Raw genomic sequence first — 57,671 nt, forward strand, 5'->3', positions numbered from 1 at the left:
GTTGTTGGGCCACGGGCTCCAGTTGGTCAAGGGTGTCCTTGATCGATTGCAGTTCCTTGCCATCGTGGGCGCGGAAATACCGGCCACCGGTGGCTACGGCGATGGCTTTCAGGGACGGCTCGTCGAGGTCCAGGCTCGGATTGACACCGAGGAACCCCACGGAGCCACTTTGTTCCGGATCGGCACCGATGCCGATCGGGTAGATTTTCACACCTTCTTGGGCCGCCAGTCGGGCGGCGGTGAGCGGATCGATTTCACCGCCATTGTTGGCACCGTCGGTGACCAGTATCAGCACGCGGCTTGTTGCCGGGCGCAAACGCAGGCGTTTGAGGGCCAGACCGATAGCATCGCCGATGGCGGTGTTTTTGCCGGCAATGCCGATGCGCGCTTCGTCGAGCCAGACGCGTACGGTGTGGCGGTCGAAGGTCAGCGGTGCCTGCAGGTAGGCCCGGCTGCCAAACAGGATCAGGCCGACGCGGTCACCTTCGCGACTTTCGAGGAAGTCGCCGAGCAGGTGCTGGACCAACGACAGTCGACTCATATCTTCGTCCTGCCACTGCATGTCAGGGAAATCCATGGAGCCGGAAACGTCCACCGCGACCAGCAGATCGCGACCGCTGGCGGCGATCGGCAAGGGTTCGCCGAGCCACTGCGGGCGCGCCGCCGCGACCAGCAGTAACAGCCACAGCAGAATGAACGGCGTCTGTTGGCGCCATGCCGGCAGGTTGGCCCGGGCGCGACGTCCGGCGAGGCCTTCGAGATCGCTCAGGAAGCTGACCTTGAGTGCCGGTTCGCCACTGTCGGCCACCGGCAATACGATGCGCATCAGCCACGGCAGCGGCAGCAGGGCAAAAATCCACGGCCAGGCAAATTCAAACATGCTTGCGAATCCATGTGTCGACGGCTTGGGTCAGGCCGGCGATCGCCTTGTCGTCGAGCTTGCATTCGGGTTTGTAGGCGCCTTCCACAAGCACCATCCAGCGAGTCAGCCCGGCCGCCGGGCAGCGGTTGTCGAGGAACGCCAGCCATTTGCGGCCGTTGAGGGTATGGCTCTGGCTGTAGGGGTAATGGTTGCGGCACAGGCGTTTGAGCAAGCCGTTGAGTTGCTGCAGCCAGGCACCGGCTGGCGCACCGTCGTAGGGTTTGGGCATCAAGGCCAGCTCCGCCAGGGCGGCAAGGCGCACCGGGTCAAGCGGCTGTTCAGCACGTACCACCGGGCGCTTGTCCGGAATGAAGCGACGCAGCTTCCACAGGCCAAAACCGATCAGTGGCACCAATAAAAGCAGCAACCACCAACCCGGTGCCGGAGGCCAGAATTCCACCGGTGGCGGGGATATCAGGGGTTGCAGTTGATCAAGGCTGCTCATCGACCTTTCCCTGGTTTCTGTGGGTTCAGGTACTCGCGCAGTTGCTCGACCATTTCGCTCTGGGTACTCAGTGGCATCAGCAAGACGCGCAGTTTCTGCGCGAGCAGCTCCCAGCGCGCGATGCGTGCTTCGGCCTGGGCCCGGTAAGTCTGGCGCAGGTCGAAATTCAGCGTATCGAGTTCCAGTTGCGCTCCGCGCTCGGCGAAACGTAAAAGTCCCGCGGCGGGCAGGGCATGATCCAGCGGGTCGGACACCGGCAGCAGCAACAGGTCGCAATGACGCGATAACAGGCTCAGCTGTTGCTCGGCGCTTTCCGATAGCGCGCGTTCATCGCAAATCACAATCACCAGGCTGCCCGGGCGGGACACTTCCCGGGCGCGGCGCAGGGCGATACCAAAGGCATCACGGTCCGGCTCGCTTTCGCTGTTCAGCGACTGATTGACCCGCACCAGCCGGTTGAGCAGCTGCAGCAGGCTTTGCTTGCTGCGCCGAGGCTTGATTTCGTAGTGCTGATTGTCGCCATACACCAGCCCGCCGACCCGGTCGTTATGCCCCAGGGCTGCCCAACCGATCAGGCTCGCGGCCTGTGCGGCGAGCACTGACTTGAACATCAGGCCCGAGCCAAAAAACAGGCGATGGCTTTGTTCGACCATGATGAAAATCGGCCGCTCACGTTCTTCGTGGAACAGCTTGGTGTGAGGCTCCTGGGTGCGTGCGGTCACGCGCCAGTCAATGGTGCGCACATCGTCGCCGGCCTGATAGACCCGCACCTGATCGAAGTCCACACCACGGCCGCGCAATTTGGAATGGTGCAGGCCGATCAGCGGGCTGCGTTGGCTCGGCGTGGAAAACAGCTGCACTTCGCGCACGCGATGGCGCATCTCGATCAGGTCGGCGAGGCTGACACGGATGCCCGGCTCGGGCGGCAGGCTGGCTTTCATCGGGGTCAAGCGACGGCTACGACGTCGAGAATCCGCTGGACCACCCGGTCCTGGTCGATGCCAGCGGCTTCGGCTTCAAAGGAAAGAATGATGCGATGGCGCAGCACGTCGAACAGCACGGCCTGTATGTCTTCCGGGCTGACGAAGTCGCGCCCGGCCAGCCAGGCGTGGGCGCGGGCGCAGCGGTCCAGGGCAATCGAACCGCGCGGGCTGGCGCCGTAGGCGATCCACTCGGCCATTTCCGGATCGAACTTGGCCGGGGTGCGGGTGGCCATGACCAGTTGCACCAGGTATTCCTCCACGGCGTCGGCCATGTACAAGCCGAGGATTTCCTTGCGTGCGGCGAAGATCGTCTGTTGGGTAACCCGACGCTCAGGCTTCGCTTCGCCGTTCAGGGCTTCGCCACGGGCCTGTTGCAGGATCTTGCGTTCAACCGTCGCGTCCGGGAAACCGATTTTCACGTGCATCAGGAAGCGGTCGAGCTGGGCTTCGGGCAGCGGGTAGGTGCCTTCCTGCTCGATAGGGTTCTGCGTGGCCATCACCAAAAACAAGGGCGACAGTTCATAGGTGCTGCGTCCGACACTGACTTGCCGCTCGCCCATGGCTTCGAGCAAGGCCGACTGAACCTTGGCCGGGGCGCGGTTGATTTCGTCCGCCAACACCAGGTTGTGGAAAATCGGGCCTTGCTGGAACACGAAACTGCCGGTTTCCGGGCGGTAGATTTCCGTACCGGTAATGTCGGCCGGCAACAGGTCAGGGGTGAACTGGATACGGTGGAACTGGGCTTCGATGCCTTCGGCGAGTTCTTTGATGGCCTTGGTCTTGGCCAGGCCAGGGGCGCCCTCGACCAGCATGTGGCCGTCGGCGAGCAGGGCGATGAGCAAGCGCTCGATGAGTTTTTCCTGGCCGAGAATCTGCGTTGAAAGAAAGGTTCGCAGCGCGAGTAGCGCTTCACGATGTTCCATCGATGACTGTTCCTGCAAAAGGGTGGCCGAGGACGTTCGAAGTACGCCAGGGCCGGGGGCGTTACTTTAATCCATCGCAGGGGGCGCCGACTAACGGCATTTTGCGCAAAGTGCGGGAAATGATTGGGGCAATTGCTGGATTTTTGTAGCAGGGGAGTGATTGGGTGGCTGTACCGGCCTCATCGCGAGCAGGCTCACTCCTACATTGACGGTGTACGACGATCAACTGTAGGAGTGAGCCTGCTCGCGATGAGGGCAGATCAAACACCTCAAATCTGGCTGATAAAGGTACCAGTACCCTTAAGAATGTTCTGCAAGGTCACTTCCACTTCAGCCAGATCCACCATGTCCGGATTGAAGGTGATCTCCAGCACATCATCCCCATTCAGCACATCAGCATCCGCCGCCGCAATTTCAATCTTCAGCAGAGTAGGGCTGAGCGTGACTTTCACGCCATCGAGCGTCGAAGGCTCGCCGTCGAGGGTGATTTCCAGCTCGTCTTCATCGGGGTAGCGGCTCATCAGGAACATTTCGCCCTGGTCGCTGTGGCAGCAGAGCATGGCCATGTTGTCTTCTTCGTCGTCGCAAGGGTTGACGATCAAGAGGGCGGTTTTCATTTTCATGGGAAATTCCTGGCCCGGCGGGCGTGGTAAACGCAACAAAGGGCGATTTTGCCAGCCCGCGAAGATTTCTGCTCGTCCGAGTGTCAAAGACCCGGTCGTGGACGGAGAGAGTGTTACTGGTCATTTCTGGTACGCATGTCCCGTAAAACCGGACGAAAAACCGTCATTTTTCTGTGCGAATGCTAGTGTTGTTCGATGCGCGTGCCTTGAGCTGCGTACCGATGACCGAATATGTCGCAGCACCGCAAGCATGGGCCTTGCCGCACTCGTTAAGCTGCGCAACGGATGAGCACCCGTAAAAACATTGCGCTGCACCCGGCCCAGTCGTTTTTGCAGATGCCCATTCACGGAAGGTGAATGTGACCTGAGTGTCTCGTCCAGCTTCACCCACCTGTCACCCTGTTTCCTCTGCCCGAGAATCAGGAGCCGGGTGACGGGTAGCCCCGAACAGGGGCTTTGCACGCGACGCTTCCATCAATAACAAGCCCAAGCGGAGTACCACAGATGGCGTTCTTCACCGCAGCCAGCAAAGCCGACTTCCAGCACCAACTGCAAGCGGCACTGGCGCAGCACATCAGTGAACAGGCACTGCCACAAGTGGCGCTGTTCGCTGAACAATTCTTCGGCATCATTTCCCTTGACGAGCTGACCCAGCGTCGGTTGTCCGACCTTGCTGGCTGCACCCTTTCTGCATGGCGCCTGCTTGAGCGCTTCGATCACGCGCAACCGCAAGTGCGCGTCTTCAACCCCGATTACGAACGCCACGGCTGGCAGTCGACCCACACCGCGGTCGAAGTGCTGCACCACGACCTGCCATTCCTGGTGGACTCGGTGCGTACCGAGCTGAACCGCCGCGGCTACAGCATCCATACCCTGCAAACCACCGTGCTCAGCGTGCGTCGTGGCAGCAAGGGCGAGCTGTTGGAAATCCTGCCCAAAGGCACCCAGGGCGACGACATTCAGCAAGAATCGCTGATGTTCCTGGAAATCGACCGCTGCGCCAACACCGCCGAGCTCAATGTCCTGAGCAAAGAGCTGGAGCAGGTGCTCGGTGAAGTCCGCGTGGCCGTTGGCGATTTCGAGCCGATGAAGGCCAAGGTCCAGGACATCCTGACCATGCTGGACAACAGCCAGTTCACCGTCGATGGCGATGAGAAGAGCGAAATCAAGAGCTTCCTGGAATGGCTGGTGGGTAACCACTTCACCTTCCTCGGCTACGAAGAGTTCGTGGTCAGCGATGAAGCCGATGGCGGCCACATCGTCTATGACAAGGACTCCTTCCTCGGCCTGACCAAACTGCTGCGCGCCGGCCTGACCTACGATGACCTGCGCATCGAAGACTACGCCGTGAACTACCTGCGCGAACCGACCCTGCTGTCGTTCGCCAAGGCTTCGCACCCAAGCCGTGTCCACCGTCCGGCTTACCCGGATTTCGTGTCGATCCGTGAAGTTGATGCCAACGGCAAGGTCATCAAGGAATGCCGTTTCATGGGCCTGTACACCTCGTCGGTGTATGGCGAGAGCGTGCGGGTGATCCCGTACATCCGCCGCAAGGTCGAGGAAGTCGAACGCCGTTCGGGTTTCCAGGCCAAGGCTCACCTGGGCAAGGAACTGGCGCAGGTGCTCGAAGTGCTGCCGCGCGACGATCTGTTCCAGACCCCGGTGGACGAGCTGTTCAGCACCGTGATGTCGATCGTGCAGATCCAGGAACGCAACAAGATTCGCGTGTTCCTGCGCAAAGACCCGTACGGCCGTTTCTGCTACTGCCTGGCCTACGTGCCGCGTGATATCTATTCCACCGAAGTGCGTCAGAAGATCCAGCAAGTGCTGATGGATCGCCTGAAAGCGACCGATTGCGAGTTCTGGACGTTCTTCTCCGAGTCCGTGCTGGCCCGCGTGCAGCTGATCCTGCGCGTCGACCCGAAAAACCGTCTCGACATCGACCCGCTGCTGCTGGAAAAAGAAGTGGTGCAGGCCTGCCGCAGCTGGCAGGACGACTACGCCGCCCTGACCATCGAAAGCTTCGGCGAAGCCCACGGCACCAACGTGCTGGCTGACTTCCCGAAAGGCTTCCCGGCCGGCTACCGCGAGCGTTTCGCCGCTCACTCGGCAGTGGTCGACATGCAGCACCTGCTGAGCCTCAACGAAAAAAATCCGCTGGTGATGAGCTTCTACCAGCCGCTGGGCCAGGTGTCCGGCCAGCGCATGCTGCACTGCAAGCTGTACCACGCCGATACCCCGCTGGCGTTGTCCGATGTACTGCCAATCCTGGAAAACCTCGGCCTGCGTGTGCTGGGTGAGTTCCCGTACCGCCTGCGTCACAACAGTGGCCGCGAGTTCTGGATTCACGATTTCGCGTTCACTGCCGCTGAAGGCCTGGAACTCGACATCCAGCAACTCAACGACACGCTGCAGGACGCATTCGTCCACATCGTGCGTGGCGATGCCGAGAACGATGCGTTCAACCGTCTGGTCCTGACCGCCGGCCTGCCATGGCGCGACGTGGCGCTGCTGCGTGCCTACGCCCGCTACATGAAGCAGATTCGTCTGGGTTTCGACCTGGGCTACATCGCCAGCACCCTGAACAATCACACCGACATCGCTCGCGAGCTGACCCGGTTGTTCAAGACCCGTTTCTACCTGGCGCGCAAGCTGACCGGCGACGATCTGGACGACAAGCAACAACGCCTGGAACACGCGATTCACAGCGCCCTGGACGACGTCCAGGTACTCAACGAAGACCGCATCCTGCGTCGCTACCTGGACCTGATCAAGGCCACCCTGCGCACCAACTTCTACCAGACCGATGCCAACGGCCATAACAAGTCGTACTTCAGCTTCAAGTTCAACCCGCACTTGATTCCTGAACTGCCCAAGCCGGTACCGAAGTTCGAAATCTTCGTCTACTCGCCGCGTGTCGAAGGCGTGCACCTGCGCTTCGGCAACGTGGCTCGTGGCGGCCTGCGCTGGTCCGACCGTGAAGAAGACTACCGCACCGAAGTCCTGGGCCTGGTAAAAGCCCAGCAAGTGAAGAACTCGGTGATCGTGCCGGTGGGCGCGAAGGGCGGCTTCCTGCCGCGTCGCCTGCCACTGGGCGGCAGCCGTGACGAGATCGCGGCCGAGGGCATCGCCTGCTACCGCATCTTCATTTCGGGCCTGCTGGACATCACCGACAACCTGAAAGACGGCGCCCTGGTGCCACCGGCCAACGTCGTGCGTCATGACCACGATGACCCGTATCTGGTAGTCGCGGCGGACAAGGGCACTGCAACCTTCTCCGACATTGCCAACGGCATCGCCATCGACTACGGCTTCTGGCTGGGTGACGCGTTTGCGTCCGGTGGTTCGGCCGGTTACGACCACAAGAAAATGGGCATCACCGCCAAGGGCGCGTGGGTCGGCGTACAGCGCCACTTCCGCGAGCGCGGTATCAATGTCCAGGAAGACAGCATCACTGTCGTGGGCGTCGGCGACATGGCCGGTGACGTGTTCGGCAACGGCTTGCTGATGTCCGACAAGCTGCAACTGGTCGCAGCGTTCAACCACCTGCACATCTTCATCGACCCGAACCCTGAGCCGGCATCGAGCTTCGCCGAGCGTCAGCGCCTGTTCGACCTGCCGCGTTCGGCCTGGTCGGACTACGACACCAGCATCATGTCCGAAGGCGGCGGCATCTTCTCGCGTAGCGCGAAGAGCATCGCGATTTCCCCGCAGATGCAAGAGCGCTTCGACATCCAGGCCGACAAGCTGACCCCGACCGAACTGCTGAACGCCTTGCTCAAGGCTCCGGTGGATCTGCTGTGGAACGGCGGTATCGGTACTTACGTCAAAGCCAGCAGCGAAAGCCACGCCGATGTCGGCGACAAGGCTAACGATGCACTGCGCGTGAACGGCAACGAACTGCGCTGCAAAGTCGTGGGCGAGGGCGGTAACCTGGGCATGACCCAACTGGGTCGCGTCGAGTTCGGCCTCAATGGCGGCGGTTCCAACACCGACTTCATCGACAACGCCGGTGGCGTGGACTGCTCCGACCACGAAGTGAACATCAAGATCCTGCTGAACGAAGTGGTTCAGGCCGGCGACATGACCGACAAGCAACGTAACCAGTTGCTGGCGAGCATGACCGACGAAGTCGGTGGTCTGGTGCTGGGCAACAACTACAAGCAGACTCAGGCCCTGTCCCTGGCAGCCCGTCGCGCCTTGCCGCGGATTGCCGAATACAAGCGCTTGATGAACGATCTGGAAGGTCGCGGCAAGCTGGATCGCGCCATCGAGTTCCTGCCGGCCGAAGATGCAATCAACGAGCGCATCGCCGCAGGCCACGGCCTGACCCGCGCCGAGCTGTCGGTGCTGATCTCGTACAGCAAGATCGACCTCAAGGAGCAGTTGCTGGGCTCCCTGGTGCCGGACGACGACTACCTGACCCGCGACATGGAAACCGCTTTCCCGCCAACCCTGGTGAGCAAGTTCTCCGCGGCGATGCGTCGTCACCGTCTGAAGCGCGAAATCGTCAGCACCCAGATCGCCAACGATCTGGTCAACCACATGGGCATTACCTTCGTTCAGCGACTCAAAGAGTCGACCGGCATGAGCCCGGCGAACGTGGCCGGCGCCTACGTGATCGTGCGCGACATTTTCCACCTCCCGCATTGGTTCCGTCAGATCGAGAACCTGGACTACCAGGTCTGCGCCGACGTGCAACTGGAGCTGATGGACGAGCTGATGCGTCTGGGCCGCCGCGCCACGCGCTGGTTCCTGCGTGCCCGTCGCAACGAGCAGAACGCTGCCCGTGACGTCGCCCACTTCGGTCCGCACCTGAAGGAGTTGGGCCTCAAGCTCGACGAGTTGCTCAGTGGCGAGATCCACGAAACCTGGCAGGCCCGTTACCAGGCGTACGTCGCAGCCGGTGTACCGGAGCTGCTGGCGCGCATGGTGGCTGGCACCTCGCACCTGTACACCTTGCTGCCGATCATCGAGGCCTCCGACGTGACCGGCCAGGACCCTGCGGACGTGGCCAAGGCCTACTTCGCCGTGGGCAGTGCGCTGGACATCACCTGGTACATGCAACAGATCAGCGCTCTGCCGGTTGAAAACAACTGGCAGGCCCTGGCCCGTGAAGCGTTCCGCGATGACGTCGACTGGCAGCAACGTGCGATCACCATCTCGGTCCTGCAACAGGGCGATGGTACCCAGGACGTGGAAACACGGCTCTCCCTGTGGATGGATCAGCACGAGAGCATGATCGAACGCTGGCGCGCCATGCTGGTGGAAATCCGTGCCGCCAGCGGCACCGACTACGCCATGTACGCGGTGGCCAACCGCGAACTGCTAGACCTGGCGTTGAGCGGTCAGGCGGTCGCGCCTACTGCTGCCAGCCTGGAGCTGGAACCGGCGGCCTGATAGGCGCTGGATGAAAAAACCCGCATCGAGAGATGCGGGTTTTTTTTGACCTGGGTTTTGTGGTGGCTGACCGGGCCCCATCGCGAGCAGGCTCGCTCCCACAGTCATTCTTCAGTGAACACAGATTTTGTGTACAACAGAAGCCCACTGTGGGAGCGAGCCTGCTCGCGATGGGGCCATTGAAGTCAATACAACTTCTGGCTGGATTTATTATCAACCATCGACACATTACTTGTCGGGTTGGTCAATAAATTACTGAGCGACTGGTCAAACTTCTGCAGGGCCCTTGCTTGCACATTTTGTTGTTCGTTAATGTCGGCAACTATCTCCTCGCTGCGTTTAAAATCGGCCCAAACCGGACTAAGTGCCTTGGCGTCATGACCTTGCGCAGTACCGATGTAGTTGAAGTTCTTGTCATAAAAGTCCGCACGGACATCCGCCTGGATATCCGAACTGCGCGAGGTCATCAGTTGACTGCGGGTGTCGACCACTGCCATCACATCCGGTTTCGCTGCCCTGAGGCTCTGAATGTCCGGGTATACGATAACCGAGCCAAATTGCCGCTGCAGGGAGGCCTTGACCCAATCCACCGCCTGGTCTGGCCTGGAGGTGGCTACGTAGGCGTCATGAATCGGCTGCACCAGCAGGCTCTGGCCGAAACCGGTGCCGGCGTTGGCTTGATAATCCCGAAGGTAGGCACGATTGGTCTGAGTGGATTGGCTGTAGATAACGCCCAACGAAACATGGCTGCCGTTGGTAATGCTGGTGGCAGCGCTACGGCCCACCGGTTCGGTGAAGATACCGTTCAGCGAAGAGACCGCCGTGGGCGCGGTGGGGATCGAGCAGCCGGTTAATACAACAGCCATGGTCAACGTACTGGCAAGCGCAAGTTTCATGGTGTTTCTCCAGTGAAACAATTTTAGTCGAAAGTTAAAGTTGCCGGTGCTGTTCCGGCGGTGACTCAAGACTAAACCCTGGTTGATTTATTTAAATGGCAAATATCCGCACTTGTCAGGTGGCCAATAGTTTTGTTTGGTTTAAAAGTCTTCGGTTAATTGCGTGAGGAAATTAAAAGTCCCGAATTCGCGATTCGGGCCTTTTTATTTATAGCTGCACGTTCAGGCATCAGTGTTCCAATGGGATCAGCACTTTTTCATCCGGGGCCAACACCATGAACACCAGCAATTTGGCCGGTTTGGTTGCGCTGGCGTTTTTCGATACCAGGTGTTCCGATCCCGCCGGCTCATACCAGAACTCACCGGCCTTGTAGGTTTTCGCCGGCTCGCCCCTGACTTGAGAAACGATTGCTCCCGAGGTGACGTAGGCCATGGTGGAGCCATCGTGTTTGTGGGCGATGGACGACTGACCGGGTTGGTAATCGACTTCGATCATCAGCGCTTTTTTACCGGGGACGTTCTTCAGCAATTCGTCCTGCAGGACAGTCACCTTTTCCGAAGGATCATGGGCAAAAGCCGATGCACAAAACATCAGGGCCAGGGCGGCAAGGGGGGCAGCACAGAAGCGCAACACGTTCATGGTTCTTTACCTGCGGTGGGTTAGTTGTCGAAAACAACAGTAGTGCGCAAGTAATAGAGGTTAAACAGCCAATATTGGGGAAGGCGAGGGGACCAATTAACCGGCGTTAAAAGCAAAGATCGCAGCCTGCGGCAGCTCCTGCGGAGAATTCCGTGCAGGAGCTGCCGCAGGCTGCGATCTTTTGATCTTGTTTTTAAACGATCGGAAAGCTGTTGAAGTCCACGGCGTTGGCCAGTTGGCTATCGATCAGGCTGATGAAGCCCTGGACCTGCGGGCAGTTGAAATGCGATCGCATGGCCGCTTCCGATTGCCAGTGGGCGCTGACGGTCCAGCGATTGGTGTCCTCGGGGCAGCGGTCGACCATATAGGATTCGCAGCCCGGTAGTTCACGCAGGGTTTCGACAATCTTTTGCAGTTGCTTACCCAGTTCATCCGAGCGGCCGGCGGCGGCCTGTACCTGTACGGTATTGATCACTTCATGGGACATTGCTCACACTCCTGAATCAGGCCGGACGAATCCTGCTCATTGAGGGATAACGCCTATGCAGGATAGGCCTGCCCCCGTGGACCGCCAATAGCCAATCGCCGGATAAAGCCGCAGGCCAATCCGTCAGGCCACCTGCTGCAGAATGTCGCGCAAACGGTCCAGGGCGATGTCGATGTCAAGGGTTTCGATGGCGCCAAAACCGAGGAAAAGCCCGGCCTTGGGCGCTTGCTGATAGAAGAAGCTGTCGATGGCATAGAGCCCGACTTCGACTTTTTTCGCCAGTTCGATCACTAATGGAATATCCATCGGCACTTTGCACATCACCACCATGTGGAAACCGGCGGTGGTCGGCACCGCCTCGAGCCAGGGCGAGAGATCGCCGGCCATACGCGTCAGGATTCGCTCGCGGCGCCCGGCATAGATCGTATGGCAGCGCCGGATGTGCTTGAGCAGGCAGCCTTCGGCGATGAACTTGGCCAGCGCCCATTGCGGCAGGGTCGAAGTGTGCAGGTCGGTGAGCTGTTTGGCACGAACCACGGCCTCGAGGATTGCTGGCGGCAGGATCGCATAGCCCAGACGCAGTTCCGGCAACAGGGTTTTCGAAAACGTTCCGACGTAAGCGACGATCCCCCGTTCATCCATGCTTTGCAGGGAATCGGCAGGACGGCCCTCGTAGCGGAATTCGCTGTCGTAGTCGTCCTCGATGATGATCGCGCCCAGCTCATGAGCCTTGGCCAGCAGGGCTACCCGACGCGCCTGGCTCATCGGCATGCCCAGCGGGAACTGGTGCGAAGGGGTGACGTAGATCAGGCGCGTACCGCGAGGAATCTGGTCCACCACAATGCCTTCGGCGTCCACCGGCATGCCAATCACCGTGGCGCCATGGCTGCCGAACAGCAGCCGCGCCGGTGGGTAGCCTGGGTCTTCCATGGCGACCAGGCTACCCGGACTGATCAGCACCCTGGCGATCAGGTCCAGCGCCTGCTGCGCGCCATTGCACACCACCACATCTTCATCCTGGCAATTGACCCCGCGGGAGAACGCGATGTGCCGGGCAATGGCGTTGCGCAGGGCTGGCAAGCCCTCTGGCAGGCTGTAGAGGCCTTTGGAACCGGCAATCTGGCGCAGTGCGTGAGAGGTGCAGCGTCGCCAGTCATCCTGGGGAAACTGGCCCTTGCCGGTGGCGCCGCCGATGAAGTCGTAGCGCAGCGAGCCCTCAAGCGTCGGGTGACGCAGAAACACCGGCAGGTTGCGCCAGGACTCGATCACCTCGAAACCGGCAAGCTCGCAATGGCTCTGTTTACGCTGCACCTTCGGAGTGCGCGCGTTGACGTAAGTGCCTTTGCCGACCACGCCGGTGAGGAAGTTTTCGTAGGTCAGCTGGGAGTAGGTATCGGAAATGGTCTTGCGCGAAATACCCAATTGCTCGGCCAGCAAACGGCTGGGCGGCAGTTGCGTCCCGGCGGTCAGGCGACCGGACTCGATGGCGCTGCGCAGTTGGTTGTACAGCTGGCCGGCCAGGTCCTTGCGGCCGTTGATGACAACATGTAGTTCCATACCGGCGAGGCTCCGGGGCTGTTGAGGCGCGTGTGCGTCGCGCAAGATTACCCCTATCCGCTTGTGGTACAGAAGTTGTGCAGTGGAAAAACCGTCAATTGGTCTGGTGGCGGTGGTCCCCGGGGAAATCGCCTGATTGGATCTGTCATGCCTGAGCGCCAGCGGCTACGGTGAAGGTCACATCACTGCTGCACGAGATCGCTCCATGACCCTTCGCCTGGATTACTACAGCGCGTCCCCCAAAGCGATGAAAGCCATGATCGCGATGGAGGCGCTGACCAGCAGCCTGAGCATCGAGCAGGGCCTGCTGCACCTGATCAAGATTCGTGCTTCGCAGCTCAATGGCTGTGCCTTTTGCACCGACATGCATTCGGTGGATGCACGGCGCCTGGGCGAAAGCGATCGGCGCCTCTATTGCATAGTGGTCTGGCGCGACAGTAATTTTTTCAATCCGCGGGAAAGAGCCGCGCTGGCCTGGACCGAGGCGGTCACTTTGCTCTCCGAAAGCCATGTGCCGGACGATGTCTACGCCCAGACCCGGGAGCAGTTCAGTGAAAGCGAAATGGTCGACTTGACCATCGCCGTCACCACCATCAACAGCTGGAACCGCCTGGCCGTGAGCTTTCGCCAGACGCCCAGCACCTGAGTCTTTGTCATGGCAGGTTCATGAACGATCCGCAGGATGCAACTGTCAGTGTCAGATCGACAGGGAGTCCTCGATGTCAGTCATGGAAACCAGCACCCGCCTGGGGGCTACCGAGTATCGTGTAGCCATTGAAAAAAACACCTCCTGGCGCCAGTTGGCAGCAGGTATCGACCCCGAACTGGCGCTGTGTTTCACCGCCAGCGCCCGTTGCGGTTGCTTCATGCAGGCCGCCCGCAGTCTCAACCTCAAGGCCACCCGCCTGCGCAGGCAACTGGTGCAGCTGGAGACGCAGCTCCAGTGTTCACTGTTCAATCATTCAGACAATGGTTTGAGCCTCAGCCGCGATGGCTTGCGTTTGCACGCACAATTGATCGCCCTGGCCCATGAGCGCAATTTGCCGGTGATCGAGCAGCCGTTGATTCGTCTGGCCGTGGCGGATTCGATCCTGCATGACCTTCTCGGACGCGGCCTGGTTGCACTGCTGCGGCGCAACGCCAGCCTGCGGCTGGATATCATCACGCTCGACAGCGAATTGTCATTGCAGGCGGTCAGCGCCGACGTGGTGGTGTGGCTGGGCGAGACCGAGTCACCGTTACCGGGGCCAAGCTTTGCCACCACTGAACCCCGGCGTCTGGTGCAACTGAATTACCTGCCGCACATTGCCAAGCGCTACTCGCGGGTCGCTTCCAGGCCGGAATGCGTGGATGACCTGGCCGGTTTTCTCCTGGTGCAATGGCAGCAGGACGGCCAGGTTGAAAGCCTGCGGCCATGGAATGCGCTGGTGGATCAGCGCCTGGCCGGAGCGGTGCAGCTGCAATCCTGGGAGCTGATGCTGGAGATGATCCGTTGCAGTGCCTGCATCGGCCTGCTGCCGCACTACATGAGCCACTTCGACCGCGCGCTGATCGCCTTGCCGGGCCTGTTTGACCAGCCGATGCGACGTCAGGTGTGGATGGCGGTCAATGCCCATTCCGGGGGCGACGCGCAGGTAAGGATGATCGTCGAATTGATCGAAAACACCTTCAACGAGCGCCGGGCGTGGTTCGAAAGCTGAACGCAACCCGACTGTGGGAGCGAGCCTGCTCGCGAATGCGGTTGACCAGTCACCTTCAATGTTGAATGTGATGACGCCTTCGCGAGCAGGTCGGATCGCCGCACCGTCGCTCCCACATTGGTACTCGCCACACAGGAAGGTCGCGTTATAGAGTGAACGGCCATGTCTGCTTCAAGGATGATTCACCCATGCCAGCCACCGAGCCCGTTATCACCCTCGAACGCTTCAACGAGTCCCATATCGAAGGCATCACGGCGCTGTACAACGACCCGCAGATCGCCCGACAAACCCTGCAAATGCCGTTTCAGTCCACCGAGCTCTGGCGCAGTCGCCTGGCGCTGGATAACGAACGCCTGGTGAAAGTGGTGGCCCTGCATCAAGGAACGGTCATCGGCAACATTGGCCTGGAGCAGTTCTCACGCATTCGTCGCAGCCATGCCGGCAGTTTCGGTATGGGTGTTGCGGTGGCGTGGCAGGGCAAGGGCGTTGGTTCGAAGCTGCTCGCGACGGCACTGGATATCGCTGACAACTGGATGAATCTGCAGCGCATCGAGCTTTCGGTGTACGCCGACAACGAAGCGGCCATTGCCCTGTACCGCAAGTTCGGTTTCGAAACCGAGGGCCTGTTCCGTGATTACGCCGTGCGCGACGGCGTGCTGGTGGATACCTTGAGCATGGCGCGCCTGCGTCGCCCGCCCAAGGCCGGTTGAGTCAGCCGCCCAGGGCGAACCCCTGGCATACCTCCTGGCTGTTAGTCGCACATCGGCCTCTCGCATCTGCCATGCTCAATGTCCGTAACACCGCTGCAACCAAAGGAACACTGCAATGGACGATGTACAGCAACTGGGCGAAATGCTTCGCCACTACGCCGAAAGCGAAGCGCACAAAAAGCAAGTGTTCGAGTCGCAATCGGCCGAGTGGGCGAAGCGCATTGGTGCGCTGTTCGATCAGATCCAGCAGTGGCTGGAACCGGTCAAGGCACCTGACCTGCTCGAAGTGAACCGCGAAGTGTATGTCGCGTCGGGGCCGAGTGTTCCGGTGGAGACCTCTCCATTCAAGACCGAAAAGCTGAGCATCCTGATCGCTGGCAAACCGGTGGAATTCGTGCCGGAGGTGATGGGTGTCGGCGGGCAGATTTGCGTGGCGGTGATGGGCTTTACAGCAGCACGTTATGGCAGCGTGTCACTGGTGTGCCTGCCGCCTTCCATTAGCTGGCAGTGGCGCAAGACCAATGGCTTGAAAGACCCGGACACTTTTGAGTTCGATGCAAACTTCCTGGCGCAACAACTGCAAAGCCTGATTCCCCGGGAGCGCAGCTGAGACAAATAACCCTGTAGGAGTGGTCGGTGGTGCCTCAGATTTCGAGGTTGCCCCACCCCGGTTTCGGCACTTCAGGCGCCACCGCATTCACTGTCTTGCCCGTCGCCAACTCAACCCGCCGCGCCACTTCCGGGTCATCCGCAAACGGGATCAGGCTCGCATCGTCCAGGCTCTCGGCGGTCTGGTGGCGCAGACAATACTCGATGGCGAACCACAAAAATGCCACAGCCGGAATGTTCAATATGACTTCAATCATCAGGCAAACCGCAGCTCGCGTTCGGCCATCGCCACGTCCGTAACCCGCACTGTGCGCCACACGTTGTAGGCCATCAGCAGCATGCCGCTGAGGAAGAACACCCCGCCGGCAAAGCGCACGACGAATCCCGGATGGCTGGCCTGCAAGGCTTCGACGAAGGAGTAGGTCAACGTGCCGTCATCGTTGATCGCGCGCCACATCAGGCCCTGGGTGATGCCGTTGACCCACATCGAGGCGATGTACAGCACGGTGCCGATAGTGGCGAGCCAAAAGTGCAGGTTGATCAGCGGCGTGCTGTGCATCTGATCGCGTCCGAATACCTTCGGCACCATGTGATAGGTCGCACCGAAGGTAATCATCGCCACCCAGCCCAAGGCGCCTGCGTGTACGTGGCCGATGGTCCAGTCGGTATAGTGGGAGAGGGCGTTGACGGTCTTGATCGCCATCATCGGCCCTTCGAAGGTCGACATGCCGTAGAACGCCAGGGACAGCACCAGGAAACGCAGGATCGGGTCGCTGCGCAACTTATGCCAGGCACCGGACAGGGTCATCATGCCGTTGATCATCCCGCCCCAACTCGGCGCCAGCAGGATCAGCGACATCGCCATGCCCAGGGACTGAGCCCAGTCCGGCAGTGCGGTGTAGTGCAAGTGGTGCGGACCTGCCCAGATGTACAGGGTGATCAGCGCCCAGAAGTGCACAATCGACAGGCGATAGGAATACACCGGCCGGTCCACTTGTTTTGGCACGAAGTAATACATCATCCCCAGAAAACCGGTGGTCAGGAAAAAGCCCACGGCGTTGTGCCCGTACCACCATTGCACCATGGCGTCGGTGGCCCCGGAGTACACCGGATAGGACTTGAACCAGTCGACTGGAATCGACAGGTGATTGACCACGTGCAGCATGGCGATGACCACGATGAATGCACCGAAGAACCAGTTGCCGACGTAAATGTGTCTGGTCTTGCGTTGCACTATGGTAGTGAAGAACACCACGGCGTATGCAACCCAGACCACGGTCATCCACACCGCGCCGGTAAATTCGATTTCGGCGTATTCCTTGGTGGTGGTGTAGCCCAGCGGCAGGGTGATCAGCATCACCACAATCACCGACTGCCAGCCCCAGAACGTGAAGGCGGCGAGTGTGTCCGAGAACAGCCGCACCTGGCAGGTACGCTGCACCGCGTAATAGCTGGCGGCGAATTGTGCGCTGCCGGCGAAACCGAAAATCACCAGGCTGGTGTGCAGCGGGCGCAAGCGCCCGAAGGTGGTCCACGGCAGGTCCAGGTTCATCTGCGGCCACACCAGTTGCGAGGCGATCCACACGCCCATCGCCATCCCCACGACGCCCCAGATCACGGTCGCCACGATGAATTGGCGGACGACCTTGTAGTTATAAGCCTGTCCGATAGTTGTTGTGCTCATGATCGAAGCTTCCGCGGTTGCAATGACATGCACTGTAAAAACCGTGGCGAAAACAAAACAGGTTCAGGAATATTTCATTTGTGCGGATCAGATAAGTTGCGCTACTGCGGCGATCTCACGCGCTCTGATACGGTTTTTAACGATTCAGGTGAATCTGTAACACGCTGCACCGCTGGCGCATAGTCGCTCTTATGAACGAGCCACAGAGCCCGATGCCCCGCAATCCTGATGAGGTATTTACATGTATCAGTACGACGACTACGACCGGGCGCTGGTGTTCGAACGGGTTGCGCAGTTCCGTGATCAGGTCGAGCGCTTCATGGCCGGTGAGCTGAACGAAGAAGAGTTCCTGCCGTTGCGCCTGCAGAACGGCCTGTACATGCAAAAGCACGCTTACATGCTGCGGGTGGCAATTCCCTACGGCACGCTGAGTGCCCGGCAGTTGCGTACGTTGGCTAGCATCGCCCGGGATTACGATCGCGGCTACGGCCATTTCACCACTCGACAGAACATGCAGTTCAACTGGATTGAACTGACCCAGGTGCCGGACATCCTCGAACGCCTGGCCGAGGTGGAAATGCATGCGATCCAGACCTCCGGCAACTGCGTGCGCAACATCACCACCGAAGCCTTTGCCGGGGTTGCGGCCGACGAAATGATTGACCCGCGACCGTTGGCGGAAATTCTGCGGCAGTGGTCGACCATCAATCCGGAATTCCTGTTCCTGCCGCGCAAGTTCAAGATCGCCATCTGCTCGGCCGAGCAGGACCGCGCGGCGATCATGATGCATGACATCGGCCTTTATCTTTACCCGGGTTGCGAAGGACACATGCTCCTGCGAGTCATGGTGGGCGGCGGTCTGGGGCGTACGCCGATCCTCGGCGTGCAGATCCGCGAAGGCTTGCCGTGGCAGCACCTGCTGTCTTACGTAGAGGCGGTGCTGCGGGTGTATAACCGCCATGGCCGGCGGGACAACAAGTACAAGGCACGAATCAAGATTCTGGTCAAAGCCCTGGGCATCGAGGCCTTCGCCCGGGAAGTGGAGGAAGAGTGGCAGTACCTCAAGAACGGCCCGGCGCAACTGACCCTGGACGAGTTCGAGCGTGTGGCCAGTGCGTTCGTCGCACCGCCATATCGTAATCTGTCCGACACCAACCTCGATTTCGGCACGCACCTGGCCGAAAACCCGGCGTTCGCTCGTTGGGTGCAGCGTAATGTGCAGCCGCACAAAGTATCGGGCTATGCCAGCGTAGTGTTGTCGACCAAGCCCGGCAGCGCTGCGCCACCGGGCGATGTCACTACCGAGCAGATGGAGGCGGTGGCCGAGTGGTCCGAACGCTTCGGCTTCGGCGAAATCCGCATTGCCCATGAGCAGAATATCGTCCTTCCGGACGTGTCCAAGGCCGATCTGTTCACCCTGTGGCGCCTGGCCTGCGGACACAATCTAGGCAGCGCCAACGCCGGATTGCTCACCGACATCATCGCCTGCCCCGGTGGCGATTTCTGCGCGCTGGCCAACGCCAAGTCGATCCCCATCGCCAAGGCTATTACCGCACGCTTCGAAGACCTCGACTACCTGCACGACCTGGGCGACATCAGCCTCAATATCTCCGGCTGCATGAATGCCTGCGGTCACCATCACATCGGCAATATCGGCATTCTGGGGGTCGATAAGAACGGCACCGAGTGGTACCAGATCACCCTCGGCGGCGCCCAGGGTAAGCACAGCGCATTGGGCAAGGTCATTGGCCCGTCCTTCCGCGCCGCCGAAGTGCCCGGGGTGATCGAGCGCATCATCGACACCTTCGTGCGTTATCGCGAGAGCGAAGAACTGTTCGTCGATGCCTTCCAACGGATCGGGCTAGAGCCGTTCAAGGAGGCGGTCTATGCGAAAGTGCTGGAGGTGTCGGCATGAACAATCTGTTGCGGCTGGAAGAGGGCATGGCGCGGATTGTCGCGGATGATCCGTGGACGCTCGTGCGCGACCCGCAAGCACCGCTGCCCGTGGGTGCCGCGATTCTGTCGCTGAGCCGTTGGCTGGAAAACCCGTCGCAAAGCGGCGTGTGGCTGGGGCCGGACGATGAAGTGGAAAGCCTTCAGCCATGGTTTGCCCAACTGCCCTTGATCGCCCTGGATTTTCCGAGCTTTCGCGATGGCCGCGGATACAGCCAGGCGTATCTGCTGCGCACGCGATTGGGCTGGGCCGGCGAGTTGCGCGCCATCGGCGATGTCTTGCGCGATCAACTCAGCCACATGCGCCAATGCGGCTTCGACAGCTTTGCCGTGCGTGAAGACAAATCCGCAGAAGATGCATTGAAAGGATTGGCAGGAATGAGCGTGTTGTACGGGCGTTCAGTGATTGAGCCGCGGCCGTTGTTTCGTCGGCGGGGCTAGATCACTAGCAAAAGGGCGCATCCCGAACGGCGGAATGCGCCGGGGGCTGTCAGTTGATGCGAACCAGCGTCCCTGACCCGGTCTTTTCATGGGTAGCTGAATCTGTAGCGTAGTTTCCTACGCACATATCCGAAAGAGCTGATAGTTGCTCTGATTCCGAGATGACACTTTGTTCAGCTCTTGAATGGGTGGTCAGATCGAAGAGGTTTCATCGGATGGAGGGAATTTCGTTTGAACAGGCTCTGTCGCTGGTCTCATGGCAGAACAGTCTCAATTGCCTGGTGGATCCGGACTGGTCCCGTGCCCAGTATCCTTATCTGCGTGGCGTTCTGGCTGAAACCGCCGAGGCCATGGACCATCACGGCTGGAAGTGGTGGACTCCACAGACCCCCGATCTGCAACAGTTTCAATATGAACTCATGGATGTATTGAGCTTCTTCCTCTCCCATCACATCAGTGAAAATCGCGGTGACCTGAGTATTTCTGCTCGCGCCCTGGTCGGGCAATCAGATCCCGAAGTGAAACATTATCTGTTCGACAAGCGCGCGATTGACCTGAAGGCCTGTGATGTCCTGCAGCTATTGGAGTGGTTCGCGGGCCTGGCGATTTTTGGAATAGCTGCCTTGCCTGTGCTGGAGCGCATATTTTGCCTGTCGGGGCTGAGTGACTGGGACGCTGTGGTTTCAACGTACCGCGAAAAATATGAATTGCATGTGTTTCGACAACGCAATGGATACAAATCGGGTGAGTACCGGAAAAACTGGAAAGGAAAAGAAGACAGTCTGCATCTCGCTGAACTCGTCCAGAGCAGTGGTCGCACAGGTGCCAGTCATGATTGGCAACTCGATCAAACATTAAAAAATGCCTATTTACGCCTGACCTCTCGAAATGATGTCGAACCAGGGGGTAGCAATGCCTGCGATTGAACAACTTCCCGGACCCGCCGGGTTGCCGTTGCTCGGTAATGCATTGCAACTCAAGTCATCGCAGGTCTACAGGCAACTATGCGAGTGGGCGGACCGATATGGCTCTATCTATACATTCAGAATCGGTAGGCGCCGTATTTTGGTTATTTCCGATGCGGCACTGATCGGGGAGTTGTTGCGCAATCGTCCGGAAAAGTTTCGTCGATGGAGCAAAATGGAAGAGCTGGGCCTGGAAGTTGGAGCCGATGGCGTGTTTGTGGCCGAGGGGCAGAAGTGGCGACGCCATGCGAGTTGGTTGTGCCGGCATTTGACAAACTGCATGTCAAACATTTCTGGAGTCGGCTGGAGGCAGTCACGGAACGCCTTGAGAACCATTGGCGCGGGCGCGCTATCGCCCGGCGGGCGTTTGATATTCGCCAGGATTCGATGAGCTATACGGTCGACATCGTTGCCGGGTTTGCCTTTGGTCATGACCTGAATACCTTGAATGACAAGGACAGCGTGCTGCAGGGGCACCTATCGCAATTCTTGCACACGGCTGCGCGGCGTCAGGCCGCGATATTTCCCTATTGGCGTTACCTGAAGTCTAAGTTGGACCGCAAGTTCGACGCATCCCTTGCGCAAATAAACCAGACAGTCAATGAAATGATCGCGCAGGCGCGCGTACGTATTGCAGCCGATCCCTCGCTTTGCGAGCGCCCGGGTAACATGGTTGAAGCATTGGTTGCCTATCAGAACAACAATGACACCGGAGCCCTGAGCGATGGCGAGATTGTCGGCAATGTACTGACTTTCCTGTTGGCGGGAGAGGACACCACTGCCAATACGATTGCCTGGACGATTTACTACATGGCCCGTCACCCCGATATCCAGCGTGAGATGCAGCGCGAGGTGGACTGTGTCATTGGTGCCGGCACCCGGTTGAGCGACATAAAGCAAATTGATGAGTTGCGCTACGTCAACGCAGTCATACAGGAAAGCATGCGTCTCAAACCGGTGTTTCCGCTCCTGACGCTTGAGCCTAACCAGGATGTGCTGATCGACAATGTGTCGGTGACCCGAGGCACCCCGTTGTTCCTGTTGCCGGGCCACCTGGGACAGCAGTCTGGCTGCTTTACCGATGCCTGGCAGATGCGCCCCGAACGCTGGCTCGATGACGTCCGCTATGTCGATGACAACCCCAAGGCCTTCATGCCCTTTGGATCCGGGCCGAGGTATTGCCCCGGTCATCGCCTGGCGAAACTGGAGTGCCTCATGGCCATCAGCACATTGGCCAGGAGCTTCCATGTGCTACCGGACCCGGACGCCGTTGAAACGAGTGAAATTTACGCCTTCACCCTTTGCCCCTCGCATGTGCCGGTACTACTGAGCAAGCGCTGACCCTACCCGCAAATAAACCTTGAAAATGGAGCTTTAATTGGACAGTCAATCCCAGTCCTATCTATTGCGCGTGGGCGATGCCGATCGCGAGCGCCTCGAAGTGCTGGCCAGCATCTACGATCCAGGCAGCCAGGACTTTCTGCAACGTCACCTGCCAGCTCAGGCACTTACTCTGATTGATCTTGGTTGTGGTCATGGCCAACTGACATGCTGGATGGCGAAGGCATTCTCCCGGGCCTGGGTCTACAGGCTGGATCTATCAGATGAGCAGCTGTCTATCTGTGAGCAGAACCGGGTGGCGCTTGACGTACCGAATGTCAGCTTCCATCGTCATGATGTGCTGGACCCTGCCCCGGATATTCCACAGGCAGATGCAGTTTATTGCCGCTATCTCCTGTTGCACTTGAGAGAGTGGGACACCTTCTTCCATAACGTTCTGGCACTCTGTAAGCCGGGCGGTTCACTGCTGATCGAAGAGCCGGGATTTCCCTTTTTCTGTTATCCACGCCATGAAGCGCTCGATCGTGCGAACGCCCTCGGACAAGCACTGACCTCGAGGATGGGCTTGCGTTTTGACTGTATTGATCCGTTATGGCGCTATGTTCATGCACTGGACAGTGTCCGGGTAAAGGCTTATTCGTTCAGCCAGCCGATCCTGGCTACCGACCGCCAGAAAAGCCTGCTTTGGCGTTCATTTACGCAAATTCATCAACCCTTGGTCTCGATGGGGTTGTGTACTGGGCAAGAGGCTGATTCCATTCTTGCCCAGCTGGCGCATATTGCCGGCGATCCACTGTACGTTGTCGGTACCTTGCGCATGGTTCAGTTGCATCTGGTGAAGCTGTGATGGCTGAGATCAAAGTGATTCTGGTTGATGAAAAAGACCAACCGGTGGGCGAAATGGAAAAGCTTGCAGCCCACGAAAAGGGGCTGATGCACCGAGCGGTCACGGTCTACGTGTTCAACTCGCGCAGTGAGCTTTTGCTCCAGCAGCGCGCCGCGGACAAATACCACTGTGGTGGGCTTTGGAGTAACGCCTGTTGTGGTCATCCTTACCCAGGGGAGGACACACTTGCAGCGGCACAGAGGCGGCTTGAAGAAGAAATGGGCATCAGGTGTACGCTACACAAGGGCTTTGAGATCAAGTACCGGCTGGAGGTTGACCAAGGCTTGGTAGAGCACGAATACGGTCACGTATTTTATGGGGTCAGCGACCAGTTGCCGGTACTGAACCCAGATGAAGCCCAAGCGTTTTGTTACCTGTCCCGAGGGCAAATAGAGGCGCACATGCTCCGGGACCCGGAGCATTTCACGCCTTGGTTTCGATACACTTTTGCCAGGGCAAGCAAAGCGTTTGAGGTGTGACGCCAGCTGTTATTTCAATGCCGGGTCCCCCATGTTCATTTTCTTCCAGCCCTGCAACAGCACCTGCGCCTTGGGCTCCTGGCCGTTGTCCAGGTAGTACTGGATCAATGACAAGCGGGCATTGCGGTTGGACGGTTGTTCTTTCAACAGCCGTTCCAGCTCTGCGCACGCCTCGTCAATCTTGCCGCTGTCATGCAGGGCCACCGCCAGCACATAGCCGAACTGTCCGCTCTGTGGCTCCAGTTGCGCGGCCTTGCGCAGGTACGGCATGGCTTGTGCGGCCTTGCCCGCGCGAATCAGCGCAAGGCCCTGGGTGTGTTGCAGCAGGCCTGAGTCAGGGTGGTCCTTGAGGCTTTGCGCCAGCAGGACATGGCCTTCCTGACGGCGACCGTTGGCCTCCAGCCATTGCACCAGGGTGACCAGCGCCGGGTAGAAGTCCGGGTCGCGCTGCAAGGCGGTACGCAGCAAACCTTCGACTTCTGCGCTGCGGCCATCTGCCTGATAGAGCATGGCCAGGTTCAGGTTGGCCTCGGCACGCTCGACCAGACTCTTTTGCACCGCCTCGTATTCGACGATAGCGGCATTCCAGCTGTCCTGAGCCGTGCCCAGGCCGTTGCGCGCCACACTGAGCAAATCCCGGGCGGCGGCGATGCGCACTGCTCTGACAGGATCATTCAACAAGGGGGTCAGCAGCTGCGCGCGTTCCGGTGGCGGCAGGAATGCGCTGAGCGCGCGCACGGCGCTCTCACGTACTTGAGGCGCCGTGTTGCTCAGGTCCCTGGTGGCCAGTTTCAACGCTTGTTCGCTCGGATACAGCGACAATTCGCCGAGCAACGTGGCGCGCTGGATCGCCGGCAGATTGCTGCGTTGCAGTTGCTCGAACAGCGCCTGCGCCGCACCCGGTTGACCGTTACGGATCAGCCACAGGCTTTCGTCGTAACGCGGGGCCTGCACCGCGCTGGCGTTGGCGGTGTTCCACAGTTTGAATTGCTCGGTGATCTTGTCGCCGGCCTTGCCCTGATGGCAGGTCAGACAGGCGTCAGGCGTACCGAGTTTTTTTGCTCGCTCAGGGTCGGGAATGCTGAAACTGTGGTCATACCGAAAGTCATTGCCCATGTAGAACTTTCCGGGCATATGGCAATCCACGCACTGCGAGCCCGGTTGGCCCATGGTGTGGCGCGTGTGTTCGATGGAATCGTAGTTTTTCGCTTGCAGGTCCTTACCGTCGACACCTTCCACGGTGGTTTTGCCGGCGGTGTTGTGGCATTGCAGGCATACGCGGTTGCCTGGCGCTTTCAATTGAGTGCTGTGCGGGTTGTGGCAGTTGCTGCAACGCACGCCCTTGTCGAACATTTTGCTCTGGGCGAAGGAGCCGTGTTCGAACACTTCGTCCTTGATCTTGCCGTCCAGCGCGTACAACTCACGGGTCAGGACGCTCGGCAGGTAGTCGTCCATCAGGCGCTTGCCGACCGTGTAACCGTCGTCCAGCGGCGCGCGGCGCGAGTGGCAGCGGGCGCAGGTTTCGATTTCGACAGTGGCGTTCTTGTCCATGAGGTCGACGGCAAATCCGGCATGGATCAGGTCGGTTTTCTTCGCCGTCCATTCCAGGTGGCTGGACGCCGGACCGTGGCAGGCCTGACACCCGACACCGAGGCTGTTCCAGTGACTGTCGAAGGTGTTCTTCGCTGCGTCGAAATTGCGTTTGAAACCGGTGGTGTGGCACTCGACACACATGAAGTTGGCGTTCTGGCTCGGTTTGCTCCAGTGCAGCGGGTTCTTGAAGTTCACACCCTGGCCCGGATACAGGTGAAACCAGCGGTGCTTCTCGGTATCCCAGGCTATGCCGAGGGCCTGCAAGCGGCCTTCGCCGACCTCGATCAGGTATTGCTGCAAGGGGGCGATGCCAAAAGCATAGGCCACCTTGAAGTCGGCATTCTTGCCGTTGACGCCGGGGGTGTTGACCCAGAATTCGTCGCCTTTGCGCGAGAACACCGTGGTCTCTTTTTCGGTCTTGAAGGTGACGTTATTGAAGTCGCCGAGCAGGGTGTCGGCGTTGGCTTGCTGCATCGCCAATTGGTGATGGGAGCCTTGCCAGTCCTTGACCTGCTCGCCGTGGCAGCCCTGGCATTGTTGCTCGTCGACCATTTTCGCAGGCGCGAGAGCGACCGGTTGCGGTTTGGCCAATTCCACGACAGGGGCGCTGACAGGGACTGGCTGGAGCCGCGTCGGTGCACTGCTCAGCAAAAACCAGCCAATACCCGCCACTGCGAGCAGCAAGATGCCGATGGTGACGGGGAAGAGGTAACGGTTGATCAGGGTCGGTTGCGAATCAGGGTGTGGGTTTGCAGCTTTATTTTTATGTTTGCGCATCACGACTTCCATGGTCCAGGTGCGATTGCCATCAAGCACGCGTTCAAGCTCGATGCAGCTTTGCCGGATGGCCAGCGTCTGTCAAATGACGGATGCTGTGAGGCTGATGACCCTATCGTCGGAGCGCCGCCCGGAGCAGGCTCGCTCCCACACTGGATCTGTGAGCGCCACAAGTCCCCTGTGGGAGCGACGGTGCGGCGATCCGACCTGCTCGCGATGGCGACCGCCAAGGCCCCCAATCACTCCCCGACAATCCACCGGTAATGTACTGCGATAAACGTTTATCGCAGTCCTGCATGACGTCTTTTTATTGCGTTTGCTCGGCAGTGGAGGCATCGAACGGATAGATTCGACGCCATTCGGACGCCATGTCGACGACCGTCCAGCCACGTTTGTTTGCTTCGTCCAGAGCCTTGTCCAGACGACCGATCTGCGATTTGCGGTCGTAAGCCCATTCGCGTTTGGCGTCGGTGTGGTGCACCAGGCCCATGAAGCGTTTACCGGGACCGGCGGCGGTCCACTGGAGCATTTGCAAGTCACCGTCGGAATTGCCAAAGGCGAGGATTGGCCGGCGTCCGATCACGGCGTCGATGCTTTCCGGTTTGCCCGGGCCATCGTCGTTGTGGGCCAGTTTTGGCGTGCGCAGGATAGATGCCTGGCCGTCCTTGAATTGATAGGCAGTGACAAAGGTGGTGCCAATGACCTGTTCTGGCGGGATGCCATAGACCTTCTCGGCGAAGGCGCGCATGAACCCGGTGTCGCCGCCGGACACGATGTAGGTCTTGAAGTCCTGGCCGCGCAGGTAGTCGAGCATTTCCAGCATCGGCTGGAAGATCATCTCGGTGTACGGTTTGCCGGTTTTCGGATGGCGGGCCTGGCTCAGCCAGGTTTTGGCGTAGTCATCAAAGGCATCGGTGGTCATCCCGGTGTGGGTGGCAGCGAAAATTTTCATCATGCCTTCCATGCCAGTGGCGGCCAGGGCCTTGTGATCGTTTTCCAGCACCGCCTGGAAGGGCTGGGTGGTTTTCCATTCCGGGTGCTGCGGTGCGGTGCGTTTGACTTCCTGGAGGGCGAACAATAACTCGAAGTACATCGGCTGCTCGCTCCATAAGGTGCCGTCGTTATCGAACACGGCAATGCGGTCCTCGGGCTTTACGAAGTCCTTGCTGTTTTGATCGGTGACCGTCTGCACGAACTCGATGATCTGTTTTTTCGACGGGCCATCGTTCCAGGAGGGTAGCGGCTCGGCCGCCTGAACCAGTAACGGCAGGCTCAAGGCCAGGGTCAGCAGGAAGCTGAACATGCGGCGATGGCGCAGAGATATCGAATTCGTCATGGGAAATCCTTCTCGTCAGCGGGGTTGAGCGGATGCAGTGCACCAGAGACGGATTCTCTGTTGCGCCCGGCCTGACTATGCAGCGTAGACAAGGATTGCCTGATTTGGCGTAGCGCCTGATCTTTGTCCGGTTCACGGCCGTAGCAGGCTCGCAAGTTTGCCCGGATCGTATTTGCACTCCTGAAAGGGCAAAGTGAATACCAACCGAAAGCAGGTTGAGGACTTTCCCTCAACCATAGAATCTCCCACAGGGGACCGGTGGCGCACACAGATCCAGTGTGGTGGGCTTGCCCGCGATGGCGGATTTACATTCAATACTGGTAGTGGCTGATCTGCCACATTCGCGAGCAAGCTCGCTCCTACAGGGAGATTCAGTTCTTCTTAGCCTGCTCCCACACCCGTTCTTCCTGTTCACGCAGTTCCGGCGTGAATTCGGCGCCAAAGTCTTCGGCCTCGAACACCTGGCGAATCTCGATCTCGGCTTCGGTGCCCGGCATCGGGTTGGGGCAGCGCTTGACCCACTCGATGGCTTCTTCTCTGGATTTCACTTTCCACAACCAGAAACCGGCGATCAGTTCCCTGGTTTCGATGAAGGGGCCGTCGATGACCGAGCGTTGCTCCCCCGAAAACCTTACGCGGGCGCCTTTGCTGCTGGGGTGCAGGCCTTCGCCTGCGAGCATGATGCCGGCCTTGACCAGTTCTTCGTTGTAGTTGCCCATGGCGGTCAGCAGTTCCTGGCTGGGCATCACACCGGCTTCGGAATCGGCGCTGGCCTTGATGATGATCATGAATCGCATGGTGATTTCTCCGTTGTAATTGAGTGACTCGTCAAATGGTCGAATGGCTGTCGTGCAAATCGACAGATCCTCGACAAAATTGTTGTAGAAGACACTCTGGCAGGTTTCTTTTGGACCGCCATTTCGCTACACCGTATTTCTGGCGAGCCTGCCCAACGATCAAAGGAATGTGTCCCGTATGCCAATTCTGGAACTCTCTACGCTTATCCCCGACCGTACGCCCGGACAGGTCCTCGACTTCTGCCTGGATGGGATCAACTTTCCGAAGATTTTCCCCGAGCGCATTACCCCGCTGGGCGATGTCGATCTGAACGACCTGCGGATTGAAGCAGGGCGGCAATTTCGCTTTCGTCACTGGATGTTCAATGTGATTCCATCGAATTGGACGGTAGTGATCAGGGAAGTCGGTAAGATGCATTTCATCGACGAGATGCTCAAGGGACCGATGCGTGCCTTTCGTCATGAACATCGAGTAGCGGCAGGCGAGGGCGGTACGCTATACACCGACCGAGTGACGTATTCGGCGATAGGTGGCGCGCCCATGGAGTGGTTGCTGGTCAATGGCTACATGCGACGGATTTTCGAGGCACGCCACCGCAATATGCTGAAGTTACTCAAATAACACTGCTGTCCCTGTGGGTTGTATCCAGTTTTGTGCGCCGATACATGACAATTTATGTTTGACCGTAGGTCGTCGGACAATTTCGTGGTTAACTTCGGCCTCGTCAAATTTCTCCACACCAATGTCAGAAGGACTCCGTTCATGGCTCAAGTCACTCTTAAAGGCAACCCGGTTCAAGTCAACGGCCAACTGCCACAAGCCGGTTCCAAGGCGCCAGCCTTTTCCCTGGTTGCCGGCAATCTGTCCGACGTCACCCTGAAAGACTTTGCCGGCAAGCGCAAAGTGCTGAACATCTTCCCAAGCATCGACACCCCGACCTGCGCCACCTCCGTGCGCCAGTTCAACGCCAAGGCCAACGAAGTGGCCAACACCGTTGTGCTGTGCATCTCCGCTGACCTGCCGTTCGCCCAGGCGCGTTTCTGCGGTGCCGAAGGCCTGGAAAACGTACAGAACCTGTCGACCCTGCGCGGTGCCGAGTTCATCCAGAACTACGGCGTGGCCATCGCTGACGGCCCGCTCAAAGGCCTGACCGCCCGTGCCGTGGTGGTTCTGGACGAAAACGACAACGTGCTGCACAGCGAACTGGTCGGTGAAATCGCTGACGAGCCGAACTACGAAGCGGCACTCGCTGTTTTGAAGTAAGTAAGCACCGTTACAATTGTTGACACCCCCGCTGTCAATAATGCTGTTGTAGGAGCGAGCTTGCTCGCGATGGACTCAAGAACGCTGCGTTTCGTCAGTAGACATGCGTTATCGTTAACGACCATCGCGAGCAAGCTCGCTCCTGCACTGACCAGCATTACCCTCTGTCCAGGCCGTTTTCATTTGTGCTTCAGTGTCTTACACAAAACTCCTGCTACGTAAGCCAAAGGTAAATTGCCGGTAAAGGCGCTTTGCTTAAAACCCGCCAGTGCTTATCGTTCCCTCATGTAAAAAAAGCCCACGCGCCCAATGGTTGATCACTCAATGCAATCCTCCGCTTCCCGTAGTCCTCGTCGCTGGCTGTTCGGCCTGCTTGTCCTGCTGGTCATCGCCGCCCTGTGCTGGAAATTCTGGCCCGGCAGCGCTGCACCCAAAGAGGCTGCGGGGCAGAAAGCCGTCGCCGGGCATACCGGCAGGTCAGGTGGAATGCGACCTGGATTCGGCGGGGCGTCCGGGCCGGTACCGGTGCGAGTGGCTCCGGCAGTCACCGGTGATTTCCCTCTGTACTTCAAGGCGCTGGGCACGGTCACTGCGCTGAACACCATCAATGTCCGCAGTCGCGTCGGTGGTGAGCTGGTCAAGATCCATTTCGAAGAAGGTCAGATGGTCAAGGCTGGCGACCTGTTGGCCGAAATCGACCCGCGCCCCTACCAGAACGCCTTGCTTCAGGCCGAAGGCACCTTGCTGCAGAATCAGGCGCAGCTGAAAAACGCCCAGGTCGACGTCGAGCGCTATCGCGGCCTGTATCGCGAAGACAGTATTGCCAAGCAGACCCTGGACACCGCCGAAGCGCTGGTCGGACAGTTCCAGGGCACGGTCAAGACCAATCAGGCCGCGGTCAACGACGCTAAACTCAACCTTGAATTCACCAAAATCCGCGCACCGATCACCGGTCGCGTTGGCCTGCGTCAACTGGACGTCGGCAACCTGGTAGCCGCCAATGACACCACCGCATTGGCGATCATCACCCAGACCCAACCGATCAGCGTGGCCTTCACTCTTCCGGAAAACAGCCTCGACACCGTACTCGCCCGTTATCGCAGCGGTGCCAGATTGCCGGCTGAAGCCTGGGATCGCGGTGATACCAAATTGCAGGCCACTGGCGTGCTGCAGAGCCTGGACAACCAGATCGACGTCACCACCGGCACCCTGAAATTCAAGGCCCGTTACGAGAACCGCGATCAGTCGCTGTTTCCCAACCAGTTCGTCAATGTGCGCCTGTTGGCCGACACCCTAAAAGATGTAGTGCTCGCGCCTTCCGCCGCGATCCAGTTCGGCACCAACGGTACATTTGCCTATGCCCTGGACGGTGACAAGAAGGTCAGGATCCGTCAGTTGAAAGTCGGCGCCAGCGATGGCGTGAACACCGTGGTCACCGAAGGCCTGTCGGCGGGCGAGCGGGTTGTTCTGGAAGGCACCGACCGCCTGAAGGACGGCAGTGAGGTGGAGGTGGTCAACGACAGCCAGGACGTGCCGGCCACGCCGACCGAACACCTGCAAGGCAAGTCGGCGGCCGACGCGGCTGAACCTGCGACCACCGACAAGGCGAAAAAGGGCGGCGCATGAATCTCTCGCGGCTGTTCATCCTTCGCCCGGTAGCCACCACGCTGAGCATGCTGGCCATTATTCTTGCCGGTGTGATCGCTTATCGGTTGCTGCCGGTTTCGGCGCTGCCCCAGGTCGATTACCCGACCATCCGCGTCATGACCCTGTACCCCGGCGCCAGCCCGGATGTCATGACCAGCGCGGTGACCGCGCCGCTTGAGCGGCAGTTCGGGCAAATGCCCGGCCTGACGCAAATGGCTTCCACCAGTTCCGGCGGGGCGTCGGTGCTGACCCTGCGGTTCAGCCTCGACATCAACATGGACGTGGCCGAGCAACAAGTTCAGGCGGCGATCAACGCCGCGACCAACTTGCTGCCCAAGGACCTGCCAGCGCCTCCGGTGTACAACAAGGTCAATCCGGCCGACACGCCGGTGCTGACCCTTGCGATCACCTCCAAGACCATGCTGTTGCCCAAGCTCAACGATCTGGTCGACACCCGCATGGCGCAGAAAATCGCCCAGATCAGCGGTGTCGGCATGGTCAGCATTGCCGGCGGCCAACGCCAGGCCGTGCGCATCAAGGTCAATCCGGAAGCGCTGGCCGCCAATGGTCTGAACCTTTCGGACGTGCGCACCCTGATCGGCGCCTCCAACGTCAACCAGCCCAAGGGTAACTTCGACGGCCCGACCCGGGTCTCGATGCTCGATGCCAACGATCAACTGACCTCACCCAAGGACTACGCCAACCTGATCCTGGCCTACGCCAACGGTGCGCCGTTGCGGCTCAAGGACGTGGCGGAAATCGTCGACGGCGCCGAGAACGAGCGACTCGCCGCGTGGGCCAACGAAAACCAGGCCGTGCTGCTGAACATCCAGCGTCAGCCCGGCGCCAACGTGATCGAAGTGGTGGACCGCATCAAGGCCCTGCTGCCGAGCATCACCGACAACCTGCCGGCCGGCCTCGACGTGGTGGTGCTGACCGACCGCACCCAGACCATCCGCGCCTCGGTCAAGGACGTGCAGCACGAATTGCTGATCGCCATCGCCCTGGTGGTCATGGTCACCTTTCTGTTCCTGCGCCGCGCCAGCGCCACGATCATTCCGTCGGTGGCCGTGCCGCTGTCGTTGATCGGTACGTTCGGCGTGATGTACCTGGCGGGGTTCTCGGTCAACAACCTGACCCTGATGGCCCTGACCATCGCCACCGGCTTCGTGGTGGACGATGCGATCGTCATGCTGGAGAACATTGCGCGCTTTATCGAGGAGGGCGACAGCCCGCTGAACGCCGCGCTCAAGGGCGCCAGGCAGATCGGTTTCACCCTGATCTCCCTGACGCTGTCGCTGATCGCCGTGCTGATCCCGCTGCTGTTCATGGCGGACGTGGTCGGGCGGCTGTTCCGCGAATTCGCCATCACCCTGGCGGTGGCGATCCTGATTTCCCTGGTCGTTTCCCTGACCCTGACGCCAATGATGTGCGCGCGGTTGCTCAAGCGTGAACCCAAGGAAGCAGAGCAGGGCCGTTTCTACCGTGCCAGCGGTGCATTCATCGACTGGATGATTGCCGCTTATGGACGCAAGTTGCAGTGGGTGCTCAAGCACCAGCCGCTGACCTTGATGGTGGCCATTGGCACTTTGGTGCTGACGGTATTCCTGTACATGGTGGTGCCCAAGGGCTTCTTCCCGGTGCAGGACACTGGCGTCATTCAGGGTATTTCCGAAGCGCCGCAATCGATTTCTTTCGCCGCCATGAGCGAGCGCCAACAGGAACTGGCCAAGGTCATTCTGGCCGACCCGGCCGTCGAGAGCCTGTCCTCCTATATTGGCGTGGATGGCGATAACTCGACCCTCAACAGCGGTCGGTTATTGATCAACCTCAAGTCGCACCACGACCGTGATCTGAGTGCAACGCAAGTGATTGCCCGGCTGCAACCGGAGCTGGACAAACTGGTCGGCATCCGCCTGTTCATGCAACCGGTGCAGGACCTGACCATCGAAGACCGGGTCAGCCGCACGCAGTACCAGTTCAGCATGTCTTCGCCGGATTCTGAGCTGCTGAGCCTGTGGAGCGGGCGACTGGTCGACGCCCTGGCCGACCGGCCGGAACTGACCGACGTTGCCAGCGATTTACAGGACAAGGGCTTGCAGGTTTATCTGGTGATCGACCGCGATGCGGCGTCGCGGGTCGGGGTGTCGGTGTCGAACATCACCGATGCGTTGTACGACGCCTTTGGCCAGCGGCAGATTTCCACCATCTACACCCAGGCAAGCCAATACCGCGTGGTGCTGCAATCGCAGTCCGGCGAGAAGATCGGCCCGGATGCGTTGAACCAGATTCACGTCAAGACCACCGATGGCGGCCAGGTGCGCCTGTCCAGCCTGGCGCATATCGAGGAGCGTCAGGCGCAACTGGCGATCACCCACATCGGCCAGTTCCCGGCGGTGATGATGTCCTTCAACCTTGCGCCCGGCGTGGCGCTGGGGCATGCAGTGCAGATCATCGAGCAGGTGCAGAAGGACATCGGCATGCCGATTGGCGTGCAGACCCAATTCCAGGGCGCGGCGCAGGCGTTCCAGGCGTCGTTGTCGAGCACCTTGCTGCTGATTCTGGCGGCGGTGGTGACCATGTACATCGTGCTGGGCGTGCTCTACGAGAGCTACATCCACCCGATTACCATTCTCTCGACCCTGCCGTCGGCGGCGGTGGGCGCCTTGCTGGCGTTGATCCTCAGCGGCAACGACCTGGGCATGATCGCGATCATCGGCATCATTTTGCTGATCGGCATCGTCAAGAAGAACGCGATCATGATGATCGACTTCGCCCTCGACGCCGAGCGCAACCAGGGCATGGACCCGCAGACGGCGATCTATCAGGCCGCGCTGCTGCGCTTCCGGCCGATCCTGATGACCACACTGGCCGCGTTGTTCGGTGCCGTGCCGTTGATGCTGGCCACCGGTTCCGGCGCAGAATTGCGTCAGCCGCTGGGTCTGGTGATGGTTGGTGGTCTGCTGCTGAGCCAGGTTTTGACGCTGTTCACCACGCCTGTGATTTACCTGTATTTCGACCGTCTCGGTCGGCGCTGGGGCCGCAAGCCTGAGTCCGTGGAAGCGGTAGAGCAGCCATGAACCTTTCCGGACCTTTCATCAAGCGCCCGGTCGCGACCATGTTGTTGAGCCTGGCCATCATGCTGCTGGGCGGCGTGAGCTTCGGTTTGCTCCCCGTGTCGCCGCTGCCGCAAATGGACTTTCCGGTGATCGTGGTCCAGGCCAGCCTGCCGGGGGCGAGCCCCGAGGTGATGGCGTCCACCGTGGCCACGCCGCTGGAACGCTCTTTCGGCGCCATTGCCGGGGTCAACACCATGAGCAGCCGGTCCAGCCAGGGATCGACCCGGGTGATTCTGCAATTTGACCTCGACCGCGACATCAACGGCGCGGCGCGGGAAGTGCAGGCGGCCATCAATGCCTCGCGCAACTTGCTGCCGAGCGGGATGCGCAGCATGCCGACCTACAAGAAGGTCAATCCGTCCCAGGCGCCGATCATGGTGCTGTCGTTGACGTCGGATGTGCTGGAAAAAGGCCAGCTCTATGACCTGGCCTCGACGATCCTGTCCCAGAGCCTGTCCCAGGTGCAGGGCGTCGGCGAGGTGCAGATCGGCGGCAGTTCCCTGCCAGCGGTACGTATCGAACTCGAACCGCAGTCGCTCAACCAGTACGGCGTGGCCCTGGACGATGTGCGCAACACCATCGCCAATGCCAACGTGCGCCGGCCCAAGGGCTCGGTGGAAGACGACCAACGGCTGTGGCAGGTCCAGGCCAACGACCAGCTGGAAAAAGCCAAGGACTACGAGTCGCTGATCATCCACTACAACGGCGGTGCGGCCCTGCGCCTGAAGGACGTGGCGAAGGTCAGCGATAGCGTCGAGGACCGCTACAACAGCGGTTTCTTCAACGATGACGCGGCGGTACTGCTGGTGATCAACCGGCAGGCCGGCGCCAACATCATCGAGACGGTCAACGAGATCAAGGCCCAGTTGCCGGCGTTGCAGGCGGTGTTGCCGGCCAGCGTCAAGCTGAACCTGGCCATGGACCGCTCGCCGGTGATCAAGGCCACGCTGCACGAAGCGGAAATGACCCTGCTGATCGCCGTGGCGCTGGTGATCCTGGTGGTGTTCCTGTTCCTCGGTAACTTGCGCGCCTCGTTGATTCCGACCCTGGCGGTGCCGGTGTCGCTGGTCGGCACCTTTGCCGTGATGTACCTCTATGGCTTTTCGCTGAACAACCTGTCGTTGATGGCGTTGATCCTGGCCACCGGGCTGGTGGTGGACGATGCCATCGTGGTGCTGGAGAACATATCCCGGCATATCGACGAGGGCGTAAAGCCGATGAAGGCGGCATACCTCGGCGCCCAGGAAGTCGGTTTCACCTTGTTGTCGATGAACGTGTCGCTGGTGGCGGTGTTCCTGTCGATCCTGTTCATGGGCGGGATCATCGAGAGCCTGTTTCGCGAATTCTCCATCACCCTGGCAGCGGCCATCGTGGTCTCATTGGTGGTGTCGTTGACCCTGACCCCGATGCTCTGCGCTCGCTGGCTCAAGCCGCACACGCCGGGGCAGGAGAACCGCCTGCAACGCTGGAGCCGGCGGGCCAACGACTGGATGGTCGGCAAATACGCCACCAGCCTCGACTGGGTGCTGCGCCACAAGCGCCTGACCTTGCTCAGTCTATTCGTGACAATTGGCGTGAATATCGCGTTGTATGTGGTTGTTCCTAAAACATTTATGCCACAGCAGGATACCGGCCAACTGATCGGTTTCGTGCGCGGCGACGACGGCCTGTCGTTCAGTGTGATGCAGCCGAAGATGGAGATTTTCCGCCGCGCGGTGTTGAAGGATGAGGCGGTAGAAAGCGTCGCCGGGTTCATTGGCGGTAACAACGGCACCAACAACGCCTTCATGCTGGTGCGCCTGAAGCCGATCAAGGAACGCAACATTTCCGCGCAAAAGGTCATCGAGCGTCTGCGCAAGGAAATGCCCAAGGTCCCAGGCGCACAACTGATGCTCATGGCTGATCAGGACCTGCAATTCGGCGGCGGCCGCGAGCAGACCTCCTCGCAATATTCCTACATCCTGCAAAGCGGTGACCTGGGGTCGTTGCGCGAGTGGTATCCGAAAGTCGTCACCGCGCTCAGGGCCTTGCCGGAGCTGACGGCGATCGATGCGCGGGAAGGCCGGGGCGCCCGGCAAGTGACGCTGATCGTCGACCGCGACCAGGCCAAGCGCCTGGGTGTCGACATGGACATGGTCACGGCGGTGCTGAACAACGCCTACAGTCAGCGACAGATTTCGACCATCTACGACAGCCTCAACCAGTATCAGGTGGTGATGGAGGTCAATCCGAAATACGCCCAGGACCCGATCACTCTCAAGCAGGTCCAGGTGATTACCGCTGATGGCGCACGGATTCCACTGTCAACCATCGCCCATTACGAAAACAGCCTGGAAAACGACCGGGTCAGCCACGAAGGCCAGTTCGCTTCGGAAAGCATTGCCTTCGACATGGCCGAAGGCGTGACCGTGGAGCAGGGCAGTGCCGCCATTGAACGAGCGATTGCCAAGGTCGGCCTGCCGGAAGACGTGATCGTGAAAATGGCCGGCACCGCCGACGCCTTTGCCGCCACGCAAAAAAGCCAGCCGTTCATGATTCTCGGCGCGCTGGTGGCTGTGTATCTGGTGCTCGGCGTGTTGTACGAAAGCTACATTCATCCGCTGACCATCCTGTCCACCCTGCCGTCGGCCGGGGTCGGCGCATTGCTGTCGATCTATGCGCTGGGCGGCGAGTTCAGCCTGATTTCATTGCTGGGGCTGTTTCTGCTGATCGGCGTGGTGAAGAAAAACGCGATTCTGATGATCGACCTGGCGTTGCAGCTGGAGCGACACCAGGGCATGGCACCGCTGGAATCGATTCGCAGTGCCTGCCTGCAACGTTTGCGACCTATTCTGATGACCACCCTGGCGGCGATCCTCGGTGCCTTGCCGTTATTGCTGAGCCGTGCCGAAGGGGCGGAAATGCGCCAGCCGCTGGGTCTGACCATCATCGGCGGGCTGATCTTCAGCCAGGTACTGACGCTCTATACCACCCCGGTGGTTTACCTCTATCTCGACAAACTGCGCCATCGCTTCAATAAATGGCGTGGGGTGCGTACCGATGCTGCTCTGGAAACTCCGCTATGACTGAACGTTCGCTTTTCAACCTGGCTGCACCGCTGCTCATTGCTCGAGGCTCGCGTCTGTTGAGCCTGTCACTGTGCGTGGCAATGCTCAGTGCCTGCGCCGTCGGCCCGGATTACCAGCGCCCGCAAACCGCCGAGCCTGCGCAGTACAAGGCCGCAGAGGGCTGGCGTCAGGCCAATCCGAGCGATGCCCTGGCGCGCGGCGCCTGGTGGGAGTTGTATGGTGACCGGCAGCTCAACGACCTGGTCGAAAAGCTCAATAGCTCCAACCAGACCGTCGCCCAGGCCGAAGCCCAGTACCGGCAGGCCCAGGCGTTGGTGCGCAGCGCACGCGGGGCGTTTTTCCCGACGGTCGACCTGAATGTCAGCAAGAACCGCTCAAGTCAGGGCACTGGCAGCAGCAATTCCAGCCTGACCAGTTCGTCCAGCGGCATTCGCGACACGTATTCCGCCCAGGTGGGCGTCAGTTGGGAAGCGGACGTATGGGGCAAGCTGCGCCGGGGCCTCGAAGCCGACACCGCCAATGCCCAGGCCAGCTTTGCCGATCTGGCGGCCATGCGCCTGAGTCAACAGTCGGAGCTGGTGCAGAACTACCTGCAGTTACGCGTGATCGATGGCCAGAAGCGCTTGCTCCAGGACACGGTCGATGCTTATCAGCGGTCGTTGAAGATGACCGAGAACCAATACCGCGCCGGCGTATCGGGCAAGGACGCCGTGGCCCAGGCCCAGACGCAGCTTAAAGGCACCGAAGCCGATATGATTGACCTGATCTGGCAACGCGCGCAGTTCGAGAACGCCATTGCCGTGCTGATCGGCCTGCCGCCTTCGGAGTTCAGCCTGGCGGAAAGCCAGGACATTCCGCCGTTGCCGCAAGTGCCGCCGGCCTTGCCTTCGCAGTTGCTGGAGCGGCGTCCGGATGTTGCTTCCGCCGAGCGTTCGGTGATGGCCGCCAACGCCAACATCGGTGTGGCCAAGGCCGCCTATTACCCCGACCTGACATTGAACATGAACGGCGGTTACAGCAGCAGCACCTATTCCAACTGGATCAGCCTGCCGAACCGCTTCTGGTCGGTCGGACCGCAATTGGCCATGACCCTGTTCGATGGCGGCCAGCGCTCGGCGGAAATCGACCGCAGTGAAGCGGCCTATGACGAAACGGTGGCCAAATACCGCCAGACCGTGCTGGACGGATTCCGCGAGGTGGAAAACTTCCTGGTGCAGCTCAAGGTGCTTGAAGACGAAGCCGTCGTGCGCCAACAGGCACTGGACGCCGCCCGTGAATCGCTACGCCTGACCCAGAACCAGTACAAGGCCGGTTTGATTGCCTACATCGATGTAGTGGTGACCCAGGCCGCGGCGCTGAGCAATGAACGCAGTAACCTGGACCTGCTGCAAAGCCGCCTGATTGCCAGCGTGCAGTTGATTGCCGCGTTGGGAGGTGGCTGGGATGGGCAGCTTCAGGTGAGCGATAGCCAGTAATGCATTTGTGCCCAGAGTGACTTGTCTGTGGCGAGGGAGCTTTCTCCCGCTCGAGCGCGAAGCACTCGCAAAACTTGCGATCGTGATCCTTCTGAATGATTTTGGGGTCAGGTTTCGGGGCCGCTCCGCAGCCCAGCGGGAGCAAGCTCCCTCGCCACAATAGTGCATTCGCTATTGACGCACGTGTCTGGCACGGTAATCCAAGCCTCGAGTCCGGGTATGCCAGAGTTAATGTAAAACCTTAAAACAAGCGTTTCATCGGACTGATGGCCCTTTGCTCATTTTGTGAGTGCGTTCTCATTTGGAATCAGTACAATCGCCGCATTTGCCCCCCCAGCGAGAATCAATACCAACAAGGGGGGCATGCACGAGAAGTCCCCATGTCCATCGGTAGCTATTCCCCCACCCTGGTTATCATTTCGCTCTGTGTCGCGATTCTCGCCTCATACACCGCACTCGACCTGACCGGACGCATTGCCACCGCCAAAGGCCGCGCCGTGCATTTGTGGACCGCGGGCGGGGCGGTTGCCATGGGCATCGGCATCTGGTCGATGCACTTTATCGGCATGCTCGCGTTCAAGTTGCCGATCGATCTGGGCTACGACGGCACGATCACCCTGTTGTCGCTGCTGATTGGCGTGCTCTCCAGCGGTTTTGCACTGTGGCTGGTCAGCCAACCGCAATTGCCCGCCTGGCAGCTGGCCTTCGGCGCGTTAGTCATGGGCGCCGGCATCAGTGCGATGCACTACACCGGCATGGCCGCTATGCGCATGCAACCGGGCATCGACTACGATCCGACGTTGTTCGGCGCTTCGCTTCTGATCGCGGTCGGTGCATCGGGCGCGGCATTGTGGATTGCTTTCCGCCTGCGCCAGCACACGCCCTATGTCCGTCTGATCCGTGGTGGTGCCGCCGTGATCATGGGTATCGCCATCGTCGGCATGCACTACACCGGCATGGCCGCCGCACGCTTTGCCGATGGCAGTTTTTGCGGGGCGGCGGTCAATGGCCTGAGCGGCAAGGGCCTGGACAATCTGGTGCTGGTCACCACGCTGGCGGTGCTGAGCATCGCTTTGCTGACCTCGATCCTCGATGCGCGCCTGGAGGCCCGCACCGCGAGCCTGGCCGAGTCGCTGACCGAGGCCAACCGTGAACTGACCCAACTGGCTCTGCATGACACCCTGACCGGGTTGCCGAACCGGATGTTGCTTGCCGATCGTATCGATCAGGCCATGTCGCGGGTCCGGGAACAGGGTGGCTGCTTTGCCCTGATGTTCATCGATCTGGACGGCTTCAAACCGGTCAACGATGCCTTTGGTCACCATATGGGTGATTTGCTGTTGCGCGAAGTGGCCGTGCGCCTGCGCGAAGACTTGCGCAGCCAGGACACCCTGGCGCGGATCGGCGGCGATGAGTTCGTGTTGCTGGTGCAATTGAGCGAACAGAACGACGCCTTGAGCCTCGCGGCCCGTCAGGTCGGGCTGATCGCGCGGACGTTCCGGGTTGCCGAACATGATTTGCACATTTCCGCCAGCGTCGGCATCGCGCTCTACCCCGGTAATGGGCAGTCCGCCCACGAGTTGCTGATGAACGCCGACGCGGCGATGTATCACGCCAAGGGCGCGGGTAAAAACGGCTACAGTTTTTTCGATGCCTCGATGAACAGCAACGCCCGCAAACAGCTGCAATTGCTGCAGGACTTGCGCAATGCCGTGGAACAACAGGAATTCAGCCTGTATTACCAGCCCAAGTTCGACGCCGCCAATGGCCGTCCGGTGGGCGCCGAGGCCTTGTTGCGCTGGGAGCACCCGACGCAAGGGCTGCTGTTACCGGACAAATTCATCGAAATGGCGGAAAAAACCGGCCTGATCATCCCGATTGGCGAGTGGGTGCTCAACGAAGCCTGCCGCCAGATGCGCGAGTGGTACGTGTCGGGCTACACCGATTGGCGCATTGCGGTGAACCTTTCGGCTATCCAGTTCTGTCATTCCGGGCTGGTCCAGAGCGTCGCCAAAGCGCTGGCGACACACCAACTGCCGGCCAACAGCCTGACCCTGGAAATCACCGAAACCACGGCCATGAGCGATGCCGATGCGAGCATGACGGTGCTTCAGGAACTGTCGGAAATGGGCGTCGACCTGTCCATCGACGATTTTGGTACTGGCTATTCGAGTTTGATGTACCTCAAGCGCCTGCCGGCCAACGAACTGAAGATCGACCGCGGTTTTGTCCGCGACCTGGAGCACGACAGCGATGACGCCGCCATCGTTTCGGCCATCGTCGCCCTCGGCCAGGCGCTGGGGTTGCGCATCGTCGCCGAAGGTGTGGAGACGGGCGTGCAGCAGGACTTCCTGACGCAGCTCGGTTGCGATTCGTTGCAGGGGTACCTGCTGGGGCATCCGTTGCCGGCCGCAGGCTTCATGGTGGAAATCCATCGCGGGGAGCAATTGGTCGAGCAGTTGAAAGCCAGTGCCGAGCGCGAAATGTCGATGACATGACAGCTGACGTGAAGCCATGCAAAAACCGTCAATGGCGGTTATTCTTGCCCCCGACCGCTTTAGCTTTGATTGGGGGAAAGCTCGCATGGACAAAGTCATCATCATCACCGGCGGTAGCCGCGGCATTGGTGCCGCCACCGCTCTGTTGGCCGCCGCGCAGGGCTATCGGATCTGCATCAACTACCAGGCCGACGAACAGGCTGCACTCGGCGTGCTCGAGCAAGTCCGCGCCCTCGGTGCGCAAGCCATTGCGGTGCGGGCCGACGTCAGCATCGAAGACGAAGTCATCGCGCTGTTCCATCGGGTGGACAGTGAACTGGGCCGGGTCACCGCGCTGGTGAACAACGCCGGTACCGTCGGGCAGAAGTCCCGGGTCGACGAGATGTCCGAGTTCCGCATTCTCAAAATCATGAAAACCAACGTCCTGGCGCCGATCCTCTGTGCCAAGCACGCGATCCTGCGCATGTCGCCCAGGCACGGCGGGCAGGGCGGCAGCATTGTCAACGTGTCTTCGGTGGCCTCGCGTTTGGGCTCGCCCAACGAGTACGTCGACTACGCCGCCTCCAAAGGTGCGCTGGACACCTTCACCATCGGCCTGTCCAAGGAAGTGGCGGGCGAGGGGATTCGGGTCAACGCTGTGCGCCCGGGCTACATCTACACCGATTTCCATGCCTTGAGCGGTGATCCGGATCGGGTCAGCAAAATGGAATCGGCGATTCCGATGGCCCGGGGCGGGCGTCCGGATGAGGTGGCGGAGGCGATTGTCTGGTTGCTGTCGGACAAGGCTTCTTATGCGACGGGGACGTTTGTTGATCTTGGTGGTGGGCGTTAACGCTTCAGTTTTGTGTTGTTGGATATGGCCTCATCGCGAGCAGGCTCGCTCCCACAGCGGATATCCAGTGTTCACAGATATTGTGTACACGGATAAACCCTTGTGGGAGCGAGCCTGCTCGCGAAGGCGATAGTGCAAGGCACCCTCTAACCATCAAAACGACCGCACAATCCGCCCCAACGTCTCCATCGCCTTCTCCGCAGCCTCATCCCACGGGCTGCCATAATTCAACCGAATACAATTCCTGAACCGCTGCGTCGGCGAAAAGATCGGCCCCGGCGCGATGCTGATGCCTTGGGCCAGCGCCATCTGAAACAACTTCAGCGAATCCATCTGTTCCGGCAATTCCAGCCACAAAAAGTACCCGCCCGCCGGTTGGCTGACCCGCGTTTGCGCGGGGAAATAGCGGGCGATGGCGGCGAGCATGGCGCTTTGCTGGTCTTCCAGCGCATGGCGCAATTTACGCAGGTGCCGGTCGTAGCCGCCGTGTTGCAGGTAATCGGCGATGGCGGCCTGGGCCGGCATCGAGGCACAGAGTGAGGTCATGAGTTTCAGTCGTTCGATTTTCTGCGCATAGCGCCCGGCGGCGACCCAGCCGATGCGGTAGCCGGGGGCCAGGCTTTTGGCGAACGAGCCGCAGTGCATCACCAGGCCCTCGGTATCAAAGGCCTTGGCCGGTTTAGGTGCTTGCTGGCCGTAATACAGTTCGGCGTAGACGTCGTCTTCGATCAGCGGCACCTGGTGGCGGCGCAACAACTCCACAAGCTGCTGTTTCTTGGCCTCGGGCACAGTCGCGCCCATGGGGTTCTGGAAGCTGGTCATGCACCAGCAGGCCTTGATCGGATGGCGCTCCAGGGTTTGCTCGAGCACACCGAGGTCGATGCCGTCGCGCGGGTGCACGGGGATTTCCACGGCCTTGAGCTTCAGGCGTTCGAGCACTTGCAGGCAGGCATAGAACGCCGGGGCTTCGATGGCCACCAGGTCGCCGGGTTGGGTCACCGCTTGCAGGCACAGGTTGAGGGCTTCCAGCGCGCCGTTGGTGATCAGCAGTTCTTCCATGGGCAGCATCAGTCCGCCGACCATGTAGCGCAGGGCGATTTGCCTACGCAGTTGCGGGTTGCCCGGCGACATGTCGGTGACCACCATGCGCGGGTCCATTGCGCGGCTGGCGCTGGCCAGGGAGCGGGACAAGCGTTGCAGGGGAAACAGCGTCGGGCTGGGGAACGCCGAGCCGAAGGGCACAGTGTTCGGGTCCTTGATCGAGTCGAGCACCGAGAACACCAGTTCGCTGACGTCGACTTCCGTGGATTCGTTGACCTGATTGCTGATCACCGGTTCGGAAAACGGTCGGGTTGCATGAGCGTTGACGAAGTAGCCGGAACGCGGGCGAGCGCGGATCAGCCCGCGACGTTCCAGCAGGTAGTAGGCCTGGAACACCGTCGACGGGCTGACGCCGTAGGTCTGGCTGGCGTAGCGCACCGAGGGTACACGCTGGCCCGGGCCGAGGACGCCGGAGCGGATCAGTTCTGCGATGTCGTCGGCGAATTTTTCGTAGCGTTTCATCAAAAGCCCGGTTGGGTGTCATTTGGAGAAAGGGGATGGTCGTACCGCCAAGATCGCAGCCTTCGGCAGCTCCTACAATGGATCGGCTTGCGTGCGTAGGAGCTGCCGAAGGCTGCGATCTTTAAAGCTCTGTATCTTAAAGGTTCAGCGATTCATCGGCGCAACAAACCGGCTCTTCGCCACGCTGTAGATGTCGGGCTCATCGTGGTCGACCACCTTGAAGCCGATGCTCTGTGAGCTACTGGCCGGACGTTGCGAGAGCATCGCCACCGACACCGGCACATCGACAATCTCGCCCGGTGCCAGGCTCAACCCGGTCTTGCCCCGCAACTCGAAACCATCGGCATCGACCAGGCTCAATTGATAGTCCTGACGCTGCTGGGTCTTGTTGATCACCTTCAGACTGTAGATGTTTTCGATCTGCCCCTGGCTGTTCTCGCGGAACAACCCTCTGTCCTTGCTGACGTCGAGCGACACCATCGGCCGTTCCACCAGCGCCATCACCAGGGCGGCGATCATCACCAGCAGCACGGCGGTGTAGCCGATCAGGCGCGGACGCAGCAGGTGGGTCTTGCCACCCTGCAACTGATGCTCGGAGGTATAGCTGATCAATCCTGGGGCGTAGCCCATCTTGTCCATGATCGAATCGCAGGCGTCGATGCACGCGGCGCAACCGATGCATTCCATCTGCAAGCCATCGCGAATGTCGATGCCGGTCGGGCAGACCTGTACGCAGAGCTGGCAATCGATGCAATCGCCCAAACCGACCTCGGCGGGCTTGACTTCCCGTTTGCGCGGGCCACGGTTTTCGCCCCGGGCCACGTCGTAGGAAATGGTCAGGGTGTCCTTGTCGAACATCACGCTCTGGAACCGCGCGTAGGGGCACATGTGCATGCACACCGCTTCACGCAGCCAACCGGCATTGATGTAGGTGGCGCCGGTAAAAAACAGCATCCAGAACAGGCTGACGCCGCTCATTTGCAAGCTCAGCAGCTCTTCGGCCAACGGCCGGATCGGCGTGAAGTAGCCGACGAAGGTCAGACCGGTCAGCAGGCTGATGACCAGCCACAAGGTGTGCTTGGCCGCGCGCCGCATCAGTTTGTTCAGGCCCCACGGCGCGGCTTGCAACTTGATCCGCTGGTTGCGCTCGCCCTCGGTGATCTTCTCGCACCACATGAAGATCCAGGTCCACGAACTTTGCGGGCAGGTGTAGCCGCACCAGACCCGTCCCGCGAACACGGTGATCGCAAACAGGCCGAAGGCGGCAATGATCAACAGCGCCGACAGCAGGATGAAGTCCTGCGGCCAGAAGGTCGCGCCGAAGATATGGAATTTGCTTTCGGAAAGATCCCAGAGCACCGCCTGACGACCGCCCCAGTTCAACCACACGGTGCCGAAAAACAGCAAAAACAGAAAACCCGCACCACTGATGCGCAGATTGCGGAACAGCCCGGTGAAGCTGCGGGTGTGGATGTGGTTGTCGCTGGATTTGGCCTTCATCTTAGGACGCGAAGGCTCGAAGGTTTCTACGGTTCGGACGGGGATTCTCTCGCTCATGGTCTTTCGCTCATCAGCCTCCATCAGGCATGAGCACTATGAGTGGCGATCTGTTTGCATAACAGACTCAGGTATTGCATTAAAAAGCGGATCAGATGGTGCTGGGCGCACGGCCTGCGACAACTTGAAGCACCTGCCGCAGTTGAGCGCAGGAGGCTATCTAAAACAGCGGCGGCAGGCGCTGATCAATCCCGGTCAAATCACCGAATCACTGTCGGTGGCTTTCAAGTGCCGGCGTCCAACCACCGCCCTGTCAGCGGAGGTTTTTCACAGCCTGATTCCTGCTCGTTGCTCGGGGTTAGTGAGAGTTCGTGCTGGTTGTAGTCAATATCACCGTGCAGCAGATGATTCTCCAGCTCCCTGATGATTGAGCTTCTGGTTGATGGTTCCGAGGGGGTGCGTTCGGCTTCGAAGCAAAGAAATTCGTAGTTGAATATTTTCAAAGGGAGGCCAGCCGTCGATTGGTCGTTCACGGTTGAGCGCGTGGTGCTGTGCGCTAGCGTTGTCTGTGAGTTCGCTGACGCTGGAAAAAAACACTTTCATGGCTGGCCACGCTCAAGGCTGACGGAGTGATGGCTATATAAGGCGTGGGATATGCGTTTCGTAAAGTGTCGGGCGGGCAGATTTGCCGCTTTAGGATCGGTACTACGTGTTCTTGGGAAGAGTCATACATTTTTTATGAGCTTGCCTGCTTTCGACGCAGGAGCGATCAACTGTCTTCATGACGGATTCACAATCACCGGCGGCATCGTCGTTGGCGGTTCTTCCCTTGGCGGCAGGATCGTGCCAGCAATGGATTGTTCAAACCTCAAGTGGCACATGGCGTGAGTCGTGCTTAAGTAGGTGGACTGGTGGGTTGACCATTGCCCGAAAGACTTGATTGCGCAAATTGCAGATGAAACTTTCCCGGCGACTGTCGCTCGGAACCTAAGTGAGTGCTTCCCGGGGCGGACAGTCCAGCGGGATGGCGACCAGACACACGCGCGTCCATGGGGCGTCAGGAGAGAGGCTCGATGACGGATGAAAAACCGACTGAGTTGAGCTACAACCCGCACATGCCGCTGTCGCAGGCGTTGTTGCTGCCGCGTATCGTCATGGAAAACATCATGCCGACCCTTGAAGGCGGGCAGTTCGCGGTCAAGGCCGTGGTGGGGCAGGACATGGTGGTGACCGCCAAGGTGTTTGCCGACGGGCATGACAAACTCGGGGTTCGCGTACGCTGGCGGGCCGAGGACGAGGACGTCTGGCAAAGTGCGGCCATGCACGATCTGGGCAACAACGGTTGGCAAGGGCAGTTCCGTGTCGAGAGCCAGGGCCGTTATCTGTTCTGTATCGAAGCCTGGATCGATCAGTTCGCCAGTTTTTGCTACGAACTGGAAAAGAAACATGCGGCCGCGGTGCCCGTCAGCCTGGAGCTGCAGGAAGGGCGAATTCAAGTGCAACAAGCCGCCGAACGCAGCGAAGGGCCACTCAGCGAGCAACTGGCGGCCTTGCACCATGAACTGTCAGGACTGCTCGAAGCCGAGCAGGTCGCGCTGTTTTTGCACCCGCGTAGTGCCGACCTCATGGCTCGCGCCAATCATCGTGCTTTCCTGAGCCTGAGCCCGGAGTACCCGGTGGATGTGGAGCGCGAACTGGCGCAGTTCGCCAGTTGGTATGAATTGTTCCCGCGTTCGATCACCGACAGTCCGGCGCGCCATGGCACCTTCAATGACGTGCATTCACGGCTGGCGATGATTCAGGACATGGGCTTCGACGTGCTGTATTTCCCGCCGATCCACCCGATCGGGCGCAGCTACCGTAAAGGCCCGAACAACTCCCTGACGGCGAGCCCCGATGATCCGGGCAGCCCCTATGCGATTGGTAGCGAGGAGGGCGGCCACGAGGCGATTCACTCGCAGTTGGGTACCCGCGAAGACTTCCGGCGACTGGTGGCGGCCGCCGCGGCCCATGGCCTGGAAATCGCCCTCGACTTTGCCATCCAGTGTTCCCAGGACCACCCTTGGCTCAAGCAACACCCCGGCTGGTTCAACTGGCGGCCGGACGGCACGATCAAATATGCCGAGAACCCACCGAAGAAATACCAGGACATCGTCAACGTCGACTTCTATGCCCCCGAGGCGATTCCGAGCCTGTGGGTGGAACTGCGCGACATCGTGGTGGGCTGGGTCGAGGAGGGTGTGAAGATCTTCCGCGTCGATAACCCGCACACCAAGCCTTTGCCGTTCTGGCAGTGGCTGATCGCCGATGTACGGGCGTTGTACCCCGAGGTGATCTTCCTCGCCGAAGCCTTCACCACCCCGGCAATGATGGCGCGCCTGGGCAAGGTCGGTTATTCCCAGAGCTACACCTATTTCACCTGGCGCAACACCAAGGCCGAACTGGCGAGCTACTTCACTGAACTCAACGAATCGCCATGGCGCGAATGCTACCGGCCGAACTTTTTCGTCAATACGCCGGACATCAACCCGGCGTTCCTCCATGATTCAGGGCGTCCCGGGTTCCTCATCCGCGCCGTGCTGGCGACCATGGGCTCGGGCCTGTGGGGCATGTATTCGGGTTTCGAGTTGTGCGAGTCGGCGCCGGTGCCGGGCAAGGAGGAGTACCTTGACTCCGAGAAGTACGAGATCCGCCCCAGGGACTTCAATGCGCCGGGCAACATCATTGCCGAGATTGCCCAGCTCAACCGCATCCGCAGGCAGAACCCGGCGCTGCACACGCATCTGGGCCTTAAGGTCTACAACGCCTGGAACGACAACATCCTGTACTTCGGCAAACGCAGTTTTGACGGCAGCAATTTCATTCTGGTGGCGGTCAGCCTCGATCCGCACAACGTGCAGGAAGCGAGATTTGAGTTGCCGTTGTGGGAAATGGGCCTGCCCGATGACGCCAGCACCCAGGGCGAAGACCTGATGAATGGCCATCGCTGGACCTGGCACGGCAAGCAGCAGTTCATGCGGATCGACCCGGCGTACCAGCCGTTCGGGATTTGGAGGATTACCGCCTCTTGAGAACACCACAATTTCTGTGGCGAGGGAGCTTGCTCCCGCTCGGCTGCGAAGCAGTCGTAATCCCTTTGAACACGGTGCACCTGTCAAATGGCATAGGGTTGCTCCGCAACCCAGCGGGAGCAAGCTCCCTCGCCACAGAAGTCTCAGCCTGTGGCCAAGTCGAATTCACCAGGAGTTTCACATGGCGAAGAAACCCAAGGCAGCCACGTTCATCAAGGACCCGCTCTGGTACAAGGACGCGGTGATCTATCAAGTTCATGTCAAATCGTATTTCGACTCCAACAACGACGGGATTGGTGACTTTCCCGGCCTCATCGCCAAGCTCGACTACATCGCCGACCTGGGCGTCAACACCATCTGGCTGTTGCCGTTCTACCCCTCGCCACGGCGCGATGACGGTTACGACATCGCCGAGTATCGTGGCGTGCACAGTGACTACGGCACCATGGCCGATGCCAGGCGTTTCATTGCCGAGGCGCACAAACGCGGCCTGCGAGTGATCACCGAACTGGTCATCAACCACACTTCCGACCAGCACCCTTGGTTCCAGCGCGCACGCAAGGCCAAAAAAGGTTCAGCCGCCCGGGACTTCTACGTGTGGTCCGATGACGATCAGAAATACGACGGCACCCGCATCATTTTCATCGACACCGAAAAGTCCAACTGGACCTGGGACCCGGTCGCCGGCCAATACTTCTGGCACCGTTTCTACTCCCACCAACCGGACCTGAACTTCGATAACCCGCAAGTCATGAAGGCGGTGCTGTCGGTGATGCGTTACTGGCTCGACATGGGCATCGACGGCTTGCGCCTGGACGCCATCCCCTACCTGATCGAACGCGACGGCACCAACAACGAGAATCTGCCGGAAACCCACGACGTCCTGAAAAAGATCCGCGCCGAAATCGACGCCAACTACCCCGACCGCATGCTGCTGGCCGAGGCCAATCAATGGCCGGAGGACACACAGCTGTACTTCGGCGACACCGATAAAAAAGGCCTGAACGGCGACGAATGCCACATGGCCTTTCACTTCCCGTTGATGCCGCGCATGTACATGGCGCTGGCCCAGGAAGATCGCTTCCCGATTACCGACATTCTGCGCCAGACCCCGGATATTCCCGCCAATTGTCAGTGGGCAATCTTCCTGCGCAACCACGATGAGCTGACCCTGGAGATGGTCACCGACAAGGAGCGCGACTACCTGTGGAATTACTACGCTGCCGACCGCCGCGCACGGATCAATCTGGGGATTCGCCGCCGTCTGGCACCTTTGGTGGAGCGCGACCGCCGTCGGGTCGAGCTGCTCAACAGCCTGCTACTGTCGATGCCCGGCACGCCGACCCTGTATTACGGCGATGAAATCGGCATGGGCGACAACATCTACCTCGGCGACCGCGACGGCGTGCGTACGCCAATGCAATGGTCCATTGACCGCAACGGCGGTTTCTCCCGCGCCGACCCGGCCAGCCTGGTGCTGCCGCCGATCATGGACCCGCAATATGGCTACCTGTCGGTCAACGTCGAAACCCAGGCCGGCGATCCGCATTCGCTGTTGAACTGGACCCGGCGCATGCTTGCCGTGCGCAAGCAATCCAAGGCCTTCGGGCGCGGTACGTTGAGGATGCTTTCACCCAGCAACCGACGGATTCTGGCCTACACCCGTGAATACACCGGGGTGGATGGCAAGCACGAAGTCATTCTGTGCGTGGCCAATGTGTCGCGCAGTGCCCAGGCCGCCGAGCTGGATTTGTCGGCCTACGTCGGCATGGTGCCGGTGGAAATGCTCGGGGGTAACGCGTTCCCGCCCATTGGCCAGCTGAATTTCCTTCTGACGTTGGCGCCTTACGGCTTTTACTGGTTTGGCCTCGCCGCGGAAAACCAGATGCCGAGCTGGCACGTGGAACCCGCGCAAAGCCTGCCGGACTTCACCACGCTGGTGCTGAAAAAACGCATGGAAGAGCTGCTCGAAGCGCCGTCACGCACCACACTGGAGCAAAGCATCCTGCCGAACTGGTTGCAGAACCGCCGCTGGTTCGCCGGCAAGGACGCTGCCATTCAACAGGTCGATCTGGCCTATGGCGTGCGTTTCGGCGATCCGCAGCATCCGGTGCTGTTCAGTGAGATCAAAGTCACCAGCGCTGGCCAGGTCAGTCGCTACCAGTTGCCGTTCGGCTTTATTTCCGAGGATCAGGTCGGTACTCCGTTGCCGCACCAGTTGGCGTTGTCGCGGGTACGGCGTGGACGTCAGGTTGGCCTGATCACCGATGCCTTCAGCCTGGACACGTTTGTGCATGCCATATTACAGGGCATTCAGGCCGGCACCGTGTTGGCATCCAGTGATGGCGACATTCGCTTCGAGTCCACCGCGGAACTTGAAAAACTCGGCCTCAATGCCGAGTCCCCGGTGCGCTACCTGTCGGCCGAGCAGTCCAACAGCTCGGTGGTGATCGGCAACAGCCTGGTGCTGAAGCTGATCCGCAAGGTTGCCTCAGGCGTGCATCCGGAACTGGAAATGAGCGCGTATCTGACCAACGCCGGGTTCAGCAATATTTCGCCATTGCTGGGTGCGGTGGTGCGCCGGGATGCGGCGGGTGAAGACAACCTGCTGATGATCGCCCAAGGCTATCTGAACAATCAGGGCGACGCCTGGGAGTGGACGCAGAACAACCTCGAGCGGGCGCTGCGCGATGAGCTGGCCGACGCCGTGTCCGAGCAGGAACAACACTACAACGCGCTCGGCGAACTGAAAGATTTCGCCGGTATGCTCGGTCGGCGCCTGGGAGAAATGCATCAGGTACTGGCAGCGCCGAGTGCCAATCCGGACTTCTTGCCGCAGGTCACCACGCCGAAGGAGGCGCTGGCTTCGGCCAGGGATGTCGCGGCGCAAGTCGATCATGCGTTGAACTTGCTCAAGCAGCATAAAAATCAACTGAACCCGGCGGACCAGACTCTGGTCAGCCATTTGCTGGACAACAAAAAAGCCATCCTCGGCCATGTGCAAGCGTTAGGCAAAAAGACTGCGGGTGGCCTGCGCATTCGTGTACACGGCGATCTGCATCTGGGGCAGGTGCTGGTGATCAAGGGCGATGCCTACCTGATCGACTTTGAAGGTGAACCGGCGCGACCATTGCATGAACGACGGGGCAAACACAGTCCGTACAAGGATGTCAGCGGTGTGCTGCGTTCCTTCGACTATGCGGCGGCGATGGCGATCAACGTGCAGAGCGTCGATAACACCGCGACAGCCGCTGCCGCGCGCTTGCGGGTCACCGATCGCTACTCGAGCGAAGCGCGGCAAGCATTTGTCGACGCTTATCGGCTGGCGGCAGCTAGTCTTGCCCATGCATGGCAAGATCCAGAAGGCGAGGATGCCGCGCTGGCGCTGTTCGGTCTGGAGAAGGCGGCGTATGAAGTGGCCTATGAGGCGGAAAATCGCCCCACCTGGTTGCCCGTGCCGTTGCACGGTTTATATGGATTATTGAGTGGGATCAAACCCTTTTCCGATCTTGGTGGAGAGTAGTCATGAGTGTCTCGAACAAGGAACAGGGTCATCACAAAGAAGCGCTGCTGCCCAGCACGCGGGATATCAATGCATTGGTGCGCGCCGAGCATATCGACCCTTTTGCGATTCTCGGCCCGCACGCCGATGGCATGGGCGGGCAGTTCATTCGCGCGTATCTGCCGGGCGCCCTGAGTGTAGAAGTGCTGGCCAGGGACTCGGGCGAAGCGCTTGGGAATCTTGAAGCCACAGCGACACCGGGGTTGTTCGTCGGGCATTTCCAGCGTGTGCAAGCGTATCTGCTGCGCACCCATTGGGCCGGCGGCGAGCAAACGGCCGAAGACCCTTACAGCTTCGGCCCGTTGCTGGGCGAAATGGACTTGTACCTGTTCGCCGAAGGCAATCACCGCGACCTCAGTGCGTGCCTGGGCGCGCAACTCAAGACCGTGGATGGCGTCGACGGCGTGCGTTTCGCTGTGTGGGCGCCGAATGCCCGGCGGGTGTCGGTGGTCGGTGATTTCAACGTCTGGGACGGGCGCCGGCATCCGATGCGCTTGCGTCATCCCACCGGTGTCTGGGAGTTGTTCATCCCGCGGCTGCAAGCCGGGGACACCTACAAATACGAGATTCTCGGCGCCCACGGCATTCTGCCGTTGAAGGCTGATCCCGTGGCACTGGCCACCAGCCTGCCACCAGACACCGCCTCGAAAGTCGCTTCACCCTTGAACGTCGACTGGCAGGATCAGGACTGGATGCTGACCCGGGGCGACCGCCACCGGGTGACTGCGCCCTTGTCGATCTACGAATTGCACGCCGGTTCATGGCAATGTGAGCTGGATGACCTGGGCGAAGTGGCCCGCCAGTACACCTGGCCCGAACTGAGCGAGCGACTGATTCCCTATGTAAAAGACCTGGGTTTTACCCACATCGAACTGATGCCGATCATGGAGCACCCGTTCGGCGGTTCGTGGGGCTATCAGTTGCTGTCGCAATTCGCGCCGAGTGCGCGGTATGGCACGCCGGACGAGTTCGCCGCCTTCGTCAACGCCTGCCATGTGGCCGGGCTCGGGGTGATCCTCGATTGGGTGCCGGCGCATTTCCCCACCGATATCCACGGCCTGGCCCAGTTCGATGGTACGGCGTTGTACGAGTACGGCAACCCGCAGGAAGGTTTCCACCAGGACTGGGACACGCTGATCTATAACCTGGGGCGCACCGAAGTGCACGGCTACATGCTGGCGTCGGCGTTGCACTGGCTCAAGCATTTCCACGTTGACGGCCTGCGGGTCGATGCGGTGGCCTCGATGCTGTACCGCGACTACTCGCGCAAGGCTGGCGAATGGGTACCGAACCGCCATGGCGGGCGGGAGAACCTGGAAGCCATCGACTTCCTGCGCCACCTCAATGACGTAGTGGCCCTCGAAGCGCCCGGTGCGCTGGTGATCGCCGAAGAATCCACCGCCTGGCCGGGCGTCAGCCAGGGCACGCAACAGGGCGGCCTGGGCTTTGCCTACAAATGGAACATGGGCTGGATGCACGATTCGCTGCACTACATCCAGCAAGACCCGGTGTACCGCGCCCATCACCATAACGAGCTGAGTTTCGGCCTGGTGTATGCGTGGTCCGAGCGCTTCATCCTGCCGATCTCCCACGACGAAGTGGTGCACGGCAAACACTCATTGATCGACAAGATGCCCGGCGACCGCTGGCAGAAATTCGCCAACCTGCGGGCCTACCTGAGTTTCATGTGGGCGCATCCGGGCAAGAAACTGCTGTTCATGGGCTGCGAGTTCGGCCAGTGGCGCGAGTGGAACCACGACCAGCAGCTGGACTGGTACCTGTTGCAATACCCCGAGCACAAGGGCGTGCAGAAGCTTGTGGCCGACCTCAACCGCTTGTACCGCGAAGAGCCGGCGCTGCATGAGCAGGACGATGTGCCGCAGGGTTTCCAGTGGCTGATTGGCGATGACGCGATCAACAGCGTTTATGCGTGGCTGCGCTGGAGCAAGGACGGCCGGCCCGTGCTGGTGGTGGCCAACTTTACGCCGGTGCCGCGCGAGGCTTATCGCGTGGGTGTGCCGTTTGCCGGGCAGTGGAGTGAGGTGCTCAACAGCGATTCGTCGATTTATGCTGGTTCCAATTATGGCAACAGTGGCGGGGCAGTGGCCGAGGAAACGCCGAGCCATGGGCAGGGGTTGTCGTTGGTGCTGAATTTGCCGCCGTTGGCGGTGTTGATGTTAAGGCCGGAGGGGTGATTCAGACCTGAAGTAGAAGCTCTGGAGTGAGCCTGCAACCCAGTGCCACACTCCAGCGCTACATTGAATGCTTTAATATGGCATTGCGGTTCGAGTGCCAGTGTGCCCTCGTATCTCTTTAAGGTTAACAACGTATTGGTTCTGGTTGCTCTCGCGTTTTCCGATACTGGTCACTACAAAATCTGCATGCGGTGTAAATACTAAATCTTTTTCACTTTGCACCGAGAGTCTGGAAATTACATTCGAGGCGCTAAACCCTTTAATCGCTATTAGGAGTGGCATAGTTCCATGCATGAATTTTTCAGCAATGCTCTTTTCCTTGGTTACCGAAAGAAAGCTCTTTGAATGAAAGACGGTCCCCTCTTCCTTTGCTGAGATAAGTTTGTCCAGTCCTTCAGCTGATATGTCTTGACCGCGATAATAGGTGGTTGCTGTTGAATTGCTTTGATTGTAGAGTCGGTAGCTAATTTGTTCGGTGTTGTGCAGGTTAAAGCCGTCAGCAATAATTTCGATGAATCTTGCATTGTCCTTGCCAGCCTTTCCAGAAAACTCCTCGTCTCCAACCCGCCTTGTTAATTCACGTAGTACTTCTTTACCGTTAATGGAAATCCGGGATCCCGTTCTCATGGCGCTATTGATTGCTGTTGAACCACGATTTGTGGAATAGATGGCATTGAATTCTTTCATGTAGGTATATTCTTGCGGGGGTTTTCCAAGTTTTTTCTGGGGGACGGTGATGGCGAGATTACTCATGTGTTCGGCAACTCGCTCATCTATTGCACTCATTTCTCTTCGAACTCTTTCTATTGCTTTCGAAACGATTTTCGGGTCATGTCCATTTTCGATATATGTTTCTAACATCGCCTTGAGCGCGAACTCAGAATTTTTGGCGTAAAACTTCTCAAAGCTTTTCGATGCCATTATTTCTCGCGCCATATCTCCATGTGGTGACAACCCGTCCGGGTCATGCAGCGCAACAGGATTATTCCTAACCATCCTGTAAAAATTCAATCCATCAACCGCCCACGCCGGATCCGGATTGATCCACCGCTGCAACCCCGGCGCGTAATACCTGAACCCATAGTAATAAAGCCCTGTCGCATCCCGCTCCTTGCCTGAATAACGCACGGTCTTGTACTTGGCTTCTGTGGCCGAGCGGGCCGCGAAACAAGCCGTGCCGCCATACGGGTAATACCATTCCTGGCTGATCAGGTCGGCGTTCTGGTCCAGTTCCAGTGCGCTGGATTGCAGGTGGTCATTGAGGCTGTAACGCACCTGGTCGTTGGTGACGTTCTCCGGCTTTTGGGCAGCCCAATGCAGCACCTGCACGCTGTTGCTGCCGGCGCTGGCGGTGATCACATGAAAGATTTCCCCGGTGCCGCTGTGAGTACGGATTTCCACGCCGGGCAGGTAACGCACTTCGCTGACCAGTGTGCGTGCGTTGGTCTGGCTTGCACGCAGCTTGCGCACCCGTTGGCCGCCGCCGTCGTAGAGGTAACGTTCATAATCGTCGTTGCCGTCTGCGCGGACGACCGGGCGCACCGTGGACAGCTGATTGCGCAGGTCCCAGCCGAGCGATTGGCCGGCTTGCAACTCACACAGGTTGCCGTTGGCATCGAAACCGACGGCCAGCTCTGCTTCCGTCGGCGGCCGTCCATTACGTTCGGGCAGGCAACGGTTGCTGTATCGGGCACGGGTCAAGGTGCGGCCTTGAGGTTGGGGGCCGGCGTGCACCAGTTCCAGCAAGTTACCGCCCGCGTCGTAGTGATAGGTTTGGGTGTACTGGGCAACCTGGTTGGGGTCGATGGGCAAGGGCTGAAGGTCGGGCAGGGCGGGACCGCCATGCCCTGTCTTTGCCTCCCATCCGGTGCCTTCGATCAATTGATCGAGGGTGTCGTAACAGTAGGTCTTGATCGGTTCGATGCGCTGGTTGTTGAAGTAGCGGATCGGTTGGGCGGCATCTTCGAGGCTCAGCACATTGCCGGCTGCGTCATAACGGTACTTCAGATCCTGCAGCGGCGTGCCGTTGGCTTTGTGGGCGCTCAGGCCGATGAGGCGGCCATCCGCAGGCTCATAGCGGTGGCGGGTGACGACGCCGTTGTCGGCGGTTTCCGACTCGATCTGGCCAGAGGCGTTGTAGCGAAGATCGCTGACCAGCGTCCGTTCTGTCTGGCCTCCACCGGCCAAGGTCAGTCGCGTGTCGCTCAATTCACCGGCGACGGTGTAGGTAAAACGCTGCTGATTACCCAGTGCATCGATTTGCTGGAACAGTTCACCGCTGGCGGCATAGTGCAGCGCGGTGATGGCGCCCTCAGTGGGCTCAAGTAACGCATCGCGGGCGGGCACGCTGTCGGGCCAGTTCACGGGATTGGTTTCGAGCAAAAAATGCCGCGTCTGTTGTAGCAGTGCGCCAGCGATGCCGAGATCATTAAGGTGCAACGTCCCCGCCGGGTCGTCGTGGCGAATCAATTGACCGCACAGATTATGCAAGGCCGCGACGGCATCGACCCCCGCATAGGTGAAGCGCTCAAGCACATGCTCGGTGACATCTTCACCACGTTCATGTACTGCCACCGGCCGCAGCAGTTCATCGAACTCAGTCAGGGAGTGGCTACCGCGCCCGTCCCAAGCCTCGACGCGTTGTCCGGCCCCGCCGTGCAACGCCACCCGCCACCCGGAATCGACGCTGTCACTCGACAACGCTACGCCGGACAAACTGAACACCTGGCTAAGGTTGGCCGGCACCGAGGCATCGTTCTGCGCCAAGGCAAACAGATACGGATCACGGCTGGCCAGCGGCCGCCCGGCGGCATCGAACCGTTGATGCGTCACCCGCGCTTCAAGCGGATCGGCCGCCTGCCGCCGATGGTATTGAATGGCCCTGATCCCCAGGCCACGGGGATCTGAAACCGCAAGAACCGGTGTGCCGTGATGCGCATGGTCCATTAACATCCGTGACGACCTCGATCAGGGTGGCGTGCCCATCACAATGCATCACCGTCAGTGCCATGGAAACTGTAAGAAATACCAGTTTTTACCAGTGCATCCGCACCCCCAGGCTGCCAATCAATCCGTTCAAATCATTGTCATCCACGTCGCTGCTGTAGTCGGCGCTGATGTACAGGCTCACCAACAGTGTCACCCTGGCGACCAGGCCCAGCCCGACAGTCGAGGAACTTGTTTGTTCGAAGGATCGTTAAAAAACTTCGAATCAGAGCGGTTTCAACCCGTACGTTACCAAAGGGTCCCCGTTGTCGGGTTTCGACCTGATTCAAAGATGCACTTCCACCGCCAACGGCAAATGGTCAGAAAGGTGCGTCCACGGCTTGTGCCCGAGTATTTTCGGCTCGTGGCTGCTGGCGTTGCGCAGGTAGACGCGATCCAGGCGCAACAAGGGAAACCGCGCGGGGTAGGTTTTGGCCGGGCGGCCATGGTGGCGTTCGAAGGCTTCGTGCAGATAATCGCGACGGGCCAGGGCGGCATTGCCCTGCAGCTGCCAGTCATTGAAGTCGCCGGCAATGATTACCGGTGCCTGGTCAGGCAGGGACTCGAGGAGTTGGCAGAGCAACTGCAACTGCAGCTGACGATGACTTTCCAGCAGGCTGAGGTGCACGCAAATGGCATGCACTTCGTTATGCCCCGGCACGTCCAGTACGCAGTGCAGCAAGCCGCGACGTTCCGGGCCGGTAATGGAAACATCGAGGTTTCGGTACTCGCGGATCGGGTATTTCGA

Annotated in this window: 40 protein-coding genes and 2 pseudogenes (1 of these 42 running past the window's edge); 22 read left to right on the forward strand and 20 right to left on the reverse strand. The window is 59.8% G+C overall.

What is annotated here, in order from left to right; translation table 11 throughout:
- From KGA83_RS00750 to KGA83_RS00770, 5 genes are all read right to left on the reverse strand, one after another.
- Positions 1-880 (reverse strand): vWA domain-containing protein (locus KGA83_RS00750; RefSeq protein ID WP_223527663.1); only part of this gene is annotated, 880 nt, incomplete at its 3' end.
- Complete coding sequence (locus tag KGA83_RS00755) at positions 873-1,367, reverse strand: DUF4381 domain-containing protein (protein ID WP_108215856.1); 495 nt, start codon at positions 1,365-1,367, stop codon at positions 873-875. The genes KGA83_RS00750 and KGA83_RS00755, both read right to left, overlap by 8 nt.
- Positions 1,364-2,308: a DUF58 domain-containing protein gene (locus KGA83_RS00760; RefSeq protein ID WP_108215855.1), complete on the reverse strand. Its 945-nt coding sequence runs from the start codon at positions 2,306-2,308 to the stop codon at positions 1,364-1,366. The genes KGA83_RS00755 and KGA83_RS00760 overlap by 4 nt, the downstream gene beginning before the upstream one ends.
- Before the next feature lie 5 nt (positions 2,309-2,313).
- Entirely contained in the window at positions 2,314-3,273 is a 960-nt protein-coding gene (locus KGA83_RS00765) for an AAA family ATPase (RefSeq protein ID WP_108215854.1), read from the reverse strand.
- 269 nt (positions 3,274-3,542) lie between these two features.
- Complete coding sequence (locus tag KGA83_RS00770) at positions 3,543-3,896, reverse strand: hypothetical protein (RefSeq protein WP_108215853.1); 354 nt, start codon at positions 3,894-3,896, stop codon at positions 3,543-3,545.
- A gap of 504 nt (positions 3,897-4,400) precedes the next feature.
- Between KGA83_RS00770 and KGA83_RS00775 the strand changes: the two genes are divergently transcribed.
- Positions 4,401-9,296 (forward strand): NAD-glutamate dehydrogenase, encoded by a 4,896-nt coding sequence (locus KGA83_RS00775; RefSeq protein ID WP_223527665.1) that lies wholly within the window; start codon positions 4,401-4,403, stop codon positions 9,294-9,296.
- Positions 9,297-9,481: 185 nt separating this feature from the next.
- Here the strand turns inward: KGA83_RS00775 and KGA83_RS00780 are convergent, their stop codons facing one another.
- From KGA83_RS00780 to KGA83_RS00795, 4 genes are all read right to left on the reverse strand, one after another.
- A complete protein-coding gene (locus tag KGA83_RS00780) occupies positions 9,482-10,192 on the reverse strand; it encodes an ATPase (protein ID WP_223527666.1) in 711 nt (236 codons plus the stop codon).
- A gap of 229 nt (positions 10,193-10,421) precedes the next feature.
- Entirely contained in the window at positions 10,422-10,832 is a 411-nt protein-coding gene (locus tag KGA83_RS00785; protein ID WP_108215850.1) for a cupin domain-containing protein, read from the reverse strand.
- Between the two features lie 193 nt (positions 10,833-11,025).
- A complete protein-coding gene (locus KGA83_RS00790) occupies positions 11,026-11,319 on the reverse strand; it encodes a putative quinol monooxygenase (protein ID WP_108215849.1) in 294 nt (97 codons plus the stop codon).
- 123 nt (positions 11,320-11,442) lie between these two features.
- Positions 11,443-12,876 carry a PLP-dependent aminotransferase family protein gene (locus tag KGA83_RS00795; RefSeq protein WP_223527668.1) on the reverse strand — a complete coding sequence of 478 codons (1,434 nt, stop codon included), beginning with the start codon at positions 12,874-12,876 and terminating at the stop codon, positions 11,443-11,445.
- Positions 12,877-13,081: 205 nt separating this feature from the next.
- Here KGA83_RS00795 and KGA83_RS00800 point away from each other — a divergent pair, with 205 nt between their 5' ends.
- From KGA83_RS00800 to KGA83_RS00815, 4 genes are all read left to right on the forward strand, one after another.
- Positions 13,082-13,522, forward strand: a complete 441-nt coding sequence (locus KGA83_RS00800) for a carboxymuconolactone decarboxylase family protein (RefSeq protein WP_108215847.1) — start codon at positions 13,082-13,084, stop codon at positions 13,520-13,522.
- A 73-nt stretch (positions 13,523-13,595) separates the two neighbouring features.
- Positions 13,596-14,576, forward strand: coding sequence for a LysR family transcriptional regulator (locus KGA83_RS00805; protein ID WP_223527670.1), 981 nt, complete (start codon positions 13,596-13,598; stop codon positions 14,574-14,576).
- 188 nt (positions 14,577-14,764) lie between these two features.
- Complete coding sequence (locus KGA83_RS00810; protein WP_108215845.1) at positions 14,765-15,286, forward strand: GNAT family N-acetyltransferase; 522 nt, start codon at positions 14,765-14,767, stop codon at positions 15,284-15,286.
- A gap of 115 nt (positions 15,287-15,401) precedes the next feature.
- Positions 15,402-15,896: a hypothetical protein gene (locus KGA83_RS00815; RefSeq protein ID WP_108215844.1), complete on the forward strand. Its 495-nt coding sequence runs from the start codon at positions 15,402-15,404 to the stop codon at positions 15,894-15,896.
- A 34-nt stretch (positions 15,897-15,930) separates the two neighbouring features.
- Here the strand turns inward: KGA83_RS00815 and KGA83_RS00820 are convergent, their stop codons facing one another.
- Positions 15,931-16,152: a CcoQ/FixQ family Cbb3-type cytochrome c oxidase assembly chaperone gene (locus KGA83_RS00820; protein ID WP_108215843.1), complete on the reverse strand. Its 222-nt coding sequence runs from the start codon at positions 16,150-16,152 to the stop codon at positions 15,931-15,933.
- The gene (gene ccoN / locus KGA83_RS00825; protein WP_223527672.1) at positions 16,152-17,579 is read right to left on the reverse strand and encodes a cytochrome-c oxidase, cbb3-type subunit I; all 1,428 of its coding nucleotides are present in this window, start codon (positions 17,577-17,579) and stop codon (positions 16,152-16,154) included. Before ccoN ends, KGA83_RS00820 begins: the two co-directional genes overlap by 1 nt.
- A gap of 241 nt (positions 17,580-17,820) precedes the next feature.
- On the opposite strand from ccoN, the gene KGA83_RS00830 reads away from it, so the two are divergent.
- The 6 genes and pseudogenes from KGA83_RS00830 (at position 17,821) to idi (ending at position 23,644) form a co-directional block, all read left to right on the forward strand.
- A complete protein-coding gene (locus KGA83_RS00830) occupies positions 17,821-19,494 on the forward strand; it encodes a nitrite/sulfite reductase (protein WP_223527674.1) in 1,674 nt (557 codons plus the stop codon).
- Positions 19,491-19,973, forward strand: a complete 483-nt coding sequence (locus KGA83_RS00835) for a DUF934 domain-containing protein (RefSeq protein ID WP_223527676.1) — start codon at positions 19,491-19,493, stop codon at positions 19,971-19,973. Before KGA83_RS00830 ends, KGA83_RS00835 begins: the two co-directional genes overlap by 4 nt.
- Before the next feature lie 215 nt (positions 19,974-20,188).
- Positions 20,189-20,899, forward strand: coding sequence for a dUTP diphosphatase (locus tag KGA83_RS00840; protein WP_223527678.1), 711 nt, complete (start codon positions 20,189-20,191; stop codon positions 20,897-20,899).
- Positions 20,886-22,279, forward strand: a pseudogene (locus KGA83_RS00845) (cytochrome P450). The gene KGA83_RS00840 and the pseudogene KGA83_RS00845 overlap by 14 nt, the downstream one beginning before the upstream one ends.
- Before the next feature lie 37 nt (positions 22,280-22,316).
- Positions 22,317-23,126: a class I SAM-dependent methyltransferase gene (locus tag KGA83_RS00850; RefSeq protein WP_223527680.1), complete on the forward strand. Its 810-nt coding sequence runs from the start codon at positions 22,317-22,319 to the stop codon at positions 23,124-23,126.
- The gene (gene idi / locus KGA83_RS00855) at positions 23,126-23,644 is read left to right on the forward strand and encodes an isopentenyl-diphosphate Delta-isomerase (RefSeq protein ID WP_223527682.1); all 519 of its coding nucleotides are present in this window, start codon (positions 23,126-23,128) and stop codon (positions 23,642-23,644) included. The genes KGA83_RS00850 and idi overlap by 1 nt, the downstream gene beginning before the upstream one ends.
- A gap of 9 nt (positions 23,645-23,653) precedes the next feature.
- On the opposite strand, the gene KGA83_RS00860 is transcribed toward idi, so the two are convergent.
- From KGA83_RS00860 to KGA83_RS00870, 3 genes are all read right to left on the reverse strand, one after another.
- Positions 23,654-26,014 carry a tetratricopeptide repeat protein gene (locus KGA83_RS00860; protein WP_223527684.1) on the reverse strand — a complete coding sequence of 787 codons (2,361 nt, stop codon included), beginning with the start codon at positions 26,012-26,014 and terminating at the stop codon, positions 23,654-23,656.
- Positions 26,015-26,321: 307 nt separating this feature from the next.
- Positions 26,322-27,350, reverse strand: a complete 1,029-nt coding sequence (locus tag KGA83_RS00865; protein WP_108215836.1) for an HAD family hydrolase — start codon at positions 27,348-27,350, stop codon at positions 26,322-26,324.
- Between the two features lie 371 nt (positions 27,351-27,721).
- Positions 27,722-28,147: a YciI family protein gene (locus KGA83_RS00870; RefSeq protein ID WP_108215834.1), complete on the reverse strand. Its 426-nt coding sequence runs from the start codon at positions 28,145-28,147 to the stop codon at positions 27,722-27,724.
- Positions 28,148-28,325: 178 nt separating this feature from the next.
- On the opposite strand from KGA83_RS00870, the gene KGA83_RS00875 reads away from it, so the two are divergent.
- The 8 genes from KGA83_RS00875 (at position 28,326) to KGA83_RS00910 (ending at position 42,050) form a co-directional block, all read left to right on the forward strand.
- Positions 28,326-28,769 carry a polyketide cyclase gene (locus KGA83_RS00875; RefSeq protein WP_108215833.1) on the forward strand — a complete coding sequence of 148 codons (444 nt, stop codon included), beginning with the start codon at positions 28,326-28,328 and terminating at the stop codon, positions 28,767-28,769.
- Between the two features lie 141 nt (positions 28,770-28,910).
- Positions 28,911-29,411 (forward strand): thiol peroxidase, encoded by a 501-nt coding sequence (tpx, locus tag KGA83_RS00880; protein ID WP_108215832.1) that lies wholly within the window; start codon positions 28,911-28,913, stop codon positions 29,409-29,411.
- A gap of 309 nt (positions 29,412-29,720) precedes the next feature.
- Positions 29,721-31,037 carry an MdtA/MuxA family multidrug efflux RND transporter periplasmic adaptor subunit gene (locus KGA83_RS00885; RefSeq protein ID WP_223527686.1) on the forward strand — a complete coding sequence of 439 codons (1,317 nt, stop codon included), beginning with the start codon at positions 29,721-29,723 and terminating at the stop codon, positions 31,035-31,037.
- Positions 31,034-34,138 (forward strand): MdtB/MuxB family multidrug efflux RND transporter permease subunit, encoded by a 3,105-nt coding sequence (locus KGA83_RS00890; RefSeq protein WP_223527688.1) that lies wholly within the window; start codon positions 31,034-31,036, stop codon positions 34,136-34,138. Before KGA83_RS00885 ends, KGA83_RS00890 begins: the two co-directional genes overlap by 4 nt.
- Positions 34,135-37,242 carry an efflux RND transporter permease subunit gene (locus tag KGA83_RS00895; protein WP_223527690.1) on the forward strand — a complete coding sequence of 1,036 codons (3,108 nt, stop codon included), beginning with the start codon at positions 34,135-34,137 and terminating at the stop codon, positions 37,240-37,242. The genes KGA83_RS00890 and KGA83_RS00895 overlap by 4 nt, the downstream gene beginning before the upstream one ends.
- Positions 37,239-38,720: an efflux transporter outer membrane subunit gene (locus KGA83_RS00900; RefSeq protein ID WP_223527692.1), complete on the forward strand. Its 1,482-nt coding sequence runs from the start codon at positions 37,239-37,241 to the stop codon at positions 38,718-38,720. Before KGA83_RS00895 ends, KGA83_RS00900 begins: the two co-directional genes overlap by 4 nt.
- 380 nt (positions 38,721-39,100) lie before the next feature.
- Entirely contained in the window at positions 39,101-41,218 is a 2,118-nt protein-coding gene (locus tag KGA83_RS00905) for a putative bifunctional diguanylate cyclase/phosphodiesterase (protein ID WP_223527694.1), read from the forward strand.
- 85 nt (positions 41,219-41,303) lie between these two features.
- Positions 41,304-42,050: an SDR family oxidoreductase gene (locus tag KGA83_RS00910; RefSeq protein ID WP_108215826.1), complete on the forward strand. Its 747-nt coding sequence runs from the start codon at positions 41,304-41,306 to the stop codon at positions 42,048-42,050.
- A gap of 153 nt (positions 42,051-42,203) precedes the next feature.
- Here the strand turns inward: KGA83_RS00910 and mapR are convergent, their stop codons facing one another.
- From mapR to KGA83_RS00925, 3 genes are all read right to left on the reverse strand, one after another.
- Positions 42,204-43,613 (reverse strand): GntR family transcriptional regulator MpaR, encoded by a 1,410-nt coding sequence (gene mapR, locus KGA83_RS00915; protein ID WP_108215825.1) that lies wholly within the window; start codon positions 43,611-43,613, stop codon positions 42,204-42,206.
- A gap of 144 nt (positions 43,614-43,757) precedes the next feature.
- Entirely contained in the window at positions 43,758-45,170 is a 1,413-nt protein-coding gene (gene ccoG, locus KGA83_RS00920; RefSeq protein WP_108215824.1) for a cytochrome c oxidase accessory protein CcoG, read from the reverse strand.
- 224 nt (positions 45,171-45,394) lie between these two features.
- The gene (locus KGA83_RS00925; protein WP_146176378.1) at positions 45,395-45,643 is read right to left on the reverse strand and encodes a hypothetical protein; all 249 of its coding nucleotides are present in this window, start codon (positions 45,641-45,643) and stop codon (positions 45,395-45,397) included.
- Positions 45,644-46,183: 540 nt separating this feature from the next.
- On the opposite strand from KGA83_RS00925, the gene KGA83_RS00930 reads away from it, so the two are divergent.
- The 3 genes from KGA83_RS00930 to glgB all read left to right on the forward strand — a co-directional run bounded on the left by KGA83_RS00930 (position 46,184) and on the right by glgB (position 53,938).
- Positions 46,184-48,181 carry an alpha-1,4-glucan--maltose-1-phosphate maltosyltransferase gene (locus KGA83_RS00930; protein ID WP_223527695.1) on the forward strand — a complete coding sequence of 666 codons (1,998 nt, stop codon included), beginning with the start codon at positions 46,184-46,186 and terminating at the stop codon, positions 48,179-48,181.
- A 181-nt stretch (positions 48,182-48,362) separates the two neighbouring features.
- A complete protein-coding gene (treS, locus tag KGA83_RS00935; RefSeq protein ID WP_223527697.1) occupies positions 48,363-51,704 on the forward strand; it encodes a maltose alpha-D-glucosyltransferase in 3,342 nt (1,113 codons plus the stop codon).
- A 2-nt stretch (positions 51,705-51,706) separates the two neighbouring features.
- A complete protein-coding gene (gene glgB / locus KGA83_RS00940; protein ID WP_223527699.1) occupies positions 51,707-53,938 on the forward strand; it encodes a 1,4-alpha-glucan branching protein GlgB in 2,232 nt (743 codons plus the stop codon).
- Positions 53,939-54,010: 72 nt separating this feature from the next.
- Here the strand turns inward: glgB and KGA83_RS00945 are convergent, their stop codons facing one another.
- The 3 genes and pseudogenes from KGA83_RS00945 to KGA83_RS00955 form a co-directional block, all read right to left on the reverse strand.
- The gene (locus tag KGA83_RS00945; protein ID WP_223527701.1) at positions 54,011-56,884 is read right to left on the reverse strand and encodes an RHS repeat domain-containing protein; all 2,874 of its coding nucleotides are present in this window, start codon (positions 56,882-56,884) and stop codon (positions 54,011-54,013) included.
- Between the two features lie 88 nt (positions 56,885-56,972).
- Positions 56,973-57,110: pseudogene (locus KGA83_RS00950) on the reverse strand (autotransporter outer membrane beta-barrel domain-containing protein); the annotation flags it as partial.
- A 99-nt stretch (positions 57,111-57,209) separates the two neighbouring features.
- Positions 57,210-57,671: the 3' portion of an endonuclease/exonuclease/phosphatase family protein gene (locus KGA83_RS00955; RefSeq protein ID WP_108215820.1), read on the reverse strand. The gene runs 339 nt beyond the window's last position; the window shows 462 of its 801 coding nt (coding positions 340-801); the start codon falls outside the window, past its right edge — the gene reads right to left on this strand; its stop codon occupies positions 57,210-57,212.

It is taken from the genome of Pseudomonas sp. GL-R-19, assembly GCF_019956375.1.
Lineage (GTDB): Bacteria > Pseudomonadota > Gammaproteobacteria > Pseudomonadales > Pseudomonadaceae > Aquipseudomonas.

Coding starts and splice junctions, on each gene's coding strand:
- KGA83_RS00805 (WP_223527670.1), top strand. CDS start 13,596: ATGTCAGTCATGGAAACCAGCACCCGCCTGGGGGCTACCGAGTATCGT.
- KGA83_RS00800 (WP_108215847.1), top strand. CDS start 13,082: ATGACCCTTCGCCTGGATTACTACAGCGCGTCCCCCAAAGCGATGAAA.
- KGA83_RS00885 (WP_223527686.1), top strand. CDS start 29,721: ATGGTTGATCACTCAATGCAATCCTCCGCTTCCCGTAGTCCTCGTCGC.
- KGA83_RS00900 (WP_223527692.1), top strand. CDS start 37,239: ATGACTGAACGTTCGCTTTTCAACCTGGCTGCACCGCTGCTCATTGCT.
- mapR (WP_108215825.1), bottom strand. CDS start 43,613: ATGAAACGCTACGAAAAATTCGCCGACGACATCGCAGAACTGATCCGC.
- KGA83_RS00760 (WP_108215855.1), bottom strand. CDS start 2,308: ATGAAAGCCAGCCTGCCGCCCGAGCCGGGCATCCGTGTCAGCCTCGCC.
- tpx (WP_108215832.1), top strand. CDS start 28,911: ATGGCTCAAGTCACTCTTAAAGGCAACCCGGTTCAAGTCAACGGCCAA.
- KGA83_RS00755 (WP_108215856.1), bottom strand. CDS start 1,367: ATGAGCAGCCTTGATCAACTGCAACCCCTGATATCCCCGCCACCGGTG.
- KGA83_RS00810 (WP_108215845.1), top strand. CDS start 14,765: ATGCCAGCCACCGAGCCCGTTATCACCCTCGAACGCTTCAACGAGTCC.
- KGA83_RS00890 (WP_223527688.1), top strand. CDS start 31,034: ATGAATCTCTCGCGGCTGTTCATCCTTCGCCCGGTAGCCACCACGCTG.
- ccoG (WP_108215824.1), bottom strand. CDS start 45,170: ATGAGCGAGAGAATCCCCGTCCGAACCGTAGAAACCTTCGAGCCTTCG.
- KGA83_RS00835 (WP_223527676.1), top strand. CDS start 19,491: ATGAACAATCTGTTGCGGCTGGAAGAGGGCATGGCGCGGATTGTCGCG.
- KGA83_RS00775 (WP_223527665.1), top strand. CDS start 4,401: ATGGCGTTCTTCACCGCAGCCAGCAAAGCCGACTTCCAGCACCAACTG.
- treS (WP_223527697.1), top strand. CDS start 48,363: ATGGCGAAGAAACCCAAGGCAGCCACGTTCATCAAGGACCCGCTCTGG.
- KGA83_RS00780 (WP_223527666.1), bottom strand. CDS start 10,192: ATGAAACTTGCGCTTGCCAGTACGTTGACCATGGCTGTTGTATTAACC.
- KGA83_RS00790 (WP_108215849.1), bottom strand. CDS start 11,319: ATGTCCCATGAAGTGATCAATACCGTACAGGTACAGGCCGCCGCCGGC.
- KGA83_RS00785 (WP_108215850.1), bottom strand. CDS start 10,832: ATGAACGTGTTGCGCTTCTGTGCTGCCCCCCTTGCCGCCCTGGCCCTG.
- glgB (WP_223527699.1), top strand. CDS start 51,707: ATGAGTGTCTCGAACAAGGAACAGGGTCATCACAAAGAAGCGCTGCTG.
- KGA83_RS00765 (WP_108215854.1), bottom strand. CDS start 3,273: ATGGAACATCGTGAAGCGCTACTCGCGCTGCGAACCTTTCTTTCAACG.
- KGA83_RS00840 (WP_223527678.1), top strand. CDS start 20,189: ATGGAGGGAATTTCGTTTGAACAGGCTCTGTCGCTGGTCTCATGGCAG.
- KGA83_RS00770 (WP_108215853.1), bottom strand. CDS start 3,896: ATGAAAATGAAAACCGCCCTCTTGATCGTCAACCCTTGCGACGACGAA.
- KGA83_RS00870 (WP_108215834.1), bottom strand. CDS start 28,147: ATGCGATTCATGATCATCATCAAGGCCAGCGCCGATTCCGAAGCCGGT.
- KGA83_RS00860 (WP_223527684.1), bottom strand. CDS start 26,014: ATGCGCAAACATAAAAATAAAGCTGCAAACCCACACCCTGATTCGCAA.
- KGA83_RS00895 (WP_223527690.1), top strand. CDS start 34,135: ATGAACCTTTCCGGACCTTTCATCAAGCGCCCGGTCGCGACCATGTTG.
- KGA83_RS00945 (WP_223527701.1), bottom strand. CDS start 56,884: ATGGACCATGCGCATCACGGCACACCGGTTCTTGCGGTTTCAGATCCC.
- KGA83_RS00820 (WP_108215843.1), bottom strand. CDS start 16,152: ATGATTGAAGTCATATTGAACATTCCGGCTGTGGCATTTTTGTGGTTC.
- KGA83_RS00930 (WP_223527695.1), top strand. CDS start 46,184: ATGACGGATGAAAAACCGACTGAGTTGAGCTACAACCCGCACATGCCG.
- KGA83_RS00795 (WP_223527668.1), bottom strand. CDS start 12,876: ATGGAACTACATGTTGTCATCAACGGCCGCAAGGACCTGGCCGGCCAG.
- KGA83_RS00830 (WP_223527674.1), top strand. CDS start 17,821: ATGTATCAGTACGACGACTACGACCGGGCGCTGGTGTTCGAACGGGTT.
- KGA83_RS00905 (WP_223527694.1), top strand. CDS start 39,101: ATGTCCATCGGTAGCTATTCCCCCACCCTGGTTATCATTTCGCTCTGT.
- KGA83_RS00875 (WP_108215833.1), top strand. CDS start 28,326: ATGCCAATTCTGGAACTCTCTACGCTTATCCCCGACCGTACGCCCGGA.
- KGA83_RS00910 (WP_108215826.1), top strand. CDS start 41,304: ATGGACAAAGTCATCATCATCACCGGCGGTAGCCGCGGCATTGGTGCC.
- KGA83_RS00865 (WP_108215836.1), bottom strand. CDS start 27,350: ATGACGAATTCGATATCTCTGCGCCATCGCCGCATGTTCAGCTTCCTG.
- idi (WP_223527682.1), top strand. CDS start 23,126: ATGGCTGAGATCAAAGTGATTCTGGTTGATGAAAAAGACCAACCGGTG.
- ccoN (WP_223527672.1), bottom strand. CDS start 17,579: ATGAGCACAACAACTATCGGACAGGCTTATAACTACAAGGTCGTCCGC.
- KGA83_RS00815 (WP_108215844.1), top strand. CDS start 15,402: ATGGACGATGTACAGCAACTGGGCGAAATGCTTCGCCACTACGCCGAA.